Genomic DNA, 55,358 nt, shown 5'->3' with positions numbered 1-55,358 from the left:
GCGGTGTGGGGACCGTCGGGACAGGTGCCACGGGTTGGTTCTGGGTTTGGGGTGCCGCCGCGGCGGCCGCGTTGCGGATCGTCGCGGTGATGGTCCGGCCGAGGGTGGCCGCGTCGAGGCGCATGGCCTGGTCGGCCAGGCGCACCTCGGTGACCGCGCCGCCCGGCCCGGTGAGCACGGTGACGGTCCCGTCCGGCGAGATCGTGCTCGCCCCGGCCTGCCCGAGCTTGGCCAGCAACAGTTCGTTCCGCGCCCGCCGCTCCTGAATCTGCCGCAACTGCGCACGCATCTGCTCGATCAGCTCCGGATTGCTCGGCGCCGGCACGATCGCCTCCTCTGCGCTCAACTTGCTTTCCTGACAAAAGTGAGGCCAGTGGTCTGGCCCTGTTCGACGAGTTCGTCCCTGGTCGCGTAGCCGTACGCGTCGGCGGCCTGAATCATCAAGCTCCGGGATATCCCATAGGTGAAGAACCTGACCTTGACGAATTGTGGTCCGTTGAATTCCTGGGTCAGCAATTCGAACCGCCGGGACCTGGGATACAGGCGGATCGAGCTGGCGAAAAGCACTGGAAACAGGGTGGCGCACCCGTAGCAGAAGGCTGCTTCCAGGCCGTGTTGCAGAATTTGATAAGTGATGGCGGCCCCCAGGCTTGCGAGACCGAACACCCCCATCGCGATCCATTGCCAGACTGTGGGGCGGATCTGTCGAAGCCCGGTTCGCGGCGTCGTCAGTCCGTGGCTCGGTGCGGTGCCCTTGCCGACGAGCAGCATCTGATCGGTTTCATCGCCCAGCATCCAGCTGATCCGGCGATCATGCCTGGTGACAATCGCTTCGATGGTGCGCCGGGAAAGCCTTGCTTCCCGGAGGCTGACCCAGATCTGGTCCCCGCTGTTTATCCGGTTCAGCAGCCATTGTTCGCGTTTGGCATCGAGCGTGTTGTCCGGGATGTCGAAAAGCTGCCGCGGAAAGTAGACCGCTCGGGGCTGTTGCCGCAGCCCGATGGCGGGTTGGACGCACTGGAAGAGGAGCAGGCCGGGATACGGCGACTGAACTTCGGCATAGCCCTGCTCGACCGCCATGCGCTGGATGTCGTGCGGTGGCAGCGGCCAGAGCAAGGGGTTGGCGTAAACGAAGGGCTGCCCGTTGAAGTTGCCATAGCGCAATCCGATAGCGACCCCGGAATTGTGTTGGTCCGCCTGCCTTTCTCGAACGCTCCGCAGGCCCAGAACCACGGCGAGGGAGACGGAGGTGGCGGCGATGCCGAAGATGACCAGGACCGCGATCATCCGAGCCTCTTGGTGAATCCCAGATATTTGCGTCCGGATCGCGCCGCGTTGCCGAGCCCGTAGACGTAGCCGAAGGTTCCGGCCATCTGTTCGGTGATCCCCGCGGAAATCCCGTATGTCGGCAACAGGATGCCCACACCCTGGGTACCGTTGAACTCGCGAGCTAGGAGCGCGGCCCTCGCGGAGCGGGGGAGCAAGCGGGGAAAGCTCAGGGCCACGGCGGAGAATACGACCCCCGCGGCCAGGCACGCCAACGCCCATGGCGTGTAGCCCGCGCGAAAGTAGAAGAACGCGGCGACAAAGCCCGCGACGAAGAGGATCACCGCGGACAGGCAGGCGGTGAAGAACGGCCGGAAGGCGCGCAGCCCCAGCGGGCTGGGCAGCGGAAGGATCAGCCGGATCGGTTCTCTGCTGAGCCAGAGGATCTGATCCGTTTCGTCGCTGAACGACCAGGCGACTCGCATTCCGTGCTGTGCAGCGAAGTTCTCGATGTGCCGGCGCGGCAGTTTCGCCTGCCGGACGCTGATCCAGGTCTGGTCATCGCCGCTGATCCGGTTGCGCAGCCAGCGTTCGCGGCTCGGCACCTCCGCGGTGGCGGGGTGATCGAACCACGATTCGGGCGGAATGGGCGGGGATGGTGGCGGCAAGGGGGTGAAGGAACCGGGCCGCACCGCCATGGTGCGGCCGTTCTGGAACGAGAGAATTCCCGGCGCCTGCGGTGGGATTTCGTAATAGCCGTGTTCGGCAGCCACCTGGCGGGTCTCGAAACCGGAATACCCGCGCCCTGCCTCCGGAACATGGACGTAGGTTTGTCCATTGAAATAGGGGCGCAATTCGACCATGGCACGAGTCTTCTGCGGGCTCATCAGCCAAGGCGCCGAACCGCGTCGCATGCCGAGTGCGAAGATCGCCGGAAGAAGCAGCACGATGAGGCCGCCGACCACCACCGGGCCCCACCCGATCGGCTCGCCCTCGTTCATGGAGGCCGCCAGATGCTGGATGCTCATGTTGCTCGGGCACCCTGCTCGACGCGGACGCTTCGCGCGATGGTGACCGATCGTTCCGCGATCAGTGGCCAGCCGTCGCCGGAATCCGCGCTGACGCTCAACAGGATCACCTGCGTTCCATCCGGAGTCGGAATCTGGAATTCGGTGCGGAACACCGGCCGGACGGACTCGCTCAGCTGACCGGTGACCTCGCCGGGCAGGCGATATTCACCCGCCACCACGGCCGCGACCGCGGGCCCGATGGGCAGTCGCACGATCTTCACATCAGACCGCGGGTGCTGTTCCCGGTAGAGCCGCAGGAGCGACTCGACCAGGGCGTCGCGTCGCCCGTCGAGCACCGCGAGGTCCCCGGAGAGCGGGGCGATCGCCATAGACAGGGTCGCGAGGACCGGTTCCTCGTCACCGACCGCGAACTTGCCGAACAGTCGTACGTTGTTCGCGAGCATGCCGTTGACCATTCCGGCGAGGAATTCACCGACCGGTCCGGGTTTCTGTCCGGTTTCGCGTGCGGCTTTCTCGGCGAAATCGGCGACCCGTCGGGCGTTGTCCTGGCCATCTGCGGAAAGCGGCAGGCCGGTGAATCCTGGTGGGACATCGAGGAGAATTCGGGGTGGGTCAACCGTGGTCATAGCGGCTACGTCCATGCCTTGTCTCGAGCGCGTTTCTCCTGGCGTTCAGGCTCAACGTCTTCCTGGTGGCCTTGTTCGAAGGCGTTCCAGAACGCGATCGCCCCACCGGCGGCCGGGTTCACCACGGCACCCAGCCAGGCGCCGTTGGGTCGCCAGTAGTTCTTGAGGTCACCGATCGGCCCTTCGAAGGGGACCTTGTATACGTTTCCGGCTTGTTCCAGTTCGACCTGGCTGGCGAAGATCGTGAACCCGATGACCTTCATGCCTTCCTCGGGCATGCCCGGGATCATGCCCACCACGCCTGCGACCGCGCCGATCCCGTCGTAGACGAGGGTTTCCGTGGCCACGTCGGCGCCGGCCGTCTTCGCCGCCAGGTGACCGGTCAGCGCGCCGAGGCCGCAGACCGTGGAGACCGCGCCGCACACCGTTCCCGCGGGGTCGGGCAGGGCGTCGCCGAGAACTCCGAAGAAGTTGCCGATATCGCCCAGGACGTCGGACATCTTGGCGATGGCGTTCGCGTTGTCCTGGACGAAGTCCCAGACGGCTTCGGTGATGTCGGCGAGTTCGTTGGCGACACCGATCACCATGTCGGTGACCGCGTTGACCATCTCCTCGAGGGCGCCGGGTTCTTCCGGGGCGAGTTCGCGGGCTTTGTCGAGGAGACCGGCGACCTCTTCCGCGAGGTGCGTGTGCTGTTCGTGCAGGCGTTTCGCGGCTTCCTGGAGGGCGGTGCAGGCGTCGATGGCTTGTTGCAGCCGTTCGCTCGCGTGGGTGAGCAGGTTCTGGGCCAGGTTCAGCGACCGCTGGTCGGTGAAGGTCTGGTTCGCCAGGGCGAAATCCGGATTCTGCTGCGCCTGCCGTGCCGCTTCGGCGGCTTCGCGGGCCTTGGTTTCGAGCTCGCGGGCGAAGCGCTGCATCTGGTCGAGATCGGCCTGCCATTTGTCCAGTGCGGCCGCGGCCTGCGTCATCGAGTTCGTGGCGTGATCCAGGTAGTCGGGCAGGTCGCCGACGCGCCGGGCGAAGGCTTCGCTGGCCTCGCCCTGCCACACGCCCTTCTTCTGGACGATGTCCCCGATGGCCTGCTTCGCTTCGGCGAGGTCCCGGCCGACCGTGCGGTACTTGTCGGCCATCTCCTGGACCTTGCCCAGTTCGCCGGGCGCGGGGTCGAAGCCCAGCGCGCGGAAGTCGTGGTCGAGCTCCAGCGCGGTCACCGGCTGCCCCCAAGGATGTCCTGAATGCCGCCGGTCACACCGCCGCCGACCTTGCCATCCGGTTCGCCCGTGTTGGCGAACCGTTCGCCCTGGAACAGGTCGCCGTACTCGGCTTCCAGTTCTTGGTACTTGCCCTTGGCCTGCTTCAGGCGTTCGGTGACGTCCTCGGCCGAGTCGCCGAGTTGTTCGATGCCGTATTCCCAGGCGTCCTCGAACTCGCCGCCCGCTTCGCCCAGCCGGTCGTTGCCCAGTTCGCCGAAGAACCGGCTGCCGCCGAGGCGCTTGTTCGCGTCGGTCATCCGGTCGGCGGCCGTTTCCAGATCGGTGATCAGTTTGCCCAGCTCGTCGATCTGCAGCTGGTAACCGTCCATGATCGCCCCCTTTCCCCGCGTGACAGGGTATCGGCGCGACGACGCTCGGTGGTGGGAAATCCCGGCACAATGTCCGGATGGACGATGATCCCCTGGCGAACCTGCGGCGGCTGTGCCTCGCCCTGCCCGAGACGACCGAGCGCCTGAGCCACGGCGAGCCGGCCTGGTTCGTGCGGGACAAGAAGGTCTTCGTCACCTTCGCCGACCACCACCACGACGACCGGCTGGCCTTCTGGTGCGCGGCCGCGCCGGGCACGCAGGAGGCGCTGGTCGCCGAGGCGCCCGAGAAGTACTTCCGGCCGCCGTACGTCGGCCACCGCGGGTGGCTCGGCGTCTGGCTGGACGTGTCCCCGCTCGACTGGACCGAGATCGGCGAGCTGGTGACCGACGCCTACCGGCTGATCGCGCCGAAACGCCTGGTCGCCGAGCTGGACGGCTAGCCGCGCTGGGAGCGGACGCCGAGGAGCACGTCCTCCCAGGAGGGGACGATCGGGTGGTTCTTCTTGCCCTTGGCGGGGGGCGCGGGTTTGGGCGTCGCCTGGGCGGCGGGTTCCGGTTCGGCCGGGGTTTCCGCGGGCACCCGGGGGATCTCGGTGGTGTCGTCCTCGCTCGGCTCCGGCGGGATCGGGGCCTCGATGACCCGGCCGCCGTCCTCGGTGACCGCGGAGTCCAGCGTTGGCTGGTTCGGGTCGGCCTCCGCGCGTTCGGCCACCGCGCGCAGGGTGCGCGGGGCGCGGTGCGAGTTCGGGTCGAGCAGTTCCTCGGCGTGCTCGTCCAGCGCGGTCACCGTGCCGCCGTGCGCACCCGGGGAGAACGACCAGTGCGCCCGGTTGTCCGACCGCCCGGCCTTCCAGAGCAGCCCGACGACCCATTTGCCGTCCTCGCCGCGCCAGGAATCCCAGGTCGCCTGCGTGTAGTCCTGCCCGCGCACGCCGAACGCGTACGCGACCACCTCGCCGAGCGTGCGGACGTCCGGCCCGTCCTCGCGCACCGGATGCGCGGCCTGGGCCAGTTCGGCGGTGCGGGAACGCTCCAGCAGCACCGGGTACGCGAAGCGCTCCACCCGCTGGACCGGCACCCCCGCGCTGTTCGCAACCTGCTCGACGGACTCGCCGGCCCGGATCCGGGCCTGGATCTCGCGTGGACGCATGTGGCTCTCCAACTCGATTTCGATCTGGCCGAGCCGGGTGATATCGCCGCGAGCGGCCGCGCGTAGTCTCTCATCGGCCGGCAGCAGAAACCGCTCACGGCGCGCCGGGTCTTCGCACACGATGGACTTTCCGTCCTCGTGCAGCCCGACTACCCGCAGCGCTCGCATGCCCGCCTCCCCTGAGACTTCACCATTGTGGGTGTTCACAGTAGAACGGCGCGTCGCCTTGACGTGTGAGGCGCGCCGAGTTCCGTCCCATCCAATCTTGATCTTGGTGGAAGTTCGGGCGCGATCCGTGCGGGACGCGCCGGGAACCCGCACGTCGGGCACTACTGGGTGACCGGGAGCCACACGCCGATCACCAGGCCCCCGGATTCGCCGGGCTGAGCGTACACCGCACCGTCGTGCGCCTGCGCGACCGAGCGGACGATGGACAGCCCCAGCCCGGCGCCCTTCGCGCCGTTCGAGGTGCGGTCGCGTTCCAGCCGCCGGAAGGGTTCGAACAGCGCGGGCACCGCGTCGGACCGCACCCGCGGCCCGGTGTTGCGCACCACCAGCGCCGGATTCGGGCCGACGCGCACGTACACCCGCCCGCCCGGTTCGTTGTAGTGGATCGCGTTCTGCACGAGGTTGGTGACCAGCCGCTCGAGCAGCACCGGATCCCCGGCGACGGTTCGCGGCTGCAGCTCGGTCTCGAAAGTGATCTCGTGTTCGGCGGCCAGATCGGCCGACGCGCGCAGCACGGACGCCACGACTTCGTCCAGCCGCACCGGAACCCTGCTGGTCAGCCCGCGGTCGCTGCGGGCGAGCACCAGCAGCCCCTCGATCATCCGCTCGCTGCGCTCGTTGGTGTGCAACAGCTGCTCGCCCAGTTTGCGCACCTCGGGCCGGACGTCCGGATCGGCCATGGCCACCTCGATCAGCGTGCGCTGCACGGCCAGCGGCGTGCGCAGTTCGTGCGAGGCGTTGGCGACGAACCGCTTCTGGCTGTCGAACGATTCGGCGAGCCGGTCGAGCATCCCGTCGAAGGTGTCCGCGAGTTCCTTCAGCTCGTCGTCCGGCCCGTCCAGTTTGATCCGCCGGTGCATGTTCTCGGCTTCCAGCTTGCGCGCGGTCGAGGTGATGGCGTGCAGCGGCCGCAGCGTCCGGCCCGCCGCCACCCAGCCGAGCAGCACGGCCAGCGCGGCGGCGATGACCAGCGCGATCGCCGACTGCATGAGCAGCGTGGACAGCGTGGACTCGCGGTAGTCGTCGAGCGAGGTGGAGACCAGCTGCATGGTCTGCGCGGGGTTGCCCGGCGGGCCGGCCGGCCGCCAGAACGGCACGTTCTGCTGCGTGACCACCCCCTGCCGCGCCACGGCGGCCGCGGCGAACCGGCCCGGCGCGGGCAGCGAACCGCTGACCAGCAGGTAGTTGACCACCACCAGGGCGATCCCGGCGAGCAGGAACAGCCCGCCGTACAGCGCCGTCAGCTTGACCCGCACCGACGGCCGCATCCTGGTCACGACGCGAACCGGTAACCCGCGCCGGGCACGGTCTCGATGAGCTGCGGCTCGCCGAGTTTGCGGCGCAGGGTCATCACCGCCACCCGGACCGCGTTGGTGAACGGGTCGGCGTGCTCGTCCCACGCCTTCTCCAGCAGGTCCTCGGCGCTGACCACCGCGCCCTCGGCCCGCATGAGCACCTCCAGCACGGCGAACTCCTTCGGCGACAGCGGGAGGAACCGGCCCTCCCGGGAGGCCTGGTGCCGGGGCAGGTCGAGCACCACCCCGGCCCGCCGGAGCACCGGCGGCAGCGCGGGCCGGACCCGCCGCGCGAGCGCCTGCACACGGGCGACCAGTTCGGCGAACGCGAACGGTTTGGTCAGGTAGTCGTCGGCGCCCAGCCCCAGCCCGGCGACCCGGTCGCCGACCTCGGCGGCCGCGGTGAGCATCAGCACCCGGGCTTCGCCCCCGGCGCGCAGGATCGCGCCGCACACCTCGTCGCCGTGCACCACCGGCAGGTCGCGGTCCAGCACGACCACGTCGTAGTCGTGCACCCCGACCCGTTCCAGCGCCTCGCCGCCGTCGTAGCAGACGTCGACCGCCATGGACAGCCGCCGCAACCCGTCCGCGCACGTGTCGGCCAGCAGTCGTTCGTCCTCGACGACCAGCACTCGCACAGCCCGCCTCCCGATGATGTCCGTCCCAGTGTCGGCCACGCCCACGTAAGCGGGAGATAAGCGAGTTCGCTTAACGGCCCCAGACCAGCGGTTCCGTAGAACTCCGCGGCAAGGCGGGTCTGGTTCGTCGGGGGCCGGATCCGCCCGGACCACACAGTCAGGGAGGAACGATGAAGGTGCGAATCGGGATCGCGGCGGCCGCCGGGGCCCTCGCCCTGCTCACCGCGGGCTGCGGGGGCGACGACGGCGGCAACAAGGTCGCCTCGGTGTCGTCCGGGGCGAAACCGGACGGCCAGGCGAACGAGGCGAAGACCGACGGCGGCGGGACCGACGAGGACAAGATGCGCGCGTTCGCCAAGTGCATGCGCGAGCACGGGGTCGACATGCCGGACCCCGAACCCGGCGAGAACGGGGGCGTCCGGATGAAGGCGCTCGGCGCCGACGTGGACAAGGCCAAGATGGACGAGGCGCACAACGCCTGCAAGACGCTGCTGCCGAACGGCGGCGAGCCGAGGAAGCTCGAGGGCAAGGAACTCGACGAGGCCCGCGCGCGGGCGAAGTGCATGCGGGACCACGGGGTCGACATGCCCGATCCCGATCCGAACGGCGCGGGCCGGACCATCAAGATCCCGGAGGGCGCCGACAAGTCCAAGATGGACGCCGCGATGAAGGAATGCGGCATGGGCGTGTCGGCTTCGCGCAAATGAGCGAAACACACGGCCGCCGCGGCCGCCGCACCAAGTGGTTCGTGGCCGCCGCGGTCACGATCGTCCTGCTCGGCGTCACGACCGTGGTCGTGCTGACCCGGACCTCGCCCGGTTCGGCCAGCGGCGCACCGCCCCCGCCGAAGGTCGAGACCGCGCCGGTGACCAGGACCGATCTCACCGATGCCGAAACCGCCTCGGGCACCCTCGGCTACGGCGTGGAACACGCGGTCGGCGGGCGCAAACCGGGCACCGTGACCTGGCTGCCGGAGCAGGGCGCGACCATCGAACGCGGCGGTACCGTGTTCGGCGTGGACGCCAGGCCGGTGCCGCTGTTCTACGGGAAGCTGCCGTTCTTCCGGGACCTGGCCGAGGGCGCGCCGGACGGGCCGGACGTCAAGGTGCTCGAGGAGAACCTGAAGGCGCTCGGGTTCACCGGGTTCGGCAAACCGGACGAGAAGTTCACCGCGGCCACCGCGACCGCGCTGAAGAAGTGGCAGAAAGCCTTGAAGCTGCCGGAAACCGGCACGCTCGCCCAGGGCGATGTCGTGGTCGAGCCGGGACCGATCCGGATCTCCGAGACCACCGCCCGGCTCGGCGCGCAGGCCACCGGGGACGTGCTGAAGGCGACCGGTACGGCCAAGGCGGTGACCGTCGAACTCGAAGCGACCAAACGGGATCTGGCCCAGCAGGGCGCGAAGGTCGACCTCGAGGTCACCGGCGGGAACTCGGGTACCGGCACGATCAGCTCGGTGGGCACGGACGCCCAGTCCGGCGGGGACGACGCCAAAGGTGGCGGCGGCGAGGAGAAGCCGAAGGTCAAGGTGACCATCACCCTGGACGATCCGCGGACCGCCGGTTCGCTCGATTCGGCGCCGGTGGACGTCAAGTTTCCCAAGGGCGAGCGGGAAGGTGTGCTCGCCGTGCCGGTCGGCGCGCTGCTGGCGCTGGCCGAGGGCGGCTACGCGGTCGAGGTGGCCGACGGCGGGCAGCGCCGGCTGCTGCCGGTCAAGACCGGGTTGTTCGCGAACGGCCAGGTCGAGGTCAGCGGCGACGGGCTGCGCGAAGGCATGCGGGTGGTGACGACGTCTTGAGTGAGGCGGCAGCACAACGCTCGCACAACGCTAATTGCCCGCCGAGCGAACCGCACGCGGAGCGAAGCGAGGCCGATTCAACACAGATCCCGGTGGTCGCCGTGCACCAGGCGAGCCGGTCCTATCCCGGTGGCGTGCACGCGTTGCGCGAGGTCTCACTGTCCATTGCGGACGGTGAGATGCTCGCGATCGTCGGGCCCTCGGGTTCCGGCAAGTCGACGCTGCTGCAGCTGATGGGCACGCTCGACCGGCCGACCGGGGGCCGGATCGAACTGCGCGGGCACGACGTGGCGAAGCTGTCCGACCGGGCGCTGTCCGCGCTGCGGTCGCGCTGGATCGGGTTCGTCTTCCAGCAGTTCTACCTGGACGCCGGGGTGAGCGCGGCGGGCAACGTGGAGACCGGGCTGCTCTACGCGGGCGTGCCGCGCCGGCGGCGCCGGACCCTGGCGTTCGCCGCGCTGGAGCGGGTCGGCCTCGGCCACCGGGCCGGGCACCTGCCCGGGGAGCTGTCCGGCGGGGAGCGCCAGCGGGTGGCCATCGCGCGGGCGGTGGTGAACCGGCCGTCGATCCTGCTCGCCGACGAGCCGACCGGGAACCTGGACACCGAGAACGGCGCCTCGGTGCTGGGCCTGCTCGGCGAACTGAGCGCGGACGGCACCACGGTCGTGATCATCACCCACGACCGGGACATCGCGGCCTCCGCGCCGCGCCGGATCGAGATGCTCGACGGCAGGCTCCGGCAGGACACGGGGGTCGCGGCGTGAGCAGACCGTACCAACCGCCAGCCGAGAACGCGGCGGAAGTAGCGAGCGCCTTGCACGCCGAGCGGAGCGAGGCCGATCAGCACCGCGTGACGTGCCCGCCGATTCCCAAACCGGCCCGCCTCGGGCCGCGGGACGTGTTCGCGCTCGGCGCGCACGGGATGCGGACCCGGCCGTTGCGCGCGGTGCTGTCCGCGCTCGGCATCGCCATCGGCATCGCCGCGATGGTCGCCGTGCTGGCCATCCCCGCGTCCAGCGCCCAGGCCCTGCACGACGAACTCGCCGCGCTCGGCACGAACCTGCTCCGCGCCGAACCGGGCAAGACCCTGCTGGGCGGGGACGCCGAACTGCCGCCGAGCGCGGTGCCGATGGCCCGGCGGATCGGGCCGGTCACCGCGAGCACCGGGATCGGGCACACCGGGGCGCACGTGCGGCGCACCGACAAGATCCCGGAGGACGACACGTCCGGGCTGGGCGTGTTCGCGGCGACCCCGGACCTGCTGGACGTGCTCGGCGGGCGCTTGCACGCGGGGCAGTTCCTGGACGCGGCCAAGCAGAACTTCCCGGCCGTGGTGCTCGGCTCGGTCGCCGCGAGCCGCCTCGGGATCGACCACCTCGACCCGGCGAAACCGCCGCAGGTGTGGATCGGCGACCGCTGGTTCACCGTCCTCGGGTTGCTCGATCCGATGCCGCTGGCGCCGGAGATCGAACGTTCGGTGCTGGTCGGCTGGGAAGCGGCGAAGGCGTACCTCGGCTTCGGCGGGCATCCGGCCACGGTGTACGTCCGGGCCGAGGAGTCCGAAGTGGACAGTGTGCGCGGGGTGCTCGCGCACACGCTGAACCCGCAGGCGCCGAACGAGGTCGACGTGTCCCGGCCCTCGGACGCGCTGGAGGCGCAGCGGATCACCGACGACTCCTTCTCCGCGCTGTTCCTCGGCCTCGGCGGCGTCGCGCTGCTCGTCGGCGGGGTCGGGGTGGCGAACACGATGGTGATCTCCGTGCTCGAGCGCCGCCGCGAGATCGGCCTGCGCCGGGCGCTCGGGGCGACCCGCCGCCAGGTGCGCGGGCAGTTCCTCGCCGAATCCGTGCTGCTGGCCGGGCTCGGCGGGCTGTTCGGCGTGCTCATCGGCACGGCGGTGACCGCGGGGTACGCGCTCAGCCAGGGCTGGCCCGCGATCCTGCCGATCGGCGCGCTGTTCGGCGGGGTCGGCGTCGCGGCCCTGGTCGGTGCGGTCGCGGGCGCCTACCCCGCGATGCGCGCCGCACGCCTCCCACCCACCCAGGCACTCGCCTGAACGGCGGCCCTGAAAGTCACCGAATCGCCCTAAAGTGACCTTCAGGGCAACTGGGGTCTGGAGGGACAAAGAATGTCGGAACAGAGAACCAGCCGCCGCGACTTCCTGCGGTGGCTCTCGATCAGCGGTGCCGGACTGGCCGCCGCGGGCGTGCTTCCCGGCGCGTTCGCCCACGCCGCCGAGCCGGACGTCACGGTGATCACGCACGCCACGCTGATCGACGGCACCGGCGCGCGGCCACTGCGGGACGCGACCGTGGTGCTGATCGGCGACCGGATCGTGTGGGCGGGCGCGCACCACGCGGCCCGGGTGCCCGAGGGCGCGCGGATCGTCGACGCGCGCGGCAAGTACGTCATCCCCGGGCTGTGGGACATGCACACGCACGGGACGGTGTACGAGGACATCTTCGTCCCGTTGTACCTGGTCAACGGGGTCACCGGCGTCCGGGAGATGTGGGGCTACCCCGAGGTGCAGGCGGTGCGGGAGCGGATCGACCGCGGCGAGTTGCTCGGCCCGCGGATCGTCATGGCCAGTTCGATCATCGACGGACCGATCACGCTGCTGGGGCCGCCGGTGGTCAAGGTCGGCACCGAGGCCGAAGCCCGCGAAGCCGTGCGGGCCGCCAAAGCCGCCAAGGCCGACTTCGTCAAGGTCTACTCCTACCTCGGCGCGAACGAGGTGCGCGCGATCGCCGACGAGACCCGGCGGCAGGGGATGCCGTTCGCGGGCCACGTCGCGTACCGCCTCTCCACCGCCGAGGCGAGCGACCTCGGCCAGCGCAGCTTCGAGCACTTCTTCGACGTGCCGATCTCGCTGTCCGCCCGCGAGGCGGAGTTCCGCCGGATCCTGGCCGGCACCCCGTACGACCCGGCCAACCCCCGGGCGTTCTTCAACCTTTCGCGCGAACTCGACCGGCAGGCGACGTTCTCGTTCAGCCCGGCCAAGGTCGAAGCGTTCGTCGCCCGCCAGAACCGCAACTCCAGCTGGCAGTCGCCGACCCTGGCCGTCAACCGGGTGATGTCGTCCCCGGCGGACACCTACGCGCACGACCCGCGGCTGCGGTACATGCCCGCGTGGATCCACGACTTCTGGCGGGAGGGCGTCAAAGGCGTGGCGCCGGTGACCCCCGAGCAGATCGCCCAGCAACGCGAATTCCTCGCCGCCCGGCTGCGGATGCTCGGCGCGCTGCACCACGCCGGGATCGGGGTGATCGGCGGGACCGACTGCCTGAACCCGTACGTCTTCCCGGGCTTCTCCAGCCACGACGAACTCGAACTGCTGGTCGAGGCGGGCCTGTCCCCGTTGCAAGCCATCCAGACGATGACCCGCGACGCGGCGCGCTACCTCGGGTTCGAGCGCACCATGGGCACGGTGACCGCGGGCAAGGTCGCCGATCTGGTCCTCCTGGACGCGAACCCGCTCGCCGACATCCGCAACACCCAGAAGATCCACGCCGTCGTCACCAAGGGCCGCCTGATCACCGCCGAGCAACGGCTGCGGATGCTCGCCGACGTCGAAGCCGCCGCGAACAAACCCCCGGCTCCTTCCGCCCTCACCCACCTCACCACCCTCCCCACCTGCTGCAACGGCGCTTGAAGTCCCCCAATGTGGCTTTCGGGACACTCAACGCCCCGAAAGCCGCATTGAGGTTTTCTCAGTGAGTTGGTGGTGCGGTCCCGCCGTCGCGAGTTGCACACTCAGGCACGCGAGTTACACGTTCGGGCACGCGAGTTGCACACTCAGGCACGCGACTTGTCAGTGTGGGACCTCGCAGGGCAAATGCGGGCTGCCGGACGCGGGGTGTGCGGTACCCGGCGGGGTTCCCGATCGCGGTGGGCGCCGGGAAGCCGACCGGTGTCGCGAGTCCCCCCGATTCGGACGTGCGAGTTCCCCGTTTCGGTCTACCGAGTTCCCCGTTTCGGTAGGCGAGTTCTCACCCGGGCACCCGGCGAGCACGGCGCGAAGCCGCACACTGAGAAAGCCACATTGGGAACCTTGAACGTCCCCAATGCCGCATTGGGGGACTATCCGTGTTGGATGGGTGGGTGGTGAGTAGGAGGGTGCTCGCGGTACTGGTCGCGGTGGAGATCGTGATCGTCGCCGTGGTGCTGGTGTGGAAGCGGCTCGACGGGCTCGATCTCGATGTCTACCGGCTCGGGGCGCAGGCGTTCTTCGAACACGGCGATCCCTACGGCCCGCTTCCGGCCACGCGGAACGGGACCTGGCTGCCGTTCACCTACCCGCCGTTCGCGGCGATCGCGTTCGCGCCGCTGCTCGTCGTCCAGCTCGACGTGGCGCTGGTGGCGCTGACGGTCATCTCGGTGATCGCGCTGGCGGCGGTGATCGCGCTGTGTGTCGGGTGGTACGAGCGGCGGGTGGCGGTCGCGGGCGCGGTCGTGCTCGGGGTGCAGGTCGGCGCGCTGATGAGCGAGCCGGTGCGCGCGACGCTCGGGTTCGGGCAGGTCAACCTGCTGCTGATGGTGCTGGTCGCGGTGGACGCGCTGGCCCCGATGCGCCGGTGGCCGCGCGGGGTGCTGATCGGGCTGGCGGCGGCGGTCAAGCTGACCCCCGCGGTGTTCGTGCTCTTCTTCCTGCTGCGCAAGGACTTCCGGGCCGCGGCGCGGTCGGTGGCGGTGTTCGCCGGATGCGCGGCGATCGCGTGGCTGATCGCGCCGCGGGCCTCGGGGGAGTACTGGACCCGGCTGATGTTCGCCGGGGAGCGGATCGGGGATCCGGGGTACATCGGCAACCAGTCGCTGCGCGGGCTGATCGCGCGGCTGGGGATCGGGTCCCAGTCCCTGGTGTGGGTGGTCGCCGCGGTCGTGGTGCTCGGGTTGGCGGTGTGGGTGATGCGGCGGGCGGTCCACGCGGGCCAGCCGGTGCTCGCCCTGCTGGCCTGCGCGCTCGGCGGGCTGCTGGTGTCGCCGGTGTCCTGGACGCACCACTGGGTGTGGGGCGGTCCGGTGCTCGGCGTGGTGTGCTGGCTCGCGGTGCGCGGCGGGCGAGCCCGGGCCGTGCCGCTGCTCGGGCTCGCCGCCGTGTCCGCGTTCGTGTTCCTGCGCAGCCCGCTGTGGGACTACCGGGACGTCTGGCCGATCAGGGAGAGTTACGTCCTGGTCGGCCTGGTGCTGCTCGGGATGCTCGGGTTACTGGCCAAGCCGCTCGACGACGAACTCCACGCACCGGGTGAGCGCGGTGACGTCGTCCGGGTCGATCGCGGGGAACAGGCCGACGCGTAGCTGGTTCCGGCCCAGCTTGCGGTACGGCTCCACGTCCACGATCCCGTTGGCGCGCAACACCTTCGCCACCGCCGCGGCGTCCACCTCGTCGGCGAAGTCGACCGTGCCGACCACCTGCGAGCGCAGCGCCGGATCGGTGACGAACGGGGTGGTGTAGGAGGTCTTCTCGGCCCATTCGTAGAGCCGGGTCGAGGAGTCCTTGGTGCGCGCGGTGGTCCAGGCCAGGCCGCCGTTCGAGAGCATCCACTCGATCTGGTCGGCCAGCAGGAACAGCGTCGCCACCGCCGGGGTGTTGTAGGTCTGGTCCTTGCGCGAGTTGTCCAGCGCGGTGGTCAGCGACAGGAACTCCGGCACCCAGCGGTCCGAACCGCCGATCTCGCCGACCCGCTCGATCGCGGCGGGCGACATGAGCGCCACCCACAGCCCGCCGTCCGAGGCGAACGACTTCTGCGGCGCGAAGTAGTACACGTCGAAGTCCTGGGCCTGGACCGGGAGCCCACCCGCGCCGGAGGTGGCGTCGATCGCGACCAGCGCGCCCTCGCTGCCCGCCGGGCGGCGCACCGGCACCGCGACCCCGGTCGAGGTCTCGTTGTGCGCCCAGCCGACCAGGTCGGCGCCCGCCTGGTAGGCGATCTCCGGCGCGCTGCCCGGCTCGGCCTTGACCACGATCGGGTCGGCCAGGAAGGGCGCGCCCTTGGTCACCGCGGCGAACTTCGAGGAGAACTCGCCGTAGGTGAAGTGCTGCGCGCGTTCGGTCACCAGACCGAAGGCGGCCGCGTCCCAGAACGCCGTCGTGCCGCCGTTGCCGAGCACGACCTCGTAGCCCTCCGGCAGGGAGAACAGCTCGGACAGCCCCGCCCGGACCCGCCCGACCAGCGACTTCACCGGCTTCTGGCGGTGGGAGGTGCCGAGCACGCTCGCGCCGTCGGACGCCAGGTGGGCCAGCTGCTCGGCCCGGACCTTGGAGGGTCCGCACCCGAAGCGGCCGTCGGCGGGCTTGAGGTCTGCGGGAATGGTCAGCTCAGCGACGTCGGTCATGTGCGCAGTCTCTCAAAGCCCGTCGGTCCAGGTGACGCCGGTCGTGACCAACCCGACACCCCGCCACCCGGTCGTGAGTGTTCGGTCCGGTGCTAACCGGCCCGGCCACGCACCCGAAAGTGCGTGCACTTTCGGGTCCTCGGCGGCACCTTCCACCACAGTGCCGTCCCGTGCAGGCCGGATGGGCGTTGGCAAGCGGTCACCGAGTGGGGTGGGTCGTGAGGGTTTAGGCCGGTTAGAACCGGCCATACCACTCACGACCCCGGGTCACTCGGTGCGCCAGCCGGTCTCGTCGACGCCGCCGGGGATCGGGGCGGCCGGGTCGTACGGGGTGCGGGTGAAGATGAAGGTCGCCAGGTCCAGGTGGTGCGGCGTGCCGTCGGCGGACCGGGCCACGCGCAGCGTCTCGCCCGCGTAGTAGCCGTCCAGCCCGATCCAGTCGTCGCCCCCGGCCGGGCGGAACCGGGACGCCCGCCCCTCGCCCTCGGCCGGGGACAGGTTCAGCCAGCCGTTCGGCAGCACGCGCAGGTGGAACGCGGTCGGCCCCCAGTGCCACAACCCGGTCAGCGCGAGCAATGCGGGGTCCACTTCGGACGGTCGCCACTCGGCGGGCAGCTGGGGCTCGTACTCGTCGGCGATCGTGATCAGGTCCATCGCCAGCGACAGGATCGCCACCCCGCTCGTGGTGTTCGCCAGGCACAGCGCGCCGGTCCCGGTCGCCTGGTCGACGAGCGTGCACGCGAGGAACCCCGGCATCGAACCGGTGTGCCCGGCCAGCCGCCGCCCGTTGTGCCGGATGAGCTGCAGGCCGAGCCCGTACCCGGCCTGCCACACGTCCCCGTCGTCGACGGTGGCCACCGCCCGCATCTCCGCGACGGTGTCCGGGTGCAGCACCTCGCCGGTGTGCCCGCCCACGAACGACGTCCACCGCGCGAGGTCGTTGACCGTGGACCACAGCTGCCCGGCGGGCGCCATCGCCCCGGCGTCCGGGGCCGGTTCCGGCAGCAGCACGTCGGCGAACGGGTGCACCGCCCAGCCCCGCGCGTGCCGCCCTTCCGGATGCGGGCTCGTGCGGTTCATCCCGAGCGGTTCGAGCACCTCGGCCCGCAGCGCCTCCAGCCACGTCATCCCGCGCAGCCGCGACACCAGTTCGCCGAGCACGCCGTAGCCGACGTTCGAGTAGTGGAACCGGCTCCCCGGCCGGAGCTTGAGCGAATCCGGGGTGAGGCTCGCGTCCAGCGCGGCCCAGTCGCCGCCCGGGCTGCGCTCCCACCACGAACCGGGCGATTCGGCCGTGATCCCGCCGGTGTGCGCGAGCAGCTGCGCGATGGTCAGCATGCCGAACCCGGTGCCCGGCACGTGCCGCTCGAGCGGATCGTTCAGTTCGAGCTTGCCCTCGTCGCGCAGGCGCAGCACCAGCGCGGCGACCATCGATTTGGTGATCGAGCCGAGCCGGTACTGGGTGTCGTCGTCGGGAGCCGTCCCGTCGACGAAACCGCGCGCGCCGGACCAGACCAGCGCGCCGTCCCGGACCACGCCGCCGACCAGCGACGGCGCTCGGCGGGTGGACTGCTCGGTGGCGAGCCGGCGGAGCAGGGCGAGCTCGGTGGTAGACAGCATGGTCAACATTCTGCTCCCGGCGCCCGGCGGTGACGACAACAGGCTCGCCCGCTACCGGGGCGCGAGCAGGTCGCGCAGGCCGCGTTCCAGGGAGGCCAGCAGCCGCCGGTTCGCCGCGGAGCGGGGGCGGGTGTGCAGCATGCGGTCGGAGAATCCGTCGGTGAGGCCCTGCACCAGGTCCGCGAGCTGGACGGCGGGCAGGTCGTCGCGGATCTCGCCCGTCCGCTGGGCGTGTTCGATGAACTCGACGGTCATCCGGTGCGCCCAGTCGTAGTCCGCGCGCAGCTTCGCCGCCCAGTCCGGCCGGGTCGCCGCCTGCGCGGTGAACGCGAGGATCACCACGAACTCGGCCCGGCTCTGCTCGTCCACCGGCAGCGCCGCGCGGACGTACCGCCAGAGCACGTCGATCAGCGGACCGGTCGTGGCCACCGTCGCCCAGCGTTCCAGCAGGTACTCGCCGGTGAGTTCGAACGCGAAGCCGAGCAGTTCCTCGCGCGTGGCGAAGTACTTCTGCACGGCGCCCGCGGAGATCCCGGCCTCGGCGGCCACCGTGCGGACGCTGACCGCGTCGATCCCGTCGCGCGCCACGAGCCGCAGCAGCGCCTCGGCGATGGCGCGGCGGCGCTCGGCTCGGTCGACAACCTTGGGCACGGTCTTTAGGATACACTCGTATCCGCAAAGTGGGGGGAATGCATGGGGAACACCGAGATCGCCAAGCGGAGGAGCGAGCAGAACCAGCTCGCGGCCGCGCTCACCAAGGGCCCGGCCGAGGTGCTGGACTTCTTCCTGCCGCTGTGGGCGGGCAGCCAGCTGGGCGCCACCGCGGCCGAGGTCGGCTCGCTCACCGCGCTGGAGACCCTGGTTTCGTTCGCGGTCCGGCCGGTCGCCGGGGCGCTGGCCGATCGCTACGACCGGGCCCGGGTGGCCGCGCTCGGCGCTGTCCTCTATGGACTGTCCTTCGCCGGGTACGCGGTGACGCCCGGGGTCGGATTCGCCTATCTCGCGGCGGCCTGCGGCGGCGCGGGCGGGGCGCTGTTCTGGGTCGCGCTGCGGGCCCGGGTCGGGGAGGGGCTGGCCGACGACAGCGGCGCCTTCGGCAAGCTCTTCGCGGCCGAAGGCGGTGGCACCTGGATCGCCTTCGTGGCGGCCATGTTCCTGGTGTCCAAAATAGACTATCGAGGCGTTTTCTGGCTGGGCGCCGCGGCGTGCGCGGTCGCGGCGATTGTCCTTTCCGGACGGTCGAGCAAGCCGCCGGAAAGGGTTGACGCGCCGCGGTTTTCCCAGCTGGGCAGGCGAATGCGCCCGATGCTCGCCCTGGTGGTGATCACCGCGCTGGCCGAAGGCGGCGTCGCGCTGTTGCTGCTCATGCACCTGCAACGCGGCCACCACCTGCAACTCGGCCAGATCGCCGCGGTGTTCCTGCCCGGGTTCATCGTGTACAGCACGCTGCCGGAGTTCCTGCACGGCGTGGTGCGCAGGCTCGGCCGCAGCCGGGTGCTCTCGCTCGCGATGCTGGCCAGCGCGGTGTTCGCCGCCGCGCTGGCGTTCGCGCCGAACCCCTGGGTGATCGCGGTGCTCTGGATACTCTCCGCGACCGCGTTCGCCGCGGCGATCCCGGTCGAACAGGCCATCGTCGCCGAGGCGGCCGGGGTGAGCCTGGGCCGCGGGATGGGGATCTACGAGAGCGCGACCCTGCTCGGCGCGACGATCGGGACCTTCGCCGCCGGGTGGCTCTACGGCCCGGGGGCCGGGTGGCAGCTCGCCTGCGCGGGCGCCGCGGCGCTCCTGGTGTTCGGTTCGATGATCGTCCGCCGGGCCGTGCGGAAGGTCGGAATCGCAGAGTTTCCCGTGGAACCAAACGATTTTCGCGAGAAATCGGTAACGGAACCGATCGGTGAAGAGACCGATTGCGCCGAACCGGTGAACGTTGCCGACCCCGCGGCACCCGAACGGCCCAACCCGGCGCCGCTGCGGAACTGGATCGGCCATCTCGGACTGTTCCTCATCGGACAGTTCGCGCTCGCGCTGTTCGGCTACTGCTGGCCGATCGAAGCGGCGTTCGGCGGCCCGCACCCGTGGGACTGGTACTGGAACTTCAGCGGGCACTGGCTCCTCAACGCCGACAAGATCTGGTGCGTGATCTTCGTGGTGGACACCCTCTGGACCTTCGGCGGCCTGCTGTTCGCGCGGGTGAAGCGGTCTTGAGCCTTGTTGACAAAATGTCTAACATGACGCCATGTCTCACACTTGGGTGACGGCCAGTGACGGTGTCCGCCTCTCGGTCCGCGTGACCGGGCCCGATGACGCGCCGACGATCGTCGCCGTGCACGGGTACCCGGACAACTCCTCGATGTGGGACGGCGTGGTGGCGGAGCTGACCAACCGCTTCCGCGTGGTCGTGTACGACGTGCGCGGCGCGGGTGAATCCGACAAGCCGAAGAAGCGCGCGGCCTACCACCTCGACCGGCTCGCCGCCGACCTCGCCGCGGTGGTGAACGAGGTCAGCCCGGAGCGCAAGGTCCACCTGCTCGCGCACGACTGGGGCTCGATCCAGACCTGGCACGCGGTGACCGGCGACTGGCTGCGCGGCCGGATCGCCTCGTACACCTCGATTTCCGGGCCGAGCCTGGACCACGCGGGCTACTGGTTCCGCGCGCAGCTGAGCAAGCCGACCCCGGCGCGCCTGCGGCACGCGGTGTCCCAGTTCCTGCACTCCGGTTACATCGCGTTCTTCCAGCTGCCGCTGATTCCCGAGCTGTTCTGGCGTTCCGGCCTGGTGCGGCGGATCATCGCGCGCGCCGAACCGGACGCGGCCGCCCCCGAACTGCCCGACGCGCTGCACGGGATGAAGCTCTACCGGGCCAACATGCTGCCCCGGCTGAGCCGCCCGGCGCCGCGGACCGCCGATATTCCGGTGCAGGTGCTCGCCCCCAACCGCGATCCGTTCGTGTCCACCCCGCTGCAGACCGAGATCGAGCGGTGGGTGCCGGATCTGCGGGTGCGCCGGATCATCGGCGGGCACTGGATCGTCCGCGGCAAGCCCGCGCTGATCGCGAACGCCGCCGCCGAACTGGCCGACCACGCCGAAGGCGGCCCCGAATCGCGTGCGCTGCGCCGCTCCCGGGTGAACGACGCGCCGCCGGGCCGCTTTCCCGGTCGGCTCGTCGTGATCACCGGGGCGGGCAGCGGCATCGGGCGCGCCACCGCGCTCGCGTTCGCCGCCGAAGGCGCCGACCTGGTGGTCACCGACATCAACGCACAAGCCGCCGCCGAGACCGCGAACCTGGTGCGCGCCAAGGGAGTCACCGCCGCCGAGTACACAGTGGACTCGTCCGACGGGGACGCGGTCGCGGAGTTCGCGAAGCGGGTCCGGGCCGAGCACGGGGTGCCGGACATCGTGGTGAACAACGCGGGGATCGGGATGTCCGGCCCGTTCCTGGACACCAGCCTGGCGGACTGGGAAAAGATCATCGACGTCAACCTGTGGGGCGTGATCCACGGCTGCCGGGCGTTCGCCGAACAGCTCGTCGAGCGCGGCGAGGGCGGGCAGATCGTGAACCTCGCGTCGATGGCGGCCTACCTGCCGTCGAAGATCCTGCCCGCGTATTCCACCACGAAGTCGGCGGTGCTCATGCTGTCCGAATGCCTGCGCGCCGAACTGGCCGAGCACGGTATCGGCGTCACCGCGATCTGCCCGGGAATCGTGCACACGAACATCACCAACACCACCCGGTTCGTCGGGGTGGACGCGGTCGAACAACGCCGTCGCCAGAAATCGAGCACCAGCCTGTACGCGAAACGCAAATTCGGGCCGGAAAAGGTCGCCCGGGACATTCTGCGCGCGGTCGAACGGAATTCCGCGCTCGCCCCGTCGACCCCGGAGGCCAAGGCGGCCCTCGTGCTTTCCCGCCTCACCCCGGGCGTGCTGCGCGCCGCCGCCCGCGTGAACATCGTCCCGCGGTGACCCGCAAACCACGCCGGATGTCGCGCGAGGCGCGGCGGGACGACCTGATCGCCGCCGCGCTCGACCTGTTCAGCACGCATCCGCCCGATCAGGTCTCGGTCGACGACCTCGTGCGCCGCGCGGACGTCTCCCGGCCGCTGTTCTACCGGTACTTCTCCAGCCTGCGCGAACTCCAGGTCGCCGCGCTGCGGTCGGTGACCGACGGCCTGATCGACCGCCTCGCGCACCGGGAGGACGGGCCGCCGCTGGACCGCCTGCGCGCGGCCGTGCGCGGCCTGATCGAGGTCGCCGGTGACTACCGCGCGGGCTACATCGCCTTGCTGCGCAGCGGTTCCGTGATCGCGACCTCGGAAACCAACGCGATCGTCGACCAGGTCCGCCACCGCGCGGTCGAACTCATCCTGGAGGCCACCGGGGTCACCGATCCGTCCCCGCTCCTCCTGCTGACCCTGCGCTGCTGGACCGCGGTGGTCGAAGGTTCCCTGCTCACCTGGCTGCAGGAAGGCACCCCGCCCCGGGAAGACCTGGACACCTGGCTGGTGGACCAGCTCGTCGCCATGGTCACCGCGACCGCCGCCCACGACCCCACGGTCGCCGAGCTCCTCGGAGCCGTCCAGGTTCCATGAGGGGACCCCTCCAGACGAAATCTGTCCGGAGGGGTCCCCTCATGGAAGTCCTTGGTGACTAGATCGAGTCCCAGCCCTCGACTTCCTGGGGGCTGCGCGGGCCCGGGCCCACGTACTTCGCCGACGGGCGGACCAGCCGACCGGTCTGCTTCTGCTCCAGGATGTGCGCCGCCCACCCGGCGGTCCGCGCCGAGGTGAACATCGCGGGCATCATGTGCGTCGGTACCTGGGCGAAGTCCAGGATGACCGCGGCCCAGAACTCGACGTTCGTCTCGATCGCGCGGTCCGGGCGGCGCTCGCGGAGTTCGGCCAGCGCGGCCTGCTCGAGCGCGGCGGCCACCTCGTACCGCTCGGCGCCCAGCTCGCGGCAGGTCCGCCGCAGCACGCGCGCCCGCGGGTCCTCGGCCCGGTACACCCGGTGCCCGAAGCCCATCAGGCGTTCCTTGCGGTCCAGGATGCCCTTCACGACCGCGGCCGCGTCACCGGTCCGCTCGGCCTCGGCGATCATCGGCAGCACCCGCGCCGGCGCGCCGCCGTGCAGCGGGCCGGACATCGCGCCGATCGCCCCGGACATCGCGGCGGCCACGTCGGCGCCGGTCGAGGCGATCACCCGGGCGGTGAACGTGGAGGCGTTGAGGCCGTGCTCGGCGGCGGAGACCCAGTAGGCGTCCACGGCCTTGACGTGCGCCGGGTCCGGTTCGCCACGCCAGCGGATCATGAAGCGCTCGGTGATCGAGGTCGCCTCGTCGACCCGGGTCTGCGGCACGGCCGGCTGCCCGATGCCGCGCGCGGACTGGGCCACATAGGACAGCGCCATCACCGAGGCGCGCGCGAGGTTCTCCCGCGCCTCGGCGTCGGAGATGTCCAGCAGCGGGCGGTAACCCCAGATCGGCGCGAGCATGGCCAGCGCGGCCTGCACGTCGACCCGGACGTCACCGGTGTGCACGGGCAGCGGGAACGGTTCGGCGGGCGGCAGCCCGTGCCCGAACCTCCCGTCCACGAGGAGTCCCCAGACATCGCCGAAGGTCACCTTGCCGGCGAGCTCCTCGATGTCCACGCCGCGGTAGCGCAGCGCGCCGCCGTCCCGGTCGGGTTCGGCGATTTCGGTGCGGAAGGCGACGACGCCTTCCAAGCCGGGCCGGAAACCGTCGTCCGGCTCGTCGGCTGGCTGAGTTGTCTGGCTGTTGGCCACGGGCGCTGACGTAGTCACTTGTGAGAGACCTTTCGGTGCGCGTTCCCCGACAGTTGGTCATCGCGCGGCTCGGGGTGAACACGCCTAGCCCTAGCGCGCCCCTTCGCACGGTGGGACAAACCTTGCTCCCTCAACCCGCTGGTAACAAGCGGAAGAAGCGGTGGTTTCGGTCACGATTACGAGAACGATTCAGTTGTCCTGGTTCTTCCTACGTAAATCCTATGTTTCCAGAGCCTGCGCCGCGCGCATTCGGGTGATAGACCTTTCGCATGCACCTCAGCCCGCAAGAACGGGACAAACTGCTCGTCCACGTGGCCGCGGACGTCGCCCGGCGGCGGCTGGATCGCGGTGTCCGGCTGAACTACCCCGAGGCCGTGGCCCTGATCACCGACCACGTGCTGGAAGGCGCGCGGGACGGGCGGACGGTCAGCGAACTGGTCGCGAGCGGGCGGACCGTGCTCTCCCGCGAGCAGGTGCTCGACGGAGTCCCCGAAATGGTGGATTCGGTGCAGGTCGAGGCGACCTTCCCGGACGGCACGAAACTCGTCACCGTGCATGACCCGATCGTGTGAGGTGCTCCATGCGTCCAGGCGAGATCCTTCCCGGCGACGAACCCGTCGAGCTGAATCCGGGGCGCCCGCGCCGCCGGCTGCGGGTGAGCAACACCGGCGACCGCCCGGTGCAGGTCGGTTCGCACTACCACTTCGCCGCGGTGAACCCGGCGCTCGACTTCGACCGCGAAGCCGCCCGCGGGCACCGGCTGGACGTGCCCGCGGGAACGTCCGTCCGGTTCGAACCGGGCATCGAGCGCGAGGTGGACCTGGTTCCGCTGGCCGGTCGCCGGGTCGTTCCCGGGCTGCGCGGGGAGGACGCATGACCGAGATCGACCGCGAGCGGTACGTCGAACTGTTCGGGCCGACCGTCGGCGACCGGATCCGGCTGGCCGACACCGATCTGCTGATCGAGGTCACCGAGGACCGCAGCCGCGGCGCGGGTTCCGGCGACGAGGCGCTGTTCGGCGGCGGCAAGGTGATCCGCGAGTCGATGGGCCAGGGCATGGCCACGCGCGAGGAGGGCGCCCCGGACCTGGTGATCACCGGGGTCGTGGTGCTGGACCACTGGGGCGTGGTGAAGGCGGACGTGGGCGTGCGCGACGGCCGGATCGTCGGCATCGGCAAGGCGGGCAACCCGGACACCATGGACGGGGTGGCCCCGGAGCTGGTGATCGGCCCGTCGACCGAGGTGCTCGCGGGCAACGGGAAGATCCTGACCGCCGGGGGCATCGACTGCCACGTGCACTTCATCTGCCCGCAACTCGTCGGCACCGCGCTGGCCGCCGGGCTGACCACGCTCGTCGGCGGCGGGACCGGTCCGGTCGAGGGGAGCAAGGCCACCACGGTCACGCCCGGGGCCTGGAACCTGGGCCGGATGCTGCAGGCCATGGACGCGCAGCCGGTGAACGTCCTGTTGCTGGGCAAGGGAAACACCGTGCGCTCCGAGGCGCTGCGCGAGCAGCTGCTGGCCGGGGCGGGCGGATTCAAACTGCACGAGGACTGGGGTTCGACCCCGGCCGCGATCGACGCCTGCCTCACCGTGGCCGAGCGGTCCGGCGTGCAGGTGGCGATCCACACCGACACGCTCAACGAGGCCGGCTACCTGGAGTCCACTTTGGACGCGATCGGTGGCCGGTCGATCAACGCCTACCACACCGAGGGCGCCGGGGGCGGGCACGCGCCGGACATCATCCGGGTCGCCGGGCAGCCCAACGTGCTGCCGTCCTCGACCAATCCGACCCGGCCGCACACCGCGAACACCCTGGACGAGCACCTGGACATGCTGATGGTCTGCCATCACCTCAACCCGTCCGTGCCCGAGGACCTGGCGTTCGCGGAGAGCCGGATCCGGCCGACCACGATCGCCGCCGAGGACGTGCTGCACGATCTGGGCGCGATCTCGATGATCAGCTCGGATTCCCAGGCGATGGGCCGGATCGGCGAGGTGATCATCCGGACCTGGCAGACCGCGCACGTGATGAAGCGCCGCCGCGGCGCGCTGCCCGGCGACGGCGCGGCGGACAACCTGCGCGCCCGCCGGTACGTCGCGAAGTACACGATCAACCCGGCGATCGCGCACGGGATGGACCACGAGATCGGTTCGGTGGAGGTCGGCAAGCTGGCCGATCTGGTGCTGTGGGAGCCGAAGTTCTTCGGGGTGCGCCCGCACGTCGTGCTCAAGGGCGGATTTCCGGTGTGGGCCGCGATGGGGGACGCGAACGCTTCGATCCCGACGCCGCAGCCGGTGCTGGCGCGCCCGATGTTCGGCGCGGCGCCGTCCGTGGTGACCGCGAGCAGCCTGCACTTCGTGGCGCCGGAGGCGGTCGGCACCGGGCTCGAGGACCGGTTCCGGATCGCGCGGCCGTTGGCGGCGGTTTCCGACACGCGCGGGGTGACCAAGGCCGACATGCTGCTCAACGACGCGTTGCCGGACATCCGGGTGGATCCGGACAGCTTCGCCGTGCACGTGGACGGCGAGCTGATCGAACCGCGACCGGTCACCGAACTGCCGATGGCCCAGCGGTACTTCCTGTTCTGATGGGCATCCCCGCGATCCTGCTCGCCGATTCCCGGTTCCCGGGCGGCGGGCACGTGCATTCCGGCGGACTGGAGGAGGCCGCCGCGCGCCGGCTGGTGACCAGCGAGCGGGATCTCCCCGGGTTCCTGCTCGGCCGGTTGCGGACGGCGGGCCTGCTGGCCGCCGTGTTCGCCGCGGCCGCCACCCATGCCGCGCTCCGGAAAGTCCACAGTGGATACTGGGCGGCGCTGGACGCCGAACTGGACGCGCGCACCCCGTCGGCCGCGCAGCGGGAGGCTTCCCGCGCGCAGGGAAGGGGCACCGCGCGGGCGGGCCGGATCGCCTGGTATTCGTCTACAGTGGACTCCCTGCTCGCCGTCACCCCGCGGCCGCATCATCCGGTGATCCTCGGCGCGCTGATCGGTGTCGCGGGCGGATCACCGCGCGAGGCCGCGCAGGCCGCCGGGTACCTGGCGGTCAGCGGCCCGGCGAGCGCCGCGGTGCGCCTGCTCGGCCTGGATCCCTTCGCCGTCAACGCGATCGTCGCCGCGCTGACCCCCGAACTCGACTCGATCGCGATCGCCGCGGAGTCCGTGGCGGGCTTGGCGCCCGCGCAGCTGCCCGCGCCGGGATCGCCCGCGCTCGACCTGCTCGCCGAAGCACATCAACGACATCACCAGGAAGAGGTGCGTCTCTTTGCCAGCTGAACACGGTCACGGTCATTTCCACGCGGTGAACTTCGACCCCACCGCCGCCGAACCCGACCGCTACGATCCCGCGCCGACGCACGGGCGGGCGTACCGGATCGGCATCGGCGGCCCGGTCGGCAGCGGTAAGACGGCCCTGGTCGCCGCGCTCTGCCGGGCGCTGGGCGACGAGATCAACCTGGCCGTGGTGACCAACGACATCTACACCACCGAGGACGCGGACTTCCTGCGCAAGGCCGGGGTGCTGGACACCGAACGGATCGAGGCCGTGCAGACCGGGGCGTGCCCGCACACCGCGATCCGCGACGACATCACCGCGAACCTGGACGCGGTGGAGCGCCTGGAGGAGAAGTTCCCCGGGCTGCAGCTGGTGATCATCGAAAGCGGCGGGGACAACCTCACCGCGGTGTTCAGCCGCGGCCTGGCCGACAGCCAGGTCTTCGTAGTCGACGTCGCGGGCGGCGACAAGGTGCCGCGCAAGGGCGGCCCGGGGGTCACCACCGCCGATCTCCTGGTGATCAACAAGATCGACATCGCGCATCTGGTCGGCGCCGATCTGAACGTGATGACCTCCGACGCGCACCACATGCGCGGTGAGCTGCCGGTGATCAAGCAGTCGCTTGTGGACACTCCGAACGCCCCGGATGTCGCGGACTGGGTGCGGTCCCTGGTCCCGGCGGGGTGAAGGCGCACGCCCGGCTGACCGCCGAGCTGGACGGCTCCGGCCGGACCGTCCTGCGCGAACTGCGCTCGATGGTGCCGCTCACCCTGCTGCCCAAGCGGAACCGGGCGGCCCCGGCCACCGTGCATCTGGTGAATTCCGCGACGGCCCCGCTCGGCGGTGATTCGCTCACCCTCACCGTGCGGGTGGGGCCGGGCGCGAATCTGCGCCTGTGCGGTGTCGCGGCGACCCTGGCGCTGCCCGGCCCGCACGCCGACGGGAGCCGTTCGGTCGTGTCGATCGAGGTGGGCGAGGGCGGAAACCTGGAATACCTGCCGGAACCCACGGTGGTCACCCGGCGGGCGCGGCACACCGCCGAGTTCGCGGCCACGCTCGACCGCGGCGCCCGGCTGCGTGCCCGCGAAGTGCTGGTCCTCGGCCGCAGCGGGGAACCGCCCGGGCGCCTGACCACCTCGCAGCGGGTGACCCGGGCGGGAATCCCGGTGCTGCACCAGACCCTGACCATCGGCGACCCGGTGCTGGACGCGAGCGCGGCGGGCCTGGCCGGGCGCCGGGTCCTCGCCACCGAACTGCTGCTGGCGGGCGAAGACCCGGTGCCCCCGGCGAGCGGCGAATGGTGGTCGGTCACCCCCCTCCCCGCCGGGGGCGCCCTGGCCACCGCCCTCGCCCCGGACGCCGTCACCGCCGCCCAGGACCTCGCCACCGCCCTCGCCTGCCATCGGGGGTCGTGAGTGTTCCGGCCGGTTGGTCATCGCCGCCCCCGCGGGGGCGCCTGTTGTGGGGTGAAAATTCGGGTGGGTCGCCTCGTTCGGCTGTGTCGAAAGTGCGCGCACTTTCGGGTCGTGTCGCGGCGGCACGACCCCACGATGGTCAGCAGGTCGTCTTGGCGGGTTTGCCGTCGAAGCGGTCGCCGAGCCAGTTGAGGGCGTTGGTGCCCCACACCGAAACGCCGACGATGTGCCCGGCGAGCGGGACCGGCTGCCATTCGAGCCGGGTGCCCAGTGCGCAGTAGCGCGCCTTGAGCTTTTCCGCGCCCGCAAAGGGAATCAGCTCGTCCAGCGTGCCGTGGTACAGGTAGATCGGCACGCCGGGTTTGCGGTCGCCGAGCCGGTTCTCGGCCAGGCGGGCCTGCCAGCGCGGATCCTTGATGATGTCCGGTTTCGTGGTGAGGTCGTTCAGCTTGGTGAAGGGGGCCGCGGTGCCGAGTTCGACCACGCAGGACTCCTTGACCTTCGCGACCAGGTCCTTGCCGCGCGCGTTGAGCACGTCGGTGAAGGGCAGTTCGGGGTACGCGGTCGAGTAGCCCACGGCGGCCCCGGCGACCAGGCCGAAGGCCGCGCCGCCGTCGTTGAACTTGGCGACCTCGTTGAGATCGGCGGGCACCCCGCCTTCGGAGACGCCGACCAGTTTGACGTCCGGCGCGTAGGCGGGCTGGAGTTCGCCGGCGGCCGCGGCGGCCTGGCCGCCCTGCGAGTAGCCGAAGGCGCCGACCGGGGAGGCCGGGGTCAGGCCGGTCTCGGGCAGCCGGGTCGCGGCGCGGGCGACGTCGAGCAGCGCGCGACCCTCGGACTGGGCGACGGCGTAGGTGTGCGTGCCCGGGGTGCCGAGGCCCTCGTAGTCGGTGACCGCGACGGCCCAGCCCTTCAGCATGGCCTGCACGAGGAAGGCGATCTCGATCTCGGTGCCGCTGCGCAGGTGGTACGACGGCGCGCATTGGTCGCCGAGGCCCTGGGTGCCCATGGCGTAGGCGACCAGCGGCCGCGGGCCCTTGCCGAGCCACGGTGTCGGCGGCACCAGGACCGTGCCGGAGACCGCGTTCGGTTCGCCGGTGGCCGAGGTCGAGCGGTGCAGCACCTGCCAGGTCTGGACCGGTGCGGGGAAGACCCGGAACGGTTCGGGGTGCCAGTCGACCTTGCGGCTGCGGAGAACGTCACCCGCTGCACCGGGCAGCGGATCGGGTGGGGTGTAGAAGGGGTCCTGCGACGGGACGGGCGGACGGGCGTCGGCCTGCGCGGTGGGCACCGCGCCCGCGGTGAGCAGCAGGAACGCTGTCACGAGCGGGACCAGAGCTCGGCGAAGCATCGTTGCCTCCGAGGTGGGATTGGTAACGGAGATTTTCACAAGGTAGGCCGGTTGGTAGGATCTGGCAATCCCAGTTACCAAAAAACGGGGTTGTCGAGGAGGTCGGGTGACGTCCGGTCGTAACTACGGCGGCGTCGCGCCCGAGCAGCGCCGTGCCGATCGGCGGGAGCGGCTGCTGCTCGCCGGGCTGGAGCTGTTCACGTCCCGCGGGTACCAGCGGACCAAGATCGCGCAGCTGTGCGCCGAGGCCGGGGTGTCCACGCGGAACTTCTACGAGGAGTTCAAGAGCAAGGAACAGGTGCTGCTCACCCTGCACGACCGCATCAACGCGATGGCGCTGGAGCGGGTGCGGGCGGCGCTGGACGAGCTCACCGAAGCCGAGGTGGTCACCCGGATCTCCACCCTGCTCGACGTGTTCGTGGCGAGCGTGACCTCCGATCCGCGACTGCCCCGGCTCAACTACGTGGAAGCGGTCGGGGTGAGCGCCGAGCTGGAGCGGCAGCACCAGGACTGGGTCACCCGCTGGGCCGACTTCATCGAAGCGGAGGCGCGAAACCTCGCGGCGCACGGCGTGGCCCCCGAGCGGGACTACCGGCTGACCGCGATCGCCCTGGTCGGCGCGATCACCGGGCTGCTCCGCGAATGGCAGGCGCACGACCCGCCCTACCCGGTCGCCGAGATCGCCGCCGAAATCCGCGCCCACATGCTCGCCGCCCTGACCCGCCCTGTGACGTCACGGGGGGCCGAGCCCTCCGGAACCCCCACGGTGCGAGCTCCTCACCCCGACGAGCGCTGAGCACGCCTCGAAGTGACCAGCGCCGGTCCCGCCTGCCCGAAAGTGCGCGCACTTTCGGGCCTCAGGTCGCGCGGTGGACGGTCGGGGTGGGGAGGAGGACCGGGGCGGAGCCCGGTTTCTGGCACTGGTCGTGGCAGGTGCTGTCCAATGTGCAGCACAGCGAGCAGATCGCGCCGCCGTGCTTCGGGCAGTCCGCGATGTCCGGCAGCTCGTACGCGTCGGAGCACACCGCGCATTCGTAGGTCGCGCGCAGGTCCTCGACGCCGGAATCCGGCCCGGCCAGCGTGTTCGGCCGCGCCAGGTAGTACTTGCTCTTGGTCAGCACCGCGAGCGTCGGCACCAGCGCGACCGCGACGACCATCGCCAGCAGCGGGCTGAACGCCGCCAGGAATCGCCCGAACGCCCCGAAGTACGCCGCGATCGACACCGCCGACGCGATCACCATCGACCCGAACCCGACCGGGTTGATCTTGTGCAGGTATGCCCGCTTGAACTCGATGTACCGCGGCGACAGCCCCAGCGGTTTGGCGATCACCAGATCCGCGCACACCGCCCCGATCCACGCGATCGCCACGTTCGAATAGAAGCCCAGGATCTTGTTCAGGAACGCGAACGCCCCGAACTCCATCAGCGCCAGCGCGATCCCGCAGTTCACCAGCACGTACCAGACCCGCCCCGGATGCCGGTGCAGCACGCGGGAGAAGAAGTTCGCGAACGACAGCGATCCCGAGTACGCGTTCGTCGTGTTGATCTTGATCTGGGACACCACCACGAACAGCGCCGCGAACGTCAGCGCGACCGGACCGAGCGCGGGCTTGACCGCCTCCAGGTACGGCGCGATCGGCTCCAGCGCGTGCGTCTTGCCCACCACCCCGAGCGCGAGGAACGCCAGCAGCGCGCCGCCGATCTGCTTCAGCGCGCCCAGGACCACCCAGCCCGGGCCCGCCGCGAGCACCGCCGCCCACCAGGCCCGCTTGTTCCCGTCGGTCTTCTCCGGCATGAACCGCAGGTAGTCGGCCTGCTCGCCGATCTGCCCGATCAGCGACAGCGCGACGCCCATGCCGAAGCCGAACCCGATCGCCGAGAACGACGACCCCGCGCCCTCGGTGCCGCCGAACGACGCGAACTCGGCGAACTTGCCGGGTTCGCGGATCGCGACGACCACGAACGGCAGGATCAGCCCGGCGATCCACAGCGGCTGGGTCCAGGTCTGCATCTTGGCCACCGCGCCCATGCCGTACAGCGCGAACGGCAGGACGAGCAAAGTGGACAGCAGATAGCCGACCGGCAGCGGGATGCCCAGCGCGAGTTCGAACGCCTGCCCCATGATCGAGCCCTCGAGCGAGAAGAAGATGACCGTGAAACTGGCGTAGACCAGTGAGGTCAGCGTCGAACCGAAGTAGCCGAATCCCGCGCCGCGGGTCAGCAGGTCCATGTCCACGCCGTACCGCGCGCACGCCGAGGCGATCGGCACGCCGGTCCCGAAGATGACCACCGCGGCCGCGAGGATGGCGAGCACGCCCGAGGTGAAACCGTAGGACAGCACGATGCTCGCGCCGATCGCGAAGTCGGCGAGGTAGGCGATGCCGCCGAGCGCGGTCGTGGCGACCACGAACGGCGACCACCGGCGGAAGGAATGGGCGGCGAACCGCAGCGAGTAGTCCTCGCGGTTCTCGTTCGCCGCGAGCGGCGCGTACCTGCGTTTCGGCGGCCGCGTGCCGACCGCGTCGGCGTTCTCCAGGGTGTCCGTCATGCTGCCTCCAGCTCTCCGGCAGGGGTGGGAGCAGCGCGACGCTAGGAACCGAAATTTTCACCTGGAACGGCCGCAGGTAAGCGCTGTGTAACTTCTGGCGGCTTCCGGTGCGTCAACAGGGTGGTGGTTGTCACCATCCAGGTGGTTCCCCCGCCGCTTCGCAGGCCCTACCGTCGGCTGGATAAGCCGGTAATCGGAGATCCCGGAGGCGGGCGCGGAGGTTGGCGATGACAGTGAGCCGGTCGGAGGCTGAGAACGCGAACGGTGTGTCCGATGTGGCCGTACGGCTACCGGGCATGCGGGTGGCCTATGACAGTGCCGCGTTCGACGAGTCGTCCCTGGCCGATACCTGGACCGAGCAGTTGCAGAACTGGCTCGACCACGCGATCTCCGCGGGCATCGCCGAACCGAACGCGATGGTCCTCGCCACCGCCGACCCCGAAGGGCACCCGTCCTCCCGCACGGTCCTGTGCAAGGGTCTGGACCAGCGCGGCGTGGTCTTCTACACCAACTACACCTCGAACAAGAGCCACGACCTGACCGTCACCCGGTACGCGTCGGTGACGTTCCCGTGGTACCCGCTGCACCGCCAGGTCAACGTCCGCGGCGAGGTGGAGAAGGTCGACGCGAAGGAGACCGCCGCCTACTGGGCCTCGCGCCCGCGCGGTTCGCAGATCGGCGCCTGGGCCTCGCCGCAGTCGCGGGTGGTCGACGGCCGCCGCGCCCTGGACAACGCGCTGCACGCCATCGAGCGCCGGTTCGCCGAAGCCGAGGAGATCCCGCCCCCGCCGCACTGGGGCGGGTGGCGGATCCGGCCCGACGTGGTCGAGTTCTGGCAGGGCAGGGAGGACCGCATGCACGACCGGCTCCGCTACGTGCGCAACGACGACGGCTGGCACATCGAACGCGTCGCCCCCTGACCTGCTCGCGCGGCGGCAGGAAGGGACCTTTACTCCGGTCTGGCGGGAGCGAGGGACCTTTACTCCGGTTATTCGAGAGCAAAGGTCCCTTCCTATCGCGCCCGGCGAGGAAAATCACGCGCCAGTGGATAGTTAGCGCCGCTAAGCTAGTTGGTCGTGGCTACCGAAGTCGACACGGAGAGTAAACCGAGACGCCGAGTCCTGGGGTCGATCGTGGCCGACACCCGGCCACTGCGGATCCCGGCGTTCCGGCGGCTCTGGGCGTCCACCGCGGTCACCGGCATCGGCAGCCAGCTCACCGCGGTCGCCGTGCCCAAGCAGGTCTTCGACATCACCGGCTCGTCGGCCTACGTCGGCCTGACCGGCATCGTCGCCCTGGTCCCGCTGCTCGTCTTCGGCCTCTGGGGCGGCGCGATCGCGGACACCGTCGACCGCCGCAAACTCCTCCTGGTCAGCAACGCCGGGGTCGCGGTGATCTCCGCGCTGCTCTGGCTGCAGGCGTTCCTCGGGATCAACTCGGTCTGGCTCGTCCTCGCGCTGCTCGGCCTCAACCAGGCGTTCTACGCGGTCAACATGCCGACCCGCGGCGCGGTCATCGCCCGCCTGGTCCCGGTGGAACTGCTCCCGTCGGCGAGCGCGCTGGGCAGCACGGTCATGGCGTTCGGCGCGGTGTTCGGCCCGATGGCCGCCGGCTCGCTGATGCCCGTGCTCGGACTGTCCACTCTGTACCTGATCGACACGTTCGCCCTGCTCGCCGCGCTCTACGCGGTCTGGCGGCTGCCCCCGCTCCCGCCGCTGTCCGGGCAGGTCCGCCGGGCCGGGCTGCGGGACGTGTTCGACGGTTTCCGCTACATGGCGACCCAGAAGGTCCTGCTCGCCTCGTTCATCCTGGACGTCATCGCGATGGTCGCGGGCATGCCCCGCGCCCTGTTCCCCGAGATGGCCGAGCGCACCTTCGGCGACCCGCACGGCGGCGGGCTCGCGCTGGGCTGGCTGTTCGCCGCGATCCCGGTCGGGTCGATGGTGATCGGCCTGTTCTCCGGCTGGGTGAGCCGCGTCAAGCGGCAGGGCGTCGCGGTGGCCGTGGCGATCTGCGCCTGGGGCGCGTCGGTGATCGGCTTCGGGCTGGCCGATTCACTGTGGCTCGCGGTCGTCTTCCTGGCCCTCGGCGGCGCGTCCGACATGGTGAGCGCCGTCTACCGCACGGCCATCCTGCAGACCGCCGCGACCGACGAGATGCGCGGCCGCATGCAGGGCGCGTTCACCGTGGTCGTCGCGGGCGGCCCGCGCCTGGCCGATCTCACGCACGGCTGGGCCGCCGCCGGGGTCGGCACCGCCGCCGCGGCCACCGGGGGCGGGGTGCTGGTGATTGTCCTAGTCATCGTCGCGGTGATCCTGCTGCCCGCGTTCTGGCGATACCGCGTTCCGGTTGGATAACCACTCGTTCGCACCCCAAACCGGTACTTTCACCGCGGACCGGGATCGGGCACACTCTCCCGGCATGGCTGAGGTGACGACACCACCGCACGAGGAAACCGGGGAGCCTGAGCTCAAGCGGGTCATGGGCCCCAAGCTGCTCATGCTGTTCGTGGTCGGGGACATCCTCGGCGCCAGCATCTACACGCTGACCGGCAAGGTCGCCGGGCACGTCGGCGGAGCGCTCTGGCTGCCGTTCCTGATCGCGTTCTTTGTCGCCTTCCTGACCGCGTTCAGCTATCTGGAACTGGTCGGGAAGTACCCGCGGGCGGCCGGCGCCGCGCTGTACGTCAACCGCGCGTTCGGCATCCAGTTCCTGACGTTCATCGTCGCCTTCGCGGTCATGTGCTCGGGCCTCACCTCGGCCGGGGTCGCCGCGCAGGGCTTCAGCGGGAAGTACCTGCAGGAGTTCGTGCACGCGCCCTCGCTGATCGTCGCGATCGTGTTCATCGCGGTCCTCGCGCTGATCAACTTCCGCGGGGTCAACGAATCGGTGAAGCTCAACGTGGTGCTCACCGCGATCGAGCTGAGCGGCCTGCTGATCGTCATCGCGATCGGCTTCTTCGCGGTGCTGGAAGGCCGGGGCGATCCGGGCCGCCTGCTGGAGTTCGACACCGAGGGCGGCGCGTTCTTCGGCGTCACCGCGGCGACCGCGCTCGCGTTCTACGCGATGGTCGGGTTCGAGGACTCGGTGAACATGGCCGAGGAGTGCAAGAACCCGGTCAAGATCTTCCCCAAGGCCATGCTCGGCGGAATCGTCATCTGCGGGATCATCTACCTGCTGGTCGCACTCGCCTCCTCGCTGCTGCTGCCGGTCGACAAGCTCTCGTCGACCACGGCCCCGCTGCTCGACGTGGTGAAGACCGGCGCGCCGGGCTTCCCGCCGCTGCTGTTCTCCGGGATCGCGCTGTTCGCCGTGATCAACTCGGCGCTGATCAACATGCTGATGGCCAGCCGTCTCGTCTACGGCATGGCGAACGAGAACATCATCCCGAAGCAGTTCGCCACCGTGCACCCGTTCCGCCGCACGCCGTGGATCGCGATCGTGTTCACCAGCCTGCTCGCGGTCGGCCTGGTCAGCGCGTTGAAGATCGAAAGCCTCGGCGGCACGACCTCGTTGCTGCTGCTGACCGTCTTCGCGCTGGTCAACATCTCGGTTCTGGTGCTGCGCAGGGAGAAGGTGGAGCACAAGCATTTCCGCGCGCCGACCTGGGTCCCGATCCTCGGCGCGATCTCGTGCGCGTTCTTCGCCAGCCCGGTCACCGGCCGCGACCCCAAGGAGTACGCCTACGCCGGGACCCTGCTCGGCATCGGCGTGGCGCTGTGGCTGCTCAACTGGGTCTTCCTGCGGGTCACGAAGTCGAAGAAGGAGCAACCCGCCTGAGCGCACGCAGTTCGACCGGGCTGTGCGCGGAGAACACGGTCACCTCGTCGCGGTGGTCCCGCACGAGTTCGGCCAGCCGCCGCTGGTTCTCCAGCCGCGGCCCGCGCACGGTCTGCACGAAGGTTTCGAACGCTGCCAGCCCGACCGGCCGGTGCGGCCGCACCGGATCCATCTGCCCGTGGAAGAAGTAGGAGTCCCCGGCGTTCAGCAGCCAGCCGTCGCCGCTGTCCACCGCGACCCCCGCATGCCCGCGCGTGTGCCCGGCGAGCGGCACGATCAGGATCTCCGGCGGCAGCCCCTTCAGGTCCCGAACCGCGTCGAACCCGAACCAGTCTTCGCCGAAATCCCCGTAGCTTTCCCACTTCGGCCCGTGCTCGAACTGGATCGGCCGGTACCTGGTGCGCTCCCGGAAATCCCGCGGCGAGGTGAGCGAGCGGAGTTCCTCGGCGTACACGTGCACGGTCGCGTGCGGGAAGTCGGCGAGCCCGCCCGCGTGGTCCAGGTCGAGGTGCGTGAGCACGATGTCCCGCACGTCCTCGGCCCGGTAGCCGAGCTTTTCCACTTGCCGGACAGCGGTTTCCGCCGCCGCGTTGACCGGATTGGTCAGCCGGAGGAAGGGTTTGCCCAGCCATTCGGCGGGCCGCCGGACGCCCTGCTCGCCCATCCCGGTGTCCACCAGCACCAGCCCGGAATCGTGCTCGATCAGCAGGCAGTGGCAGACCATCTCGGCCCGGTGCAGCGGGCCGCCGGTGCCGTCGATGAGCCGCCCGCCGAAGGGGCGCATGGTGCCGCAGTTGAGGTGGTGGATGCGCATCAGGCCGACTCCTTTTCGAGGGTGGTACGCAGGTGCTTGGCGACCGCTCGGAGTGGGGCGAGGTCGCGCTGGATCTTCGCCAGTAAGAGGGCGCCCTCGATCGAAGCGAGCGCGACCGTGCCCAGTTCTCTCGCCCGTGCCTTCTTGATTCCTTGCCTGGTAAGGAATTCCGCGATCACGGCATGCCAGGACGAGTAGCCGCTCACGCACGCCTCCCGGATCCGCTCGCTCCCCGCCGCGTCCAGCGCGACCGTCGCGAGCGGACACCCGCGCTGGAAGTCCGAGTCGATCAGGTTCTGCTCCAGTGCCGCGAACACCGCATCGAGGTCATCGTCGGCGAGCAGGGCTCGCAGCGCTTCGCACAGTTGCTCGCCGGACCTCGCGAGCGCCTCGGCGGCGAGCTGCTCCTTGCCGCCGGGGAAGTGGAAGTACAGCGACCCCTTGGGCGCGCCACCCGCGCTGACCAGCTGGTTCAACCCGGTGGCGTGGTAACCCTGGGTGTGGAAGAGATCGGCCGCGGTGTCGATCATCCGCTGCCGAGTGTCGGTCCGCCGAGCCATGCGCCGACGGTAGCCCAAACTATGACGACCGGTCTAGTTAAACCGGAATTCCCGGTTTTGTCGGCCCCGAATGTCATCATGGTGCGATCGTTCGGTTACGGGAGGTTACGAACGTGTCGACACGCACCACGCCGCCATTGGGCAAGGTTCGACTCGGTCGCAAGGTCCGGCGGCTCCGGGAACAAGCAGGCATGACCTTGGAGGAGGCGGCAGCGAAGCTGGATCTCACTCGCACAAGCCTGCACCGAGTGGAGAAAGGCGAGACCCATGCCAATGTCCATCTTCTCCGCTCGATGATGGACATCTACGACCAACGCGACGATTCACTGCTCGATCTGTCGCGCAAGGCGAAGAGGAAGGGATGGTGGCTGGACTTCGGACTCAAGGGAACGGGATACCTCGAACTGGAAACCGAGGCGAGCGCGGTGCGGACCTGGCAGCTCGCGTTCGTACCCGGGCTGCTTCAGGATGAGGACTATATGCGCACTCTGTTTCGCAGCATGGGCACTTATACCGAGCAGAAACGGGAGAATGAGATCAAGGCGCGCCTGTACCGGCGGCGGCGTTTACACGACACTGAGACTCCGATCCGACTGCACGCGATCATTGATGAATCGGTGCTGCGACGTCCGATCGGCGGGCCGGAGGTGATGCGTGCGCAACTGCACCACCTCATTGCCTGTGCTGAGTTGCCGACAGTCACGCTGCAAGTCATGCCCTACGGCATCGAATCGCATCAGGGGATGGATGGCGCTTTCGTCATTCTCAGCTTCGATGGTCCGGGCGGACCCGATCTGCTCTACCAGGAGAACGCAGCCGGTCAAACGCGAAACGAGAAACCCGAGGAGGTCAAGGCCGTGAGCGAGGTATTCGATCGGTTGCGCGCGGCAGCGTTGTCACCAGACGACGCAGTGGCGTTCATCGAAAAGGAGATCGTGGAACTGGAGCAAACCGCGCGATCATGGGCCTGAGCGTCCACTATGGACCAGAGATCGTTCTGGCGGGTGTGGGCGCATAAGGGAGCGGTCGCCGGTAGGTTGGCGGGTATGGCTGAACCCACCGGCGAACAGTTCGAATTGCTCCGCGGCGGTGCTCGCGCGGTCGTCACCGAGATCGGCGCGGGCCTGCGGGCCTTCGAGATCAACGGCGTGCCGTATGTCGAGGCGTTCGACTCCGACGTCAAACCGCCCAAGGCCGCCGGGCAGGTGCTGCTGCCCTGGCCGAACCGCACCAAGGCCGCCGAATGGGTCTACCAGGGCGAAAAGCAGCAGCTCGAGGTCACCGAACCCGCCCGCGGCAACGCCATCCACGGGCTGACCAGGCGCAAGGAGTGGCAACTCGTCGAGCACGCCGAATCGTCGATCACGTTCGAGATCGCCATCGACGGCGAACCGGGCTGGCCGGTGCCGCTGCACGCCTCGATCACCTACGAGGTCGCCCCGCGCGGGCTGACGGTGACGCACGAGATCCGCAACGACGGCGAGTCCGCGATCGGGGTCGGGGTGGGCACGCACCCCTACTTCCGCATCGGCGACCTGCCGACCGACGACCTCACGCTGACCCTGTCCGCGACCCGGGTGCGGCCGTTCGACGACTCGAACCAGTTGCCGTACGCGGACGAGCAGGACGTCGACGGCACCGGCTACGACTTCCGGTCGGGCAAGATCCTCGGCGGGAACGTCCTGGACACCACGTTCGGCGGGCTCGAAACGGGCGAGGACGGCTTGCACCACCACGTCCTTTCCCACGAGGGCAAATGGGTCGACGTGTGGACCGGCCCCGATTTCCGGTGGGTCCAGGTGTTCACCCCCGACGATCTGGTCGGCCGGGGGCGTGCGGTGGCGATCGAGCCGATGACGTGCCCGGCGGACGCGCTGAACTCGGGCACCGACCTGATCGACCTCGAACCCGGCGAGTCCTGGACCGGCAGCTGGGGCGTGCGCGTGCAACCTTGATCCAGAACCCGGGTTCACTCGTTCGGCGGCATTCGTTAGCGTGTCGAACCATGGTGAGCGCGATCATTGGTGGCTATGTGGTCCCCGTCGACGGCGATCCGATCGACGGCGGCACGGTGCTGATCTCCGACGACAAGATCGTCGAGGTCGGTGCGGAACGCGATGTGGACGTGCCGGAGGACGCCGAGCTGATCGACGCGGCCGGGGCGTGGGTGCTGCCCGGGTTCATCGACGCGCACGCGCATCTCGGGGTGCACGAGGACGGCGAAGGCTGGTCCGGCAACGACACCAACGAGATGACCGACCCGAACGGGGCGCGGTTCCGGGCGATCGACGGCATCGACCCATACGAGATCGGGTTCGACGACGCGCTCTCCGGTGGGGTCACCAGCGTGGTGATCAAACCGGGCTCCGGGAATCCGATCGGCGGGCAGACCGTCGGCGTGAAGACCTGGGGGCGCAGCGCGCTGGACATGGTGTTCGCCGAATCGGTGAGTGTGAAGAGCGCGCTCGGCGAGAACCCGAAGCGGGTGTACGGCGACAAGGACAAGACGCCGTCGACGCGGCTCGGGGTGGCGGCGATCATCCGGGAGGCGTTCACCAAGGCCCGCAACTACGCGGCCCAGCGGGACCACGCGCGCGCCGAGGGCAAGCCGTTCGACACGGACCTGACGCTGGAAGCCCTGACCAGGGTGCTCGACGGCGAGCTGTACTGGGATCAGCACACGCACCGCGCCGACGACATCGTGACCGCGATCCGGCTCTCCCAGGAGTTCGGCTACAAGCTGGTGGTCAACCACGGCACCGAGGGGCATCTCATCGCCGATCTGCTGGCCGAACACCAGGTCCCGGTGATCCTCGGGCCGCTGTTCACCAGCCGGGTCAAGGTCGAACTGCGGAACCGGACGCTGCGCTCGGCGGGCATCCTGGCGCGCGCCGGGGTCAAGCTGGCGATCACCACCGACCACCCGGTGGTCCCCATCAACTTCCTCGTCTACCAGGCGGCGCTCGCGGTCAAGGAGGGCCTGGACCCGGAAACCGCGCTGCGCGCCCTCACCGTGAACCCGGCCGCCATGCTCGGCCTCGACGACCGGATCGGCGCGCTCAAACCGGGCCTGGACGCGGACGTGGCGATCTGGTCCGGCGACCCGCTGGACGTGATGAACCGCGCGCTGCGCGTCTTCGTCCGGGGCCGCGAGGTGTACCACTTCGACGAGGCCACCGGCGAAGGCGTCGTCGCCACCCGCCGCTACACCGAACGCCGCTAGCGAAGCGCGTTCAGATCGATCTGGACCGGGAACGGATCGGTTGCGGTGAACATGCCGGTGGCTTCCGGGGCGTCGCGGTAGCCGAACTCCTCGGTGAGGTGGCAGGCGACGAGCGACACCGGCTTGTCGAGGTCGACTATCCAGTAATGCGGAATCCCCGCGTCGGCGTACTCACCGCGCTTATGCACCCGGTCGATACGGTGCGAGCCAGGTGACACGATCTCGACTACGACGAGTACCTCGTCGGCGCGAATTATGTCCCCGTCCGCGTCCACACGATCGAGGGCCTTGCGATTGACCACCACCAAGTCCGGTCGTCGGGAAAATCCCGGTTGATCCGGCGGATTCAGTTGAAGGTCGATGTCCAGGTCCTGGATGGGTTCAAGGTGATCAGGCACCTGTTGTGTCAGCTGTATGTACAGCCGCCCCGAGGCGATGTTGTGGCGCGGCTTGGGACTGGGCGACATCAACAGACTGCCTTCTATCAGTTCGGTGTATCCAGATCTGGGCTCACCGAGCTCTAGGTACTCTGCGATCGTCAGTGGTTCGTCGATCACTGGGAACCGCGGCTCGGGTGAGTGCTCGGGAAGAGCGGTCATAGCATCTCCTCACTTCGCCGCAAGTCTCCCATGATCGCGACTCGAGCCCCGAACCGAAATGCCGCGAATGCCGACTTCAGGCCGTTCAGCGCCATGAACGGCCCGTTCGTGGAGGTCGCGGGTTACGCGTTGCGGAGTTCGCGGGCGATGACCAGGCGTTGGATCTGGTTGGTGCCCTCGAAGATCTGGGGGACCTTCGCTTCCCGCATGTACCGCTCCACCGGGAAGTCCCGGGTGTACCCGGCGCCGCCGAGCACCTGCACGGCGTCCGTGGTCACCTTCATCGCGGCGTCCGTGGACACCAGTTTCGCGATCGACGCCTGCCGTTTGAACGGCATCCCGCGATCCCGGCGGCGGGCCGCGTCCAGGTAGGTGGCCCGCGCCGACTCGACGGCCGCGGCCATGTCGGCGAGCAGGAACTCCAAGCCCTGGAACTCGATGATCGGCTTGCCGAACTGGGTCCGCTCCTTCGCGTACGCCACGGCCTCGTCCAGGGCGGCCTGGGCCAGGCCGACCGCGCACGCGGCGATGCCGAGGCGTCCCGAGCTGAGCGACGACAGCGCGATCCGCAGGCCGTCGCCCTCCGCGCCGATCAGGCGGTCGGCGTCCACCCGGGCCGCGGAGAAGATCATCTGGGACGTGGTCGAGCCGGTCAGGCCCATCTTGCGTTCCGGCGGGGCGGCGGACAGGCCCGGGGTCTGGCTGTCGACCAGCAGGCACGAGATGGAGTCCTCGCCGGTGCGGACCATGGTCGTGTAGAAGTCCGCCTGGCCACCGTGCGTGATCCACGCCTTGGTGCCGTCGACGACGTACTGGTCGCCGTCCCGGCGGGCGCGGGTGGCCAGCGCCGCCGCGTCCGAGCCCGCCTGGCTCTCGGACAGGGCGTACGCGCCGAGCAGGTTGCCCTCCAGCATCGCCGGGAGCCAGCGGTCGCGCTGGGCGTCCGTGCCGTGGTGCGCCAGCGCGTGGCAGGACATGGTGTGCACCGACAGCCCCACGCCGACCGACATCCACGCGGCCGCGATCTCCTCCAGCACCTGCAGGTACACCTCGTACGGCACCTCGCCGCCGCCCCAGCGCTCCGAGTACGGCAGCCCGAGCAGGCCGGACTTGCCGAGCAGCCGGAACTGCTCCCGCGGGAACCGCTCCGCCTCCTCGTACTCCGCGGCCAGTGGCGCGAGCTCCTCGCGGGCGATCTCGGTGGCGAGCGCGAGCAGGTCCTTCGCTTCGGTGGTGGGCAGCAGCCGTTCCGCCGGCATGATTCCTCCGGAAAAGAAACCGTACTGAAAACAGTACTGTGGGCCGTTCGAGAGTACCCTAGACGGGCGGCGCGGGTCACGCGTCGAACCGAACGCATACGGTGGACCAATGGCCGAAGCCGACGCCCCCGCTCGCCGGGTCCCGCTGCGCGCCCCGGAAGGGCGCCGCCAGCCCACCGCCCGGCAGCGCGCGCTGCTGGCCGAACTCGAAGCCCTGTTCCTCGCCGAGGGCTTCGCCCAGTTCACCCTCGACGAGCTCGCCGCGCGCATGCGCTGCTCGAAGTCGACGCTCTACGCGCTCGCGCCGAGCAAGGAACAGCTCGCGGTGAAGGTGGTCGGGCACTTCTTCAAGACCGCCGCCGAGCAGATCGAGGCGCGCATCGAAGGCATCGAGGACGCGCGCAAGATCCTCGGCGAGTACCTGTCCGGGGTGTCGGACTTCCTGAACCGGGCCTCGCCCGCGTTCATGTCCGACATCGCGGACTTCGGCCCCGCCCGGGCCACCTACGAGATGAACAGCCGGGCGGCCGCGCGCCGGATCCGCGAATTCATCGCCAAGGGCGTGGCCGACGGGGTGTTCCGGGACGTGCGCGCCGGGCTGATCTCCGAGATGGCGAGCGTGCTCATCGAGGGCATCCAGACCGGCGTGATCGGCTCGCGGACCGGGGTGAGCGACGCGGAAGCGTTCACCGCCCTGGCCGATCTGCTCCTCGGCGGGCTAGCATCGCGCCCGTGATTGTGGTGGGTGGAGAGGCGCTGGTCGACCTCGTTCCGGGTGAGTCCACAGTGGACGGCGGGCTGCGGCCGCTGCTCCCTCGATTGGGTGGCGGGCCGTACAACGTCGCGCTGACCGCGGGGCGGCTGGGAATTCCTGTCCGGTTTCTGTCTCGTTTTTCCACCGACCAGTTCGGTGAGGCGCTGCTCGAGCGGTTACGTGAGTCCACAGTCGACACTTCGCTGGCGCAGCGCGGCGAGGAACCGACCACGCTCGCGGTGGTCACCCTCGACGAACGCGGCGCCGCGCACTACGCCTTCTACGTCGAGGGCACCGCGGACCGGATGGTCGCCGATCCCGGCCCCCTGCCGGACGAGGTCTCCGCGCTTTCCCTGGGTTCCCTGGGCATGGTGCTGGAGCCGTGCGCGACCAGCTACGAGGCCGTGCTGCGCCGCGAGTCCGCGCGGGGGGTGCTGACCGCGCTCGATCCGAACATCCGCGCCGACTTCATCGCCGATCCACGCGCCTACCGCGCCCGGTTCGAGTCCTGGCTGCCGGATGTCCGGCTGCTCAAGATCTCCGACGACGACGCCGAATGGCTCACCCGGGGCGCGGATGCCGAGACCGCCGCGAAATCGTGGCTCGACGCCGGGGTGGACGCGGTCGTGCTGACCAAGGGCGCCGAGGGACTCGTGGCGCTCACCGCGTCCGCCGACCCGGTGCGCGTACCGCCCGCGCGCGCCGAGCTGGTCGACACGATCGGGGCGGGGGACACCGTGCAGGGCGCGCTGCTGGCGTGGTTGCACAGCCGGGAAGTGGGCCAGCTCACCTCGCTCGATCGGGCGGACTGGGCCGCGGCGCTCGAATACGCCGCGAAGGCGGCGGCGATCACAGTTTCGCGCAGCGGCGCGGAACCCCCGACCGCGGCCGAACTGGAGAGCTACCCCGGGTGATCCACCGGCTACCCCGGACGCCGCGGAAGATCACCGGCACCGCCTGGTGTGTGAACCTGGTCCCAAACCCATAGCTGTGGGTAACTCAGCGGCTGCGCGGATACCCCTTGGTCGACTAACGTAAAGCTGAATTCATACCCCAGCGGGGCGGTGTGCGGCGAGACCCATGAGCGGTCGCGCGTGAACAAAGGGCGGCCTGCGGAACGTGCAGGCGCCGCCGACCCCGTGTGACCGTGAGAGGGACTTGCATGTCCGACGCGACGAGTGCGCAGGCCGGTGGTGAGACCGTCGCGCTGCGCCTGCCGAACGGCGAGCACGAGCTGAAGGTAGTACACGCCGTCGAGGGTGCTCCGGGGATCGAACTGGGGAAGCTGCTGGCGCAGACCGGGTACATCACGCTGGACCCCGGCTTCGTCAACACCGGCGCCGCCTCCTCGGCCATTACCTATATTGATGGCGATGCCGGAATTCTCCGGTATCGCGGTTATCCCATCGAGCAACTCGCTCAGCATTCGACGTTCATCGAGGTTTCCTATCTGCTGATCTACGGCCACCTGCCGAACCAGCAGCAGCTGGACGACTTCACCTCGAGGATCAACCGGCACACCCTGCTGCACGAGGACCTCAAGCGCTTCTTCGACGGCTTCCCGCGCGACGCGCACCCGATGCCGGTGCTGTCCAGCGCGGTGTCCGCACTGTCCACTTTCTACCAGGACTCGCTGAACCCGTTCGACGAACCGAACGTGGAGCTGTCCACCATCCGCCTGCTGGCCAAGGTGCCGACGCTGGCCGCCTACGCCTACAAGAAGTCGATCGGGCAGCCGTTCCTCTACCCGGACAACTCGCTCGGCCTGGTGGAGAACTTCCTGCGGCTGACCTTCGGCCTGCCGGCCGAGCCGTACGAGGTCGACCCCGAGGTGGCCAAGGCGCTCGACCTGCTGTTCATCCTGCACGCCGACCACGAGCAGAACTGCTCCACCTCGACCGTGCGGCTGGTCGGCTCGTCCGAGGCGAACCTGTTCGCCAGCATCTCGGCCGGGATCAACGCGCTCTTCGGCCCGCTGCACGGCGGCGCGAACGCGGCGGTGCTGGACATGCTCGAGGGCATCCGGGACAACGGCGGCGACGTGCAGGACTTCGTCAACCGGGTCAAGAACAAGGAAAAGGGTGTCCGCCTGATGGGCTTCGGGCACCGGGTCTACAAGAACTACGACCCGCGCGCGAAGATCATCAAGAAGACCGCGGACGACATCCTCACCAAGCTCGGCGCCGGTGACCAGTTGCTGGACATCGCGAAGAAACTGGAAGAGACCGCGCTTTCCGACGATTACTTCGTCGAGCGCAAGCTCTACCCGAACGTGGACTTCTACACCGGACTGATCTACCGGGCGCTCGGGTTCCCGACGAAGTACTTCACCGTCCTCTTCGCACTCGGCCGCCTGCCGGGCTGGATCGCGCACTGGCGCGAGATGATCCAGGACCCGGCCACCAAGATCGGCCGCCCGCGCCAGATCTACACCGGCGAGAAGGAACGGGACTACGCCCCCATCGCCGACCGCTGACCTCGAGTCGCCTTTGTCATGAGGGGACCCCTCCAGACAAAATTTGTCTGGAGGGGTCCCCTCATGACATCTCGGGATCTGGTCAGCCGCGGAGGGCGTCGAGGATTCGGATGCGGCTGCCGGTGCGCAGGACCGCGTTCTGGTAGATCTTGCCCGCGACGAAGGTGAGTGCGGCGACGGCGAGCAGGGTGAGCGCGATGGAGAGCGCGACCTCCCAGTCGGCGGCCGTGCCCGCGGCGATCCGGCCGGGCATCAGGATCGGCGAGAAGAGCGGGATCAGCGAGAGCACCTTCGTCGTGGCGCCGTCGGGGCTCTGCAGCATCACGTTGAACCCGACGATGAAACCGATCGTCAGGGTCATCGTCACCGGCGCGATCACGGTCTGGGTGTCCTCCTGCCGCGACACCAGCGAGCCCGCGCCCGCGTAGACCGTGGCGTAGAGGAAGAAACCCAGCAGGTACCAGACGACCGACCACAGCAGCGCGCCCGTCGCCACCCCGGAAAGGGTGAGCACACCGGTGGCCGAGGCCATCGCCAGCCCGGCCGCCGCGATGATCACCAGCTGCACCAGGCCGACCAGGCCGAGCCCGATCACCTTGCCCAGCATGAGCTGCCACGGGCGGACCGTGGACAGCAGGATTTCCACCACCCGGCTGGACTTCTCCTCGACCACGCCCTGGGCCACGTAGGCGCCGTAGGTCTGGATGCCGAAGAAGAGCAAGAAGATCGTGATCAGGCCGATCGCCAGGCGCTGACCGCGTTCGGGATTGGGCGGCTCCAGCTCGCTGACCTTGACCTGGGTGGCGCCGACCTCGGCCAGCACCTGGTTCGGGTCCTGATCGGCTTCCAGCAGCTTGGCGCGCAGGACCTCCTGCTGCGAGATTCCGTTGAGCACAGCCCGGATCTGTTTGTCCAAATCGGACTTCACCAGCACGCGGAGGTCGGCGGCGTTGCCGGAGACCAGCGCGTCGAGGTCGCCGTCGGCAACCTGCTTCCGGCCCTCGTCCGGATTGGACACCGGGCGGATGTCCACTTCCTTGCCGGCCTGCCCGGCGGCGGCCTGCAACTGGTCGGCGATCGCGGCGGTCTGCCCGGCGAGGCCGATCGTGGCGCGGTTCGCCTGGCCGAACAGGTTCGCCTGCAGGAGCAGGTAACCCATCAGCACGACCAGGATGACCGCGGTGCCGATCAGGAACGACCGGGTGCGCAGGCGGGTGTTCAGCTCACGGCGCGCGACCAGGCGGACGGCCTGGACGGGGCGCACCGAGCGCCGGTTCGGCGGAGTGGTCATCGGGTTCCCCCTGGCTTGTCGGTGACCGCGGTGCGGAACAGTTCGGTCAGGGTGGGGCGGCGGCGACTGAACTCGTTCACCGGCCCGGTCGACAGCGCGGCGGCGAGCACCGCCTGATCGTCCGCGCTCGGGTCGAGTTCGACGATCGTGCTGCCGGGTCGCTCGGACAGCACCCGCACCCCGGGCAGGCTCCGCGCCCAGCCTTCGGGCGCGTGCGGCGCCGAGACGACCAGTTGCACGCCCGCGTCGGCGGTCAGCTCGGCCACCGTGCCGCACGCCACCATCCGTCCACTTCGGATGATGCCGACCCGGTCGCAGAGCCGTTCCACGAGATCGAGCTGGTGGCTGGAGAACACCACCGGCACGCCGGTGGCCGCCTTCTCGCGCAGCACCTCGCTCATCACGTCGACCGCGATCGGGTCGAGGCCGGAGAACGGTTCGTCGAGCACCAGCACCGCCGGATCGTGCACCAGCGCGGCGGCGAGCTGCACGCGTTGCTGGTTGCCCAGGCTGAGTTTCTCCACCGGGTCGCCCCGGCGCTCGGCGAGGCCGAGCCGGGTGATCCAGTCCTCCGCGCTCTTGTGCGCCTGGTTCGCGGACAACCCGTGCAGCTCGGCGAGGTAGACGAGCTGGTCGAGCACCTTCATCTTCGGGTACAGCCCGCGTTCCTCGGGCATGTACCCGATGTGCGTGCGGGTCTCGTGCGTGATCGGATGGCCGTCGAACCGGACCTCGCCGGAGTCCGCGGCCAGAACCCCCAGCGCGATCCGCATGGTCGTGGTCTTCCCGGCGCCGTTGCTGCCCACGAAACCGAACAGCTCGCCGGGCCGCACGTCGAACGTGACGGCGTCGAGCGCGACGACGTCACCGTAGCGCTTGGAGATCGCGTCGATCTCCAAAGTGTTGTCAGGCAACAGAATTCCCCTCTTCGCTGAAGTCTGAAGGATCGTCGTCCGGCAAGGTCCAGCCCAGTACGATGGTCGGCCCGGAGGAGCCGAGCATGAGCAGCACGGCCATCATCAGGGCCCCGCGGAACGCGGCGTCGGCCTGGTTCGCGATCGCCAGCGTGTACAACATGGCGAACGCCATGAGGTACACGAGCACCTGGAAACTCAGGTGCGTCACCCGGTGCCGCATCTCCCGCTCGCGTTCGTCGAGCAGCACGGAGAACGCGCTGGACATCTTGCCGGTGAGGATGCGCAGCAACGCGAAACCGATCATCCACAGGATGAATCCGGTGAACCACAGCGCGAAGAAGATCCAGATGGTCTCCTCCGCCATGATCGCGGCGGCGACCAGCATCGGCGCGATCCCGACGAGCATCAGCAGCACCAGCGATCGGCGCCGTCGACGGGTTCGCCAGCCGGGCAGCATCCGGGCGCGTTTGGCTTCCGCCCGTTCCATCCGGGCGAGGAAAACGTCCCAGCGCGTGGCCAGGAAGCTTCGCACGGGACTCATTTCTCCCCCTCCTTGCGGTAGACCTGAGTGGACAGCGGCGTGAACGGCTCCCGGTTGAACACGGCCTCGACCGGCAGCCCGAACACAGCGCAGATGCGCAGGGCCAGGTCCAGGCTCGGGTAGTGGTCGCCCCGCTCCAGGGCGCCGATCGTCTGCGGATTCACCTCGACGGCCTCGGCCAGCGCGGCGCGGCTCATGCCCCGCTCGGCCCGGAGTACCTGGAGCCGGTTGTAGATGGGCAGCTCTTTGCCACGCCGGACCGGACTCATACAACCTACTGTTGCAAAAACCCAACGCCTCGTCAACTCGATACAACGCCCCCTCGCCGAAAGCGCTGCCACTTTCGGCGGCCGGGACAGCCCGGATCAGGGGGAGACGGCGACACCTTGGAGGGCGCGGTCGACCAGGTCGCGGACCCGGGGTTCGGCCGCGGCGGCGTCGGCGGGGACCAGGGCGAGCCGGGTGCGGCGGGTCAGCACGTCCGCGGCGTCCAGCGCGCCCTCGTGCCGCACCGCCCAGACGACCTCCGCCGCGGTGATCTCGCAGCCGGGGAACAGCGGTTCGGCCAGGGCCGGGTCCAGCTCACCGGCCGCGGCGACCCGGGGCGCCTCGGTGCCGTACTTCGCCACCAGCCGGGCCGGGGCGTCGATGGCGGCCAGCCGGGACCGCGGCGCCGCGCCGAGCAGGGGGAGCCGGTCGGTGGTGGACGGTCCGGCGGCCAGCCCGGCCGCGTCGACGGCGTCCGCGGCCATCCGGCGATACGTGGTGAGCTTGCCGCCGACCACGGTGATCACGCCGTTGGCCGCGGTCAGCACCGCGTGCTTGCGGGACAGGTCCGCGCTGGCCTCGTCCGCGCCCGAGTCGATGAGCGGGCGCAGTCCGGCGAACGAGCCGAGGACGTCCCGTTCGGTCAGCGGCCGGGCCAGCGCGGACGAGGCGACCGGCAGCAGGAAGTCCACATCGGACTGGGACACCGCGGGCACGTCCGGGATCTCCCCGCCCGCCGGTTCGTCGGTCAGGCCCAGGTAGACCCGCCCGTCCGGCTGGGGCAGCAGCAGGACGAACCGGTTGCTTTCGCCGGGCACCGGCACCATCACCGAGGAACCGGCCAGCCCGGTCGTCTCCGCCGACAGCACCAGATGGGAGCCGCGGGACGGGCGCAACCGCACCGAGGGCACGAGTTCGCCCGCCCACACCCCGGTCGCGTTGATCACCCGCCGAGCCAGGATGTCCGCGGATCGGCCGGTGAGCTCGTCGTGGACGCGCACCCGGTCGGCGTGCACCTCGGTGGCCGCGAGCCTGGTCAGGATCCGGGCGCCGCGGGCCGCGGCCGTCCGGGCCAGGGCCACCACCAGGCGCGCGTCATCGGTGAGCGCGCCGTCGAAGGAGAGCAGCGCGCCGCGCAGCCCGGCCCGCCGCAGGCCGGGGGCCAGCGCGAGCGCTTCGGCGGCGGGAATCGTGCGCGGGCGGGGCAGGACGTGCGAAGGCGTGCCCGCCGCGCGGCGCAACGCGTCACCCGCGTACAGCCCGGCTGCCACGAACGCCTGCCGCGGGCGGGAGGTTTCCGGGTAGAGCGGGATGAGCTGGGGCGCCGCCCTGGTCAGGTGCGGCGCGGTGCGGGTCATCAGGATCCCGCGCTCGACCGCGCTTTCGTGCGCCAGCGCGACATCGCCCTTCGCGAGGTAGCGCAGGCCGCCGTGCACCATCTTGCTGGACCAGCGGGAAGTGCCGAAAGCGAGGTCGTGGGCTTCGATCAGGGCCACGGACAGGCCCCGCGCGACGGCGTCCAACGCGATGCCCGCCCCGGTCACCCCGCCGCCCACGACCGCGAGGTCGACCCGTTCGCCGGCGGCCAGCTGGTCGAGTTCGCGAGCCCGGCGGCCCGCGTTGAGCGAACCGGGGATCACGACCGGTCCCCGGGCGTCAGCGCGGTTTCCAGCAGGTACTCGAATTCCGACAGCAGCTTCTCTTCGTCCACATCGGACGTTGCCGGGCGCAGTGAGAGCACAAAGGACTGTGCGACGAGCAGGATCGCCCGGACCTGGGCGGCCCGGTCGCCCTGCCGGATCGAACCGTCCCGTTTCCCCGCCTCCAGCGCGGCGGAGACGAACTGCTCGGCGATGAGCTGGGTGCGGCCGAGGCGTTCCACGATGTAGGGCAGGACCAGTTCGGCGTCGCGGTCCAGGACGGTGCGCATCAGCGGATCGTTGCCCAGCGCGCGGACCGTGGCGACCGAGCTGCGCACCAGCCGCTCACGGGCGTTCCCGGCCTCCGGGTCGACCACGCTGGTCCGCTGCAGCAGCGTGCCGAATTCGCGGGTCATCAGGGCCGCGAGCACGCTGCGCACGTCCGGGAAACGCCGGTACAGCGTCATCCGGCTGACCTTGGCGGTCCGGGCGATCTCGGCGAGCGTGGTGCGCCGGACGCCGACCGCGAGCACGCATTCCCGGGCCGCGTCGAGCAGCACGTCGTCGGCGACCCGGGTGGCCGCCTGGCGGCTGCGGGTGTCCGCCAGTCCGCTGGGTTGCGCGTCCGGCGGGCTGTACCGCTTGCGCGTGGTGTGACGTTCGGGCCGCATGTGTCACACTGTAGTCGTGAGCGACATCGTTGACCACCGATTGCGTAGGTTCTGGACTTCAGAAGGCGGTGACGCGGCCCACCTTCCGGCCAAGGCGGTGCGCTGGCTCGCCGAGCGTATCGGGAATCTCGGTGGGGCCGCAGCGGTTGGACCGGACTCCGCCGTGGTTGTCCCGGATTCCGCAATACGTGCAGATGCACGTGCAGATTTGGCGTCCGTTGTGGGCGCGGATTTCGTGCTGACCGACCCGCTCGAACGGCTCGGCCGCACCGGCGGTCTGTCCTATCTCGACTTGGTGCGGCGGCGGTCGATCGGCGGCCGGACGCCCGGCGAACTCGCGATTCCGGACGCGGTCGTGGTGCCCGCCGATCCCGGCCAGGTTCAGCGCGTGCTCGAGGTCTGCGTTTCCCACGACGTCGCCGTGGTTCCGTTCGGCGGCGGCACCTCCGTGGTGGGCGGGGTCACCGCGCTGCGCGGCGACAAGCACGCGGTGATCGCGCTGGACCTGGCCCGGCTGGACGAACTGGTGTCGGTGGACCCGGTGTCGCGGATCGCGGTCCTCGGCGCCGGGGTGCGCGGGCCGGACGCCGAACGCCTGCTCGCCGCGCACGGACTGACGCTCGGTCATGTGCCGCAGTCGTTCGAGCGCGCGACGATCGGCGGGTTCGCGGCGACCCGGTCGGCGGGCCAGGCTTCGTCCGGGTACGGCCGGTTCGAGGACATGGTGTCCGGGGTCCGGGTGGCCACCCCGCGCGGGGACTGGCGGCTCGGCGTCGCGCCCGCGTCGGCGGCCGGGCCGGATCTGCGCCAGCTCGCGGTGGGCAGCGAGGGCACGCTCGGCGTGATCACCGAGGTCGCCCTGCGGGTGCGCCCGGTCCCGGCGGTCCGGCGGTTCGAGGGATTCGTGCTCGACGGCTGGGAGCGCGGTTCCTCGGCGATGCGGCGGCTCGCCCAGTCCGGCGCGCTCGCCGACGTGACCCGTCTGTCCGATGTGGACGAAACCGAGGTTTCGCTGGCGCTGAACGCGGGCTGGAAGACGCTGCTGCTGCGGCGTTATCTCGCCGCGCGGGGAGTGCGTACGCCGTGCCTGCTGGTGCTCGGCTGGGAGGGCGCGTCGAAGCGGGAGATCGCGTCGCGGCGCAAGAAGACCGTCGCGCTGCTGCGGGAGTTCGGCGCGGTCGGGCTCGGCTCGTCGCCCGGCGAGGCGTGGGAACGCGGGCGGTTCTCCGGGCCGCGGCAGCGGGACGCGCTGCTCGACGCCGGAGTGTGCGTGGAGACGCTGGAAACCGCCGCGCACTGGTCGAAGCTGGACCGGCTGCGCGACGAGGTCCGGTCCGCGCTGCGCGGCGCGCTGGGCACGCCGATCGTGATGTGCCACATCTCGCACGCCTACGAGACCGGGGCGTCGTTGTACTTCACCGTGCTGGCCGCGCGGGACGACGCCGACCCGATCGGGCAGTGGGAGCGCGCGAAACGGGCGGCCTGCGAGGCGATCACCGGCGGTCCACTGGGGACCATCTCGCACCACCACGCGGTCGGGGTCGACCACGCGCGGTACCTGCGCGCGGAAATCGGCGACCTCGGCGTCGACGTGCTGCGCGCGGCGAAGTCCGCGGTCGACCCGACCGGCATCCTCAACCCCGGCAAGCTCCTCCCCGCCGAAGATTCCTGAGCGTCGGCAGGAAGGGACCTTTACTCACGTACAACCGTAGTAAAGCTCCCTCGCTCCCGATTTCCAGGAGCGAAGGTCCCTTCCTGCCGGTCACCTCGCCGGACAGGGCGGGTCAAGAGCCGCGGCGCGGGTCGCGGCGGTGCTTGGTGTCGTCGTCGATGTCGATACGTTCCTTGCGGACCTCGCCGGAAACGGTCTGCTCCTCGGTGACCTGCTCGGTGCCGAGGCGCACCTTCTCCACCGGCCTGGTTTCCTTGCTCACCACCGGTTTCTCCGCGTGCAGCGTGACTTCCTGCTCGGCCTCGCCGATTTCGGCGCGCGTGCCGGCATCCGCCTCGGTGATCGGCTCCCGTTCCACGCGCACTTCCTCGTGCGTGACCGGGACGCTCACCTGCTGCTCCTCGGTCACCACGTACTTGCGCAGCCGGACGTGCCCGGTCTCCACCTGCTCGGTGCCGACCTTCAACTGCTCTTCGGAACGCGTCATGGCCTGCTGATCGGCCCGGTCCGGCTTGCCCGTGCCGCGGGGCCGGCCCCGGCCCTGAGCGGTCCGCATGCCCTGCCGCCCACCGGCGTGCGGCCCCGGCCTCGGCGCGTTCTCCACGGGCGGCGCGGTCCCGGGCGCGTTCTCCATTGTGGAGCGCGGCATCGGCATGCCGTAGTACTGGTAGAGTTCGGCGCTTTGGTTCTGGGAGAGGTGACCGTCGGCGTCGATGCGCGGCGCGTCGGAAACCTTGTCCTTGGGCACCTGGACGTGCAACCCGTCTTTCTGCACATCCGCGCCGCGCAGCGGGACGAAGCTTTCCTTCTGCCCGAACATGCCGGTTTTGACGGTGACCCATTCCGGGCGCCGGGTGTCGTCGGCGAGATAAACGGTGCCCACCTTGCCGATCTTGCTGCCTTCCGGATCCACGACGGTGTTGTCGATCAGATCCTCCGGACGGATCGTGCGGGTCATGGTTACCGCTTCCTTTCGCTTTCTCGGGTGCGATGGTCGTTCACCGGAGAACACCTTCACCATCGGCCGGACGCGGAGCGGGTGCAAACGTAGGGCCGCCCACGTGGGCGACCCTGATCGTGTCTGTTTGAAATCGGCGGAAGTGGTTAACCCCAGGTCGCCGGGGAAAATCAGCCGAATTCGACGACACTGCGCAGGACGTCCCCGCGGTGCATTCGCTCGAACGCGTGCTCGACGCCGTCCGCGGTGATCCGTTCGCTCACGAACTTGTCCAACGGCAGGCGGCCCTGCAGGTAGAGGTCGACCAGCATGGGGAAATCGCGCGAGGGCAGGCAGTCGCCGTACCAGGACGATTTCAGCGAACCGCCCCGGGAGAAGAAGTCGATCAGCGGCAGATCGTTCAGGCGCATCTCCGGGGTGGGGACGCCGACCAGCACGACGGTGCCCGCGAGATCGCGGGCGTAGAACGCCTGCCGCCAGGTCTCCGGGCGGCCGACCGCGTCGATCACCACGTCGGCGCCGAAGGAACCGGTCAGGTCGCGGATGCCGCCGACGATCTCGTCCTCGCCGCGACCGCGGGCGTTGAGCGTGTGCGTCGCACCGAATTCCTTGGCCCACTCCAGTTTCCGGTCGTCCACGTCGACCGCGATGATCGTGGTGGCCCCGGCGAGCCGGGCGCCCGCGATGGCCGCGTCGCCGACGCCGCCGCAGCCGATGACCGCGACCGAATCGCCCCGGCCCACCGCGCCGGTGTTCATCGCCGCGCCGATGCCCGCCATCACCCCGCAGCCGAGCAGCCCGGCGACCGCCGGCCGCGCCGCCGGGTCCACCTTCGTGCACTGTCCACTATGGACCAAGGTCTTCTCGAGGAACGCGCCGATGCCGAGTGCCGGGCTCAGCGCGGTGCCGTCGGCGAGCGTCATCGGCTGGGCGGCGTTGTGCGTGCTGAAGCAGTACCACGGTTTGCCGCGTTTGCACGCCCGGCACACGCCGCAGACCGCGCGCCAGTTGAGGACGACGAAGTCGCCGGGTTCGAGATCGGTGACGCCGCTGCCCACCCGCTCGACGACGCCCGCCGCCTCGTGGCCGAGCAGGAACGGGAACTGGTCGTTGATGCCGCCCTCGCGGTAGTGCAGGTCGGTGTGGCAGACCCCGCACGCCTGGACCGAGACGACCGCCTCACCGGGACCGGGGTCGGGCACGATCACCGTTTCCAGCGTGACCGGCTCACCCTTCGCGCGCGAAACGACGCCTTGGACCTCGTACGACATGGCCGACCACCTTCCCGTTCACGTGCGGTGCCTCCGCCCGCAGCTTGCCATGGATCATGGGGATATCGCGACATCCGCATGGGTGGGACGAGGTTTCCGGGCACCCGGGGGAACCGGGCGCGGCGGCGGGGACTCGAAGCAGGCAACCGGACTGAGGGGGTCGCCATGTCGACATTCGCCCGCTTCACCGTGGCCTTGGCCGCGCTCGCCCTGCTGTGCTCGTGCGCTTCGGGTAACGGCTCCGAGGGCGGGAAACCGCCGTCCGGCAAGGAAGAGCACACCCCCGCGCCCCCGGTCGTGCACACCGGGGCGCCCGCGGACCGGACCGTGCGCACCGCGGACGAACTGACCGCCGCGTTGCGGGAGGCCACCCCGGGCAGCGTGCTCGAACTCGCGGACGGCGTCTACACCGGGCAGTTCGCGATCTCCGCGGCCGGTACCGCGGACCAGCCGATCACGTTGCGCGGCAGCCGCAACGCGGTGATCGACGGCGGCGGGATCCGCAAGGGCCGCACGATCGAACTGACCGGCAGCCACTGGCGCCTGCAGGGGTTCACGATCCGTAACGGCCAGAAGGGCCTGATGGCACTCGGCGTGACCGGGGTCGAGGTTTCGGGCCTGGAGATCCACGACATCGGCGATGAGGCCGTGCACTTCCAGCACGGCAGCAGCGACAACGTCGTGCGCGATTCGGTCATCCACGACACCGGCAAGCGCCGCCCGGG

The 55,358-nt window shown here is 70.0% G+C and carries 55 protein-coding genes (2 of these 55 cut by a window edge); 28 read left to right on the top strand and 27 right to left on the bottom strand.

Going from position 1 to position 55,358, the window contains the following annotated elements:
• The 6 genes in view from FXO23_RS06565 to FXO23_RS06540 are tightly spaced (at most 5 nt apart) and all read right to left on the bottom strand, a layout consistent with a single transcriptional unit that may run on beyond the window.
• On the bottom strand, nt 1-346 hold the 5' portion of the coding sequence (locus FXO23_RS06565) for a YbaB/EbfC family DNA-binding protein (protein ID WP_246256993.1). Its footprint begins 83 nt before the window's first position; only the first 346 of its 429 coding nucleotides appear in the window; it begins with the start codon at nt 344-346; the stop codon falls past the left edge of the window.
• Nucleotides 343-1,287, bottom strand: a complete 945-nt coding sequence (locus FXO23_RS06560) for a hypothetical protein (RefSeq protein ID WP_158881846.1) — start codon at nt 1,285-1,287, stop codon at nt 343-345. The genes FXO23_RS06565 and FXO23_RS06560 overlap by 4 nt, the downstream gene beginning before the upstream one ends.
• Nucleotides 1,284-2,294 (bottom strand): hypothetical protein, encoded by a 1,011-nt coding sequence (locus FXO23_RS06555; RefSeq protein WP_158881844.1) that lies wholly within the window; start codon nt 2,292-2,294, stop codon nt 1,284-1,286. The genes FXO23_RS06560 and FXO23_RS06555 overlap by 4 nt, the downstream gene beginning before the upstream one ends.
• Complete coding sequence (locus FXO23_RS06550; RefSeq protein WP_158881842.1) at nt 2,291-2,923, bottom strand: hypothetical protein; 633 nt, start codon at nt 2,921-2,923, stop codon at nt 2,291-2,293. Before FXO23_RS06550 ends, FXO23_RS06555 begins: the two co-directional genes overlap by 4 nt.
• A gap of 5 nt (nt 2,924-2,928) precedes the next feature.
• Entirely contained in the window at nt 2,929-4,134 is a 1,206-nt protein-coding gene (locus FXO23_RS06545; RefSeq protein WP_246256991.1) for a putative T7SS-secreted protein, read from the bottom strand.
• Complete coding sequence (locus FXO23_RS06540; protein WP_158881840.1) at nt 4,131-4,505, bottom strand: hypothetical protein; 375 nt, start codon at nt 4,503-4,505, stop codon at nt 4,131-4,133. Before FXO23_RS06540 ends, FXO23_RS06545 begins: the two co-directional genes overlap by 4 nt.
• A 77-nt stretch (nt 4,506-4,582) precedes the next feature.
• On the opposite strand from FXO23_RS06540, the gene FXO23_RS06535 reads away from it, so the two are divergent.
• Nucleotides 4,583-4,945 carry an MmcQ/YjbR family DNA-binding protein gene (locus FXO23_RS06535; RefSeq protein ID WP_158881838.1) on the top strand — a complete coding sequence of 121 codons (363 nt, stop codon included), beginning with the start codon at nt 4,583-4,585 and terminating at the stop codon, nt 4,943-4,945.
• Here FXO23_RS06535 and sepH read toward each other — a convergent pair.
• From sepH to FXO23_RS06520, 3 genes are all read right to left on the bottom strand, one after another.
• Nucleotides 4,942-5,823: a septation protein SepH gene (sepH, locus tag FXO23_RS06530; RefSeq protein WP_158881836.1), complete on the bottom strand. Its 882-nt coding sequence runs from the start codon at nt 5,821-5,823 to the stop codon at nt 4,942-4,944. The genes FXO23_RS06535 and sepH overlap by 4 nt on opposite strands.
• Nucleotides 5,824-5,984: 161 nt before the next feature.
• A complete protein-coding gene (locus FXO23_RS06525) occupies nt 5,985-7,151 on the bottom strand; it encodes a sensor histidine kinase (protein ID WP_158882427.1) in 1,167 nt (388 codons plus the stop codon).
• Between the two features lie 5 nt (nt 7,152-7,156).
• Entirely contained in the window at nt 7,157-7,816 is a 660-nt protein-coding gene (locus FXO23_RS06520) for a response regulator transcription factor (RefSeq protein WP_158881834.1), read from the bottom strand.
• Between the two features lie 170 nt (nt 7,817-7,986).
• Between FXO23_RS06520 and FXO23_RS06515 the strand changes: the two genes are divergently transcribed.
• From FXO23_RS06515 to FXO23_RS06490, 6 genes are all read left to right on the top strand, one after another.
• Nucleotides 7,987-8,523, top strand: a complete 537-nt coding sequence (locus tag FXO23_RS06515; RefSeq protein WP_158881832.1) for a hypothetical protein — start codon at nt 7,987-7,989, stop codon at nt 8,521-8,523.
• A complete protein-coding gene (locus tag FXO23_RS06510; RefSeq protein WP_158881830.1) occupies nt 8,520-9,614 on the top strand; it encodes a peptidoglycan-binding protein in 1,095 nt (364 codons plus the stop codon). Before FXO23_RS06515 ends, FXO23_RS06510 begins: the two co-directional genes overlap by 4 nt.
• Nucleotides 9,615-9,700: 86 nt before the next feature.
• Nucleotides 9,701-10,378: an ABC transporter ATP-binding protein gene (locus FXO23_RS06505; protein ID WP_158882425.1), complete on the top strand. Its 678-nt coding sequence runs from the start codon at nt 9,701-9,703 to the stop codon at nt 10,376-10,378.
• A gap of 158 nt (nt 10,379-10,536) precedes the next feature.
• Nucleotides 10,537-11,670, top strand: a complete 1,134-nt coding sequence (locus FXO23_RS06500) for an ABC transporter permease (RefSeq protein WP_179956712.1) — start codon at nt 10,537-10,539, stop codon at nt 11,668-11,670.
• Nucleotides 11,671-11,742: 72 nt separating this feature from the next.
• Nucleotides 11,743-13,266 (top strand): amidohydrolase family protein, encoded by a 1,524-nt coding sequence (locus FXO23_RS06495; protein WP_158881828.1) that lies wholly within the window; start codon nt 11,743-11,745, stop codon nt 13,264-13,266.
• 449 nt (nt 13,267-13,715) lie between these two features.
• On the top strand, nt 13,716-14,909 hold the full coding sequence (locus FXO23_RS06490; RefSeq protein WP_246256989.1) for a glycosyltransferase 87 family protein: 1,194 nt from the start codon (nt 13,716-13,718) through the stop codon (nt 14,907-14,909).
• On the opposite strand, the gene serC is transcribed toward FXO23_RS06490, so the two are convergent.
• The 3 genes from serC to FXO23_RS06475 all read right to left on the bottom strand — a co-directional run bounded on the left by serC (nt 14,817) and on the right by FXO23_RS06475 (nt 18,218).
• Nucleotides 14,817-15,947, bottom strand: coding sequence for a phosphoserine transaminase (gene serC, locus FXO23_RS06485; protein WP_158881826.1), 1,131 nt, complete (start codon nt 15,945-15,947; stop codon nt 14,817-14,819). The genes FXO23_RS06490 and serC overlap by 93 nt on opposite strands.
• A 267-nt stretch (nt 15,948-16,214) precedes the next feature.
• A complete protein-coding gene (locus FXO23_RS06480) occupies nt 16,215-17,567 on the bottom strand; it encodes a serine hydrolase domain-containing protein (RefSeq protein WP_158881824.1) in 1,353 nt (450 codons plus the stop codon).
• A 51-nt stretch (nt 17,568-17,618) separates the two neighbouring features.
• The gene (locus FXO23_RS06475) at nt 17,619-18,218 is read right to left on the bottom strand and encodes a TetR/AcrR family transcriptional regulator (RefSeq protein WP_158881822.1); all 600 of its coding nucleotides are present in this window, start codon (nt 18,216-18,218) and stop codon (nt 17,619-17,621) included.
• A 42-nt stretch (nt 18,219-18,260) separates the two neighbouring features.
• Here FXO23_RS06475 and FXO23_RS06470 point away from each other — a divergent pair, with 42 nt between their 5' ends.
• The 3 genes from FXO23_RS06470 to FXO23_RS06460 are packed head-to-tail and all read left to right on the top strand — an operon-like array spanning nt 18,261 to nt 22,157.
• Complete coding sequence (locus FXO23_RS06470; protein ID WP_158881820.1) at nt 18,261-19,772, top strand: MFS transporter; 1,512 nt, start codon at nt 18,261-18,263, stop codon at nt 19,770-19,772.
• 31 nt (nt 19,773-19,803) lie between these two features.
• A complete protein-coding gene (locus FXO23_RS06465) occupies nt 19,804-21,531 on the top strand; it encodes an SDR family oxidoreductase (protein ID WP_246256985.1) in 1,728 nt (575 codons plus the stop codon).
• 17 nt (nt 21,532-21,548) lie between these two features.
• Nucleotides 21,549-22,157, top strand: a complete 609-nt coding sequence (locus FXO23_RS06460; RefSeq protein WP_158882419.1) for a TetR/AcrR family transcriptional regulator — start codon at nt 21,549-21,551, stop codon at nt 22,155-22,157.
• A gap of 58 nt (nt 22,158-22,215) precedes the next feature.
• Here the strand turns inward: FXO23_RS06460 and FXO23_RS06455 are convergent, their stop codons facing one another.
• The gene (locus FXO23_RS06455; protein ID WP_179956700.1) at nt 22,216-23,367 is read right to left on the bottom strand and encodes a citrate synthase 2; all 1,152 of its coding nucleotides are present in this window, start codon (nt 23,365-23,367) and stop codon (nt 22,216-22,218) included.
• A gap of 251 nt (nt 23,368-23,618) precedes the next feature.
• Between FXO23_RS06455 and FXO23_RS06450 the strand changes: the two genes are divergently transcribed.
• Genes FXO23_RS06450 through FXO23_RS06425 form a run of 6 tightly spaced genes read left to right on the top strand, consistent with a single transcriptional unit; the run spans nt 23,619 to nt 28,040 of the window.
• The gene (locus tag FXO23_RS06450; RefSeq protein ID WP_158881818.1) at nt 23,619-23,921 is read left to right on the top strand and encodes an urease subunit gamma; all 303 of its coding nucleotides are present in this window, start codon (nt 23,619-23,621) and stop codon (nt 23,919-23,921) included.
• Nucleotides 23,922-23,929: 8 nt separating this feature from the next.
• Entirely contained in the window at nt 23,930-24,226 is a 297-nt protein-coding gene (locus FXO23_RS06445; protein ID WP_158881816.1) for an urease subunit beta, read from the top strand.
• Nucleotides 24,223-25,941 (top strand): urease subunit alpha, encoded by a 1,719-nt coding sequence (locus tag FXO23_RS06440; RefSeq protein WP_158881814.1) that lies wholly within the window; start codon nt 24,223-24,225, stop codon nt 25,939-25,941. Before FXO23_RS06445 ends, FXO23_RS06440 begins: the two co-directional genes overlap by 4 nt.
• Nucleotides 25,941-26,627: an urease accessory protein UreF gene (locus FXO23_RS06435; RefSeq protein WP_158881812.1), complete on the top strand. Its 687-nt coding sequence runs from the start codon at nt 25,941-25,943 to the stop codon at nt 26,625-26,627. The genes FXO23_RS06440 and FXO23_RS06435 overlap by 1 nt, the downstream gene beginning before the upstream one ends.
• The gene (ureG, locus tag FXO23_RS06430; protein WP_158881810.1) at nt 26,617-27,312 is read left to right on the top strand and encodes an urease accessory protein UreG; all 696 of its coding nucleotides are present in this window, start codon (nt 26,617-26,619) and stop codon (nt 27,310-27,312) included. The genes FXO23_RS06435 and ureG overlap by 11 nt, the downstream gene beginning before the upstream one ends.
• The gene (locus tag FXO23_RS06425; RefSeq protein ID WP_158881808.1) at nt 27,309-28,040 is read left to right on the top strand and encodes an urease accessory protein UreD; all 732 of its coding nucleotides are present in this window, start codon (nt 27,309-27,311) and stop codon (nt 28,038-28,040) included. Before ureG ends, FXO23_RS06425 begins: the two co-directional genes overlap by 4 nt.
• 139 nt (nt 28,041-28,179) lie before the next feature.
• Here the strand turns inward: FXO23_RS06425 and FXO23_RS06420 are convergent, their stop codons facing one another.
• On the bottom strand, nt 28,180-29,391 hold the full coding sequence (locus FXO23_RS06420) for a lipase family protein (RefSeq protein WP_158881806.1): 1,212 nt from the start codon (nt 29,389-29,391) through the stop codon (nt 28,180-28,182).
• Between the two features lie 106 nt (nt 29,392-29,497).
• On the opposite strand from FXO23_RS06420, the gene FXO23_RS06415 reads away from it, so the two are divergent.
• A complete protein-coding gene (locus FXO23_RS06415; protein ID WP_158881804.1) occupies nt 29,498-30,187 on the top strand; it encodes a TetR/AcrR family transcriptional regulator in 690 nt (229 codons plus the stop codon).
• A 61-nt stretch (nt 30,188-30,248) separates the two neighbouring features.
• Here the strand turns inward: FXO23_RS06415 and FXO23_RS06410 are convergent, their stop codons facing one another.
• Nucleotides 30,249-31,940: a purine-cytosine permease family protein gene (locus FXO23_RS06410; RefSeq protein ID WP_158881802.1), complete on the bottom strand. Its 1,692-nt coding sequence runs from the start codon at nt 31,938-31,940 to the stop codon at nt 30,249-30,251.
• Nucleotides 31,941-32,167: 227 nt separating this feature from the next.
• Here FXO23_RS06410 and pdxH point away from each other — a divergent pair, with 227 nt between their 5' ends.
• From pdxH to FXO23_RS06395, 3 genes are all read left to right on the top strand, one after another.
• Nucleotides 32,168-32,860, top strand: a complete 693-nt coding sequence (gene pdxH / locus FXO23_RS06405) for a pyridoxamine 5'-phosphate oxidase (protein WP_158881800.1) — start codon at nt 32,168-32,170, stop codon at nt 32,858-32,860.
• 156 nt (nt 32,861-33,016) lie between these two features.
• Nucleotides 33,017-34,297 (top strand): MFS transporter, encoded by a 1,281-nt coding sequence (locus tag FXO23_RS06400; protein ID WP_158881797.1) that lies wholly within the window; start codon nt 33,017-33,019, stop codon nt 34,295-34,297.
• Between the two features lie 64 nt (nt 34,298-34,361).
• Nucleotides 34,362-35,720 (top strand): APC family permease, encoded by a 1,359-nt coding sequence (locus tag FXO23_RS06395; RefSeq protein ID WP_158881795.1) that lies wholly within the window; start codon nt 34,362-34,364, stop codon nt 35,718-35,720.
• Here FXO23_RS06395 and FXO23_RS06390 read toward each other — a convergent pair.
• Nucleotides 35,689-36,534 carry an MBL fold metallo-hydrolase gene (locus tag FXO23_RS06390; protein ID WP_158881793.1) on the bottom strand — a complete coding sequence of 282 codons (846 nt, stop codon included), beginning with the start codon at nt 36,532-36,534 and terminating at the stop codon, nt 35,689-35,691. The genes FXO23_RS06395 and FXO23_RS06390 overlap by 32 nt on opposite strands.
• Nucleotides 36,534-37,094 (bottom strand): TetR/AcrR family transcriptional regulator, encoded by a 561-nt coding sequence (locus tag FXO23_RS06385; protein ID WP_158881791.1) that lies wholly within the window; start codon nt 37,092-37,094, stop codon nt 36,534-36,536. The genes FXO23_RS06390 and FXO23_RS06385 overlap by 1 nt, the downstream gene beginning before the upstream one ends.
• A 113-nt stretch (nt 37,095-37,207) precedes the next feature.
• Here FXO23_RS06385 and FXO23_RS06380 point away from each other — a divergent pair, with 113 nt between their 5' ends.
• The 3 genes from FXO23_RS06380 (at nt 37,208) to FXO23_RS06370 (ending at nt 40,317) form a co-directional block, all read left to right on the top strand.
• Nucleotides 37,208-38,065: a helix-turn-helix domain-containing protein gene (locus FXO23_RS06380; RefSeq protein ID WP_158881789.1), complete on the top strand. Its 858-nt coding sequence runs from the start codon at nt 37,208-37,210 to the stop codon at nt 38,063-38,065.
• A 75-nt stretch (nt 38,066-38,140) separates the two neighbouring features.
• Entirely contained in the window at nt 38,141-39,049 is a 909-nt protein-coding gene (locus tag FXO23_RS06375) for an aldose 1-epimerase family protein (RefSeq protein ID WP_158881787.1), read from the top strand.
• Nucleotides 39,050-39,099: 50 nt separating this feature from the next.
• Nucleotides 39,100-40,317 (top strand): amidohydrolase, encoded by a 1,218-nt coding sequence (locus tag FXO23_RS06370; protein ID WP_158881785.1) that lies wholly within the window; start codon nt 39,100-39,102, stop codon nt 40,315-40,317.
• Here the strand turns inward: FXO23_RS06370 and FXO23_RS06365 are convergent.
• Nucleotides 40,314-40,916: a Uma2 family endonuclease gene (locus FXO23_RS06365; protein ID WP_158881783.1), complete on the bottom strand. Its 603-nt coding sequence runs from the start codon at nt 40,914-40,916 to the stop codon at nt 40,314-40,316. The genes FXO23_RS06370 and FXO23_RS06365 overlap by 4 nt on opposite strands.
• A gap of 122 nt (nt 40,917-41,038) precedes the next feature.
• Nucleotides 41,039-42,175 (bottom strand): acyl-CoA dehydrogenase family protein, encoded by a 1,137-nt coding sequence (locus FXO23_RS06360; protein WP_158881781.1) that lies wholly within the window; start codon nt 42,173-42,175, stop codon nt 41,039-41,041.
• A 109-nt stretch (nt 42,176-42,284) separates the two neighbouring features.
• On the opposite strand from FXO23_RS06360, the gene FXO23_RS06355 reads away from it, so the two are divergent.
• From FXO23_RS06355 to FXO23_RS06345, 3 genes are all read left to right on the top strand, one after another.
• The gene (locus tag FXO23_RS06355) at nt 42,285-42,911 is read left to right on the top strand and encodes a TetR/AcrR family transcriptional regulator (protein ID WP_158881779.1); all 627 of its coding nucleotides are present in this window, start codon (nt 42,285-42,287) and stop codon (nt 42,909-42,911) included.
• The gene (locus FXO23_RS06350; RefSeq protein WP_158881777.1) at nt 42,908-43,843 is read left to right on the top strand and encodes a carbohydrate kinase family protein; all 936 of its coding nucleotides are present in this window, start codon (nt 42,908-42,910) and stop codon (nt 43,841-43,843) included. Before FXO23_RS06355 ends, FXO23_RS06350 begins: the two co-directional genes overlap by 4 nt.
• A 248-nt stretch (nt 43,844-44,091) precedes the next feature.
• Nucleotides 44,092-45,405: a citrate synthase gene (locus tag FXO23_RS06345; protein WP_158881775.1), complete on the top strand. Its 1,314-nt coding sequence runs from the start codon at nt 44,092-44,094 to the stop codon at nt 45,403-45,405.
• Between the two features lie 82 nt (nt 45,406-45,487).
• Here FXO23_RS06345 and FXO23_RS06340 read toward each other — a convergent pair whose 3' ends face one another.
• The 6 genes from FXO23_RS06340 to FXO23_RS06315 all read right to left on the bottom strand — a co-directional run bounded on the left by FXO23_RS06340 (nt 45,488) and on the right by FXO23_RS06315 (nt 50,732).
• Nucleotides 45,488-46,696 (bottom strand): ABC transporter permease, encoded by a 1,209-nt coding sequence (locus FXO23_RS06340; RefSeq protein WP_158881773.1) that lies wholly within the window; start codon nt 46,694-46,696, stop codon nt 45,488-45,490.
• Complete coding sequence (locus tag FXO23_RS06335; protein ID WP_158881771.1) at nt 46,693-47,610, bottom strand: ABC transporter ATP-binding protein; 918 nt, start codon at nt 47,608-47,610, stop codon at nt 46,693-46,695. The genes FXO23_RS06340 and FXO23_RS06335 overlap by 4 nt, the downstream gene beginning before the upstream one ends.
• Nucleotides 47,603-48,154: a hypothetical protein gene (locus FXO23_RS06330; RefSeq protein WP_158881769.1), complete on the bottom strand. Its 552-nt coding sequence runs from the start codon at nt 48,152-48,154 to the stop codon at nt 47,603-47,605. Before FXO23_RS06330 ends, FXO23_RS06335 begins: the two co-directional genes overlap by 8 nt.
• Nucleotides 48,151-48,423 carry a helix-turn-helix transcriptional regulator gene (locus FXO23_RS06325; RefSeq protein WP_158881767.1) on the bottom strand — a complete coding sequence of 91 codons (273 nt, stop codon included), beginning with the start codon at nt 48,421-48,423 and terminating at the stop codon, nt 48,151-48,153. Before FXO23_RS06325 ends, FXO23_RS06330 begins: the two co-directional genes overlap by 4 nt.
• A 96-nt stretch (nt 48,424-48,519) precedes the next feature.
• Nucleotides 48,520-50,061, bottom strand: coding sequence for a glycerol-3-phosphate dehydrogenase/oxidase (locus FXO23_RS06320; RefSeq protein ID WP_158881765.1), 1,542 nt, complete (start codon nt 50,059-50,061; stop codon nt 48,520-48,522).
• Entirely contained in the window at nt 50,058-50,732 is a 675-nt protein-coding gene (locus FXO23_RS06315) for a TetR/AcrR family transcriptional regulator (protein ID WP_158881763.1), read from the bottom strand. Before FXO23_RS06315 ends, FXO23_RS06320 begins: the two co-directional genes overlap by 4 nt.
• Between FXO23_RS06315 and FXO23_RS06310 the strand changes: the two genes are divergently transcribed.
• The gene (locus tag FXO23_RS06310; protein ID WP_425484841.1) at nt 50,731-52,404 is read left to right on the top strand and encodes an FAD-binding oxidoreductase; all 1,674 of its coding nucleotides are present in this window, start codon (nt 50,731-50,733) and stop codon (nt 52,402-52,404) included. The two genes, FXO23_RS06315 and FXO23_RS06310, sit on opposite strands and share 2 nt — an antisense overlap.
• Nucleotides 52,405-52,516: 112 nt before the next feature.
• Here the strand turns inward: FXO23_RS06310 and FXO23_RS06305 are convergent, their stop codons facing one another.
• Both FXO23_RS06305 and FXO23_RS06300 read right to left on the bottom strand, forming a co-directional pair.
• Nucleotides 52,517-53,362 (bottom strand): DUF2382 domain-containing protein, encoded by an 846-nt coding sequence (locus FXO23_RS06305; RefSeq protein WP_158881759.1) that lies wholly within the window; start codon nt 53,360-53,362, stop codon nt 52,517-52,519.
• 170 nt (nt 53,363-53,532) lie between these two features.
• Nucleotides 53,533-54,633, bottom strand: coding sequence for an S-(hydroxymethyl)mycothiol dehydrogenase (locus FXO23_RS06300; protein ID WP_158881758.1), 1,101 nt, complete (start codon nt 54,631-54,633; stop codon nt 53,533-53,535).
• Nucleotides 54,634-54,798: 165 nt separating this feature from the next.
• On the opposite strand from FXO23_RS06300, the gene FXO23_RS06295 reads away from it, so the two are divergent.
• Nucleotides 54,799-55,358, top strand: the 5' portion of a protein-coding gene (locus tag FXO23_RS06295) for a right-handed parallel beta-helix repeat-containing protein (RefSeq protein WP_158881757.1). Its footprint extends 499 nt past the window's final position; only the first 560 of its 1,059 coding nucleotides appear in the window; it begins with the start codon at nt 54,799-54,801; the stop codon falls past the right edge of the window.

It is taken from the genome of Amycolatopsis anabasis, from assembly GCF_009765355.1.
Lineage (GTDB): Bacteria > Actinomycetota > Actinomycetes > Mycobacteriales > Pseudonocardiaceae > Amycolatopsis > Amycolatopsis anabasis.
The sequence above is the reverse complement of the archived record's forward strand: the minus strand, read 5'-3'. Positions and strand labels throughout refer to the sequence as shown.

Excerpts from the sequence above, each read along its gene's own strand:
- FXO23_RS06365 (WP_158881783.1), bottom strand. The coding sequence starts at position 40,916 with ATGACCGCTCTTCCCGAGCACTCACCCGAGCCGCGGTTCCCAGTGATC.
- FXO23_RS06440 (WP_158881814.1), top strand. The coding sequence starts at position 24,223 with ATGACCGAGATCGACCGCGAGCGGTACGTCGAACTGTTCGGGCCGACC.
- FXO23_RS06315 (WP_158881763.1), bottom strand. The coding sequence starts at position 50,732 with ATGCGGCCCGAACGTCACACCACGCGCAAGCGGTACAGCCCGCCGGAC.
- FXO23_RS06420 (WP_158881806.1), bottom strand. The coding sequence starts at position 29,391 with ATGCTTCGCCGAGCTCTGGTCCCGCTCGTGACAGCGTTCCTGCTGCTC.
- FXO23_RS06325 (WP_158881767.1), bottom strand. The coding sequence starts at position 48,423 with ATGAGTCCGGTCCGGCGTGGCAAAGAGCTGCCCATCTACAACCGGCTC.
- FXO23_RS06390 (WP_158881793.1), bottom strand. The coding sequence starts at position 36,534 with ATGCGCATCCACCACCTCAACTGCGGCACCATGCGCCCCTTCGGCGGG.
- FXO23_RS06395 (WP_158881795.1), top strand. The coding sequence starts at position 34,362 with ATGGCTGAGGTGACGACACCACCGCACGAGGAAACCGGGGAGCCTGAG.
- FXO23_RS06370 (WP_158881785.1), top strand. The coding sequence starts at position 39,100 with ATGGTGAGCGCGATCATTGGTGGCTATGTGGTCCCCGTCGACGGCGAT.
- FXO23_RS06435 (WP_158881812.1), top strand. The coding sequence starts at position 25,941 with ATGGGCATCCCCGCGATCCTGCTCGCCGATTCCCGGTTCCCGGGCGGC.
- FXO23_RS06410 (WP_158881802.1), bottom strand. The coding sequence starts at position 31,940 with ATGACGGACACCCTGGAGAACGCCGACGCGGTCGGCACGCGGCCGCCG.
- FXO23_RS06495 (WP_158881828.1), top strand. The coding sequence starts at position 11,743 with ATGTCGGAACAGAGAACCAGCCGCCGCGACTTCCTGCGGTGGCTCTCG.
- FXO23_RS06465 (WP_246256985.1), top strand. The coding sequence starts at position 19,804 with ATGTCTCACACTTGGGTGACGGCCAGTGACGGTGTCCGCCTCTCGGTC.
- FXO23_RS06555 (WP_158881844.1), bottom strand. The coding sequence starts at position 2,294 with ATGAGCATCCAGCATCTGGCGGCCTCCATGAACGAGGGCGAGCCGATC.
- FXO23_RS06460 (WP_158882419.1), top strand. The coding sequence starts at position 21,549 with ATGTCGCGCGAGGCGCGGCGGGACGACCTGATCGCCGCCGCGCTCGAC.
- FXO23_RS06500 (WP_179956712.1), top strand. The coding sequence starts at position 10,537 with ATGCGGACCCGGCCGTTGCGCGCGGTGCTGTCCGCGCTCGGCATCGCC.
- FXO23_RS06385 (WP_158881791.1), bottom strand. The coding sequence starts at position 37,094 with ATGGCTCGGCGGACCGACACTCGGCAGCGGATGATCGACACCGCGGCC.
- FXO23_RS06355 (WP_158881779.1), top strand. The coding sequence starts at position 42,285 with ATGGCCGAAGCCGACGCCCCCGCTCGCCGGGTCCCGCTGCGCGCCCCG.
- FXO23_RS06550 (WP_158881842.1), bottom strand. The coding sequence starts at position 2,923 with ATGACCACGGTTGACCCACCCCGAATTCTCCTCGATGTCCCACCAGGA.
- FXO23_RS06345 (WP_158881775.1), top strand. The coding sequence starts at position 44,092 with ATGTCCGACGCGACGAGTGCGCAGGCCGGTGGTGAGACCGTCGCGCTG.
- FXO23_RS06330 (WP_158881769.1), bottom strand. The coding sequence starts at position 48,154 with ATGAGTCCCGTGCGAAGCTTCCTGGCCACGCGCTGGGACGTTTTCCTC.
- FXO23_RS06510 (WP_158881830.1), top strand. The coding sequence starts at position 8,520 with ATGAGCGAAACACACGGCCGCCGCGGCCGCCGCACCAAGTGGTTCGTG.
- FXO23_RS06525 (WP_158882427.1), bottom strand. The coding sequence starts at position 7,151 with ATGCGGCCGTCGGTGCGGGTCAAGCTGACGGCGCTGTACGGCGGGCTG.
- FXO23_RS06535 (WP_158881838.1), top strand. The coding sequence starts at position 4,583 with ATGGACGATGATCCCCTGGCGAACCTGCGGCGGCTGTGCCTCGCCCTG.
- FXO23_RS06560 (WP_158881846.1), bottom strand. The coding sequence starts at position 1,287 with ATGATCGCGGTCCTGGTCATCTTCGGCATCGCCGCCACCTCCGTCTCC.
- FXO23_RS06375 (WP_158881787.1), top strand. The coding sequence starts at position 38,141 with ATGGCTGAACCCACCGGCGAACAGTTCGAATTGCTCCGCGGCGGTGCT.
- FXO23_RS06445 (WP_158881816.1), top strand. The coding sequence starts at position 23,930 with ATGCGTCCAGGCGAGATCCTTCCCGGCGACGAACCCGTCGAGCTGAAT.
- FXO23_RS06300 (WP_158881758.1), bottom strand. The coding sequence starts at position 54,633 with ATGTCGTACGAGGTCCAAGGCGTCGTTTCGCGCGCGAAGGGTGAGCCG.
- FXO23_RS06470 (WP_158881820.1), top strand. The coding sequence starts at position 18,261 with ATGGGGAACACCGAGATCGCCAAGCGGAGGAGCGAGCAGAACCAGCTC.
- sepH (WP_158881836.1), bottom strand. The coding sequence starts at position 5,823 with ATGCGAGCGCTGCGGGTAGTCGGGCTGCACGAGGACGGAAAGTCCATC.
- FXO23_RS06515 (WP_158881832.1), top strand. The coding sequence starts at position 7,987 with ATGAAGGTGCGAATCGGGATCGCGGCGGCCGCCGGGGCCCTCGCCCTG.
- FXO23_RS06480 (WP_158881824.1), bottom strand. The coding sequence starts at position 17,567 with ATGCTGTCTACCACCGAGCTCGCCCTGCTCCGCCGGCTCGCCACCGAG.
- serC (WP_158881826.1), bottom strand. The coding sequence starts at position 15,947 with ATGACCGACGTCGCTGAGCTGACCATTCCCGCAGACCTCAAGCCCGCC.
- FXO23_RS06305 (WP_158881759.1), bottom strand. The coding sequence starts at position 53,362 with ATGACCCGCACGATCCGTCCGGAGGATCTGATCGACAACACCGTCGTG.
- pdxH (WP_158881800.1), top strand. The coding sequence starts at position 32,168 with ATGACAGTGAGCCGGTCGGAGGCTGAGAACGCGAACGGTGTGTCCGAT.
- FXO23_RS06340 (WP_158881773.1), bottom strand. The coding sequence starts at position 46,696 with ATGACCACTCCGCCGAACCGGCGCTCGGTGCGCCCCGTCCAGGCCGTC.
- FXO23_RS06450 (WP_158881818.1), top strand. The coding sequence starts at position 23,619 with ATGCACCTCAGCCCGCAAGAACGGGACAAACTGCTCGTCCACGTGGCC.
- FXO23_RS06310 (WP_425484841.1), top strand. The coding sequence starts at position 50,731 with ATGTGTCACACTGTAGTCGTGAGCGACATCGTTGACCACCGATTGCGT.
- FXO23_RS06360 (WP_158881781.1), bottom strand. The coding sequence starts at position 42,175 with ATGCCGGCGGAACGGCTGCTGCCCACCACCGAAGCGAAGGACCTGCTC.
- FXO23_RS06540 (WP_158881840.1), bottom strand. The coding sequence starts at position 4,505 with ATGGACGGTTACCAGCTGCAGATCGACGAGCTGGGCAAACTGATCACC.